At 39.5% G+C, this 57,671-nt stretch carries 52 protein-coding genes, 1 pseudogene and 1 riboswitch (2 of these 54 only partly in view); of the genes and pseudogenes, 35 read left to right on the forward strand and 18 right to left on the reverse strand.

Going from position 1 to position 57,671, the window contains the following annotated elements; translation table 11 throughout:
• From ACB088_RS16880 to ACB088_RS16900, 5 genes and pseudogenes are all read left to right on the forward strand, one after another.
• Positions 1 to 1,175, forward strand: the 3' portion of a protein-coding gene (locus ACB088_RS16880; RefSeq protein WP_375037513.1) for a type VI secretion system Vgr family protein. The gene continues 2,215 nt to the left of window position 1, outside the view; 1,175 of the gene's 3,390 nt are visible here — the last part of the coding sequence; its start codon lies beyond the left edge, outside the window; its stop codon occupies positions 1,173 to 1,175.
• Between the two features lie 9 nt (positions 1,176 to 1,184).
• Positions 1,185 to 3,029 (forward strand): LysM peptidoglycan-binding domain-containing protein, encoded by a 1,845-nt coding sequence (locus tag ACB088_RS16885; RefSeq protein ID WP_375037514.1) that lies wholly within the window; start codon positions 1,185 to 1,187, stop codon positions 3,027 to 3,029.
• 15 nt (positions 3,030 to 3,044) lie between these two features.
• Positions 3,045 to 3,761, forward strand: coding sequence for a toxin-antitoxin system YwqK family antitoxin (locus ACB088_RS16890; protein WP_375037515.1), 717 nt, complete (start codon positions 3,045 to 3,047; stop codon positions 3,759 to 3,761).
• Positions 3,751 to 4,128 carry a hypothetical protein gene (locus ACB088_RS16895; protein WP_375037516.1) on the forward strand — a complete coding sequence of 126 codons (378 nt, stop codon included), beginning with the start codon at positions 3,751 to 3,753 and terminating at the stop codon, positions 4,126 to 4,128. Before ACB088_RS16890 ends, ACB088_RS16895 begins: the two co-directional genes overlap by 11 nt.
• A gap of 145 nt (positions 4,129 to 4,273) precedes the next feature.
• Positions 4,274 to 4,626, forward strand: a pseudogene (locus ACB088_RS16900) (DUF5991 domain-containing protein).
• A 68-nt stretch (positions 4,627 to 4,694) separates the two neighbouring features.
• Here ACB088_RS16900 and ACB088_RS16905 read toward each other — a convergent pair.
• Positions 4,695 to 6,038 (reverse strand): hypothetical protein, encoded by a 1,344-nt coding sequence (locus ACB088_RS16905; protein WP_375037517.1) that lies wholly within the window; start codon positions 6,036 to 6,038, stop codon positions 4,695 to 4,697.
• A gap of 210 nt (positions 6,039 to 6,248) precedes the next feature.
• Between ACB088_RS16905 and ACB088_RS16910 the strand changes: the two genes are divergently transcribed.
• Positions 6,249 to 6,830, forward strand: a complete 582-nt coding sequence (locus ACB088_RS16910) for a YqiA/YcfP family alpha/beta fold hydrolase (RefSeq protein ID WP_375037518.1) — start codon at positions 6,249 to 6,251, stop codon at positions 6,828 to 6,830.
• Between the two features lie 14 nt (positions 6,831 to 6,844).
• Positions 6,845 to 8,728: a DNA topoisomerase IV subunit B gene (gene parE, locus ACB088_RS16915; protein WP_375037519.1), complete on the forward strand. Its 1,884-nt coding sequence runs from the start codon at positions 6,845 to 6,847 to the stop codon at positions 8,726 to 8,728.
• A 120-nt stretch (positions 8,729 to 8,848) separates the two neighbouring features.
• Here the strand turns inward: parE and ACB088_RS16920 are convergent, their stop codons facing one another.
• On the reverse strand, positions 8,849 to 9,352 hold the full coding sequence (locus tag ACB088_RS16920; protein ID WP_375037520.1) for an ureidoglycolate lyase: 504 nt from the start codon (positions 9,350 to 9,352) through the stop codon (positions 8,849 to 8,851).
• Positions 9,349 to 10,359 carry an allantoicase gene (gene alc / locus ACB088_RS16925; protein WP_375037521.1) on the reverse strand — a complete coding sequence of 337 codons (1,011 nt, stop codon included), beginning with the start codon at positions 10,357 to 10,359 and terminating at the stop codon, positions 9,349 to 9,351. The genes ACB088_RS16920 and alc overlap by 4 nt, the downstream gene beginning before the upstream one ends.
• Positions 10,360 to 10,558: 199 nt before the next feature.
• Here alc and hpxO point away from each other — a divergent pair, with 199 nt between their 5' ends.
• A complete protein-coding gene (hpxO, locus tag ACB088_RS16930; RefSeq protein WP_199989243.1) occupies positions 10,559 to 11,716 on the forward strand; it encodes an FAD-dependent urate hydroxylase HpxO in 1,158 nt (385 codons plus the stop codon).
• A gap of 52 nt (positions 11,717 to 11,768) precedes the next feature.
• On the opposite strand, the gene ACB088_RS16935 is transcribed toward hpxO, so the two are convergent.
• From ACB088_RS16935 to puuE, 5 genes are all read right to left on the reverse strand, one after another.
• A complete protein-coding gene (locus ACB088_RS16935; protein ID WP_199989244.1) occupies positions 11,769 to 12,494 on the reverse strand; it encodes an outer membrane protein OmpK in 726 nt (241 codons plus the stop codon).
• Positions 12,495 to 12,615: 121 nt separating this feature from the next.
• Entirely contained in the window at positions 12,616 to 13,983 is a 1,368-nt protein-coding gene (locus ACB088_RS16940; RefSeq protein WP_375037522.1) for a nucleobase:cation symporter-2 family protein, read from the reverse strand.
• A 24-nt stretch (positions 13,984 to 14,007) separates the two neighbouring features.
• The gene (uraH, locus tag ACB088_RS16945) at positions 14,008 to 14,331 is read right to left on the reverse strand and encodes a hydroxyisourate hydrolase (RefSeq protein ID WP_199989246.1); all 324 of its coding nucleotides are present in this window, start codon (positions 14,329 to 14,331) and stop codon (positions 14,008 to 14,010) included.
• The gene (uraD, locus tag ACB088_RS16950) at positions 14,328 to 14,831 is read right to left on the reverse strand and encodes a 2-oxo-4-hydroxy-4-carboxy-5-ureidoimidazoline decarboxylase (protein ID WP_375038818.1); all 504 of its coding nucleotides are present in this window, start codon (positions 14,829 to 14,831) and stop codon (positions 14,328 to 14,330) included. The genes uraH and uraD overlap by 4 nt, the downstream gene beginning before the upstream one ends.
• A 99-nt stretch (positions 14,832 to 14,930) precedes the next feature.
• Positions 14,931 to 15,896 carry an allantoinase PuuE gene (gene puuE, locus ACB088_RS16955; protein ID WP_375037523.1) on the reverse strand — a complete coding sequence of 322 codons (966 nt, stop codon included), beginning with the start codon at positions 15,894 to 15,896 and terminating at the stop codon, positions 14,931 to 14,933.
• 252 nt (positions 15,897 to 16,148) lie between these two features.
• Here puuE and ACB088_RS16960 point away from each other — a divergent pair, with 252 nt between their 5' ends.
• From ACB088_RS16960 to dsbD, 4 genes are all read left to right on the forward strand, one after another.
• Positions 16,149 to 16,499, forward strand: a complete 351-nt coding sequence (locus tag ACB088_RS16960) for an HPF/RaiA family ribosome-associated protein (protein WP_004640014.1) — start codon at positions 16,149 to 16,151, stop codon at positions 16,497 to 16,499.
• A 153-nt stretch (positions 16,500 to 16,652) separates the two neighbouring features.
• Positions 16,653 to 17,198: an ankyrin repeat domain-containing protein gene (locus tag ACB088_RS16965; RefSeq protein WP_375037524.1), complete on the forward strand. Its 546-nt coding sequence runs from the start codon at positions 16,653 to 16,655 to the stop codon at positions 17,196 to 17,198.
• A 12-nt stretch (positions 17,199 to 17,210) separates the two neighbouring features.
• Positions 17,211 to 17,978 (forward strand): transporter, encoded by a 768-nt coding sequence (locus ACB088_RS16970; RefSeq protein ID WP_311084390.1) that lies wholly within the window; start codon positions 17,211 to 17,213, stop codon positions 17,976 to 17,978.
• A gap of 18 nt (positions 17,979 to 17,996) precedes the next feature.
• The gene (dsbD, locus tag ACB088_RS16975; RefSeq protein WP_375037525.1) at positions 17,997 to 19,823 is read left to right on the forward strand and encodes a protein-disulfide reductase DsbD; all 1,827 of its coding nucleotides are present in this window, start codon (positions 17,997 to 17,999) and stop codon (positions 19,821 to 19,823) included.
• Here dsbD and ACB088_RS16980 read toward each other — a convergent pair.
• Positions 19,818 to 21,011: a GGDEF domain-containing protein gene (locus ACB088_RS16980; protein ID WP_375037526.1), complete on the reverse strand. Its 1,194-nt coding sequence runs from the start codon at positions 21,009 to 21,011 to the stop codon at positions 19,818 to 19,820. The genes dsbD and ACB088_RS16980 overlap by 6 nt on opposite strands.
• 174 nt (positions 21,012 to 21,185) lie before the next feature.
• Positions 21,186 to 22,097 carry an alpha/beta hydrolase gene (locus ACB088_RS16985; RefSeq protein ID WP_375037527.1) on the reverse strand — a complete coding sequence of 304 codons (912 nt, stop codon included), beginning with the start codon at positions 22,095 to 22,097 and terminating at the stop codon, positions 21,186 to 21,188.
• Positions 22,098 to 22,248: 151 nt separating this feature from the next.
• Here ACB088_RS16985 and ACB088_RS16990 point away from each other — a divergent pair, with 151 nt between their 5' ends.
• Positions 22,249 to 22,686 (forward strand): DUF2147 domain-containing protein, encoded by a 438-nt coding sequence (locus ACB088_RS16990; protein WP_003654111.1) that lies wholly within the window; start codon positions 22,249 to 22,251, stop codon positions 22,684 to 22,686.
• 38 nt (positions 22,687 to 22,724) lie between these two features.
• Here ACB088_RS16990 and ACB088_RS16995 read toward each other — a convergent pair whose 3' ends face one another.
• Both ACB088_RS16995 and ACB088_RS17000 read right to left on the reverse strand, forming a co-directional pair.
• Entirely contained in the window at positions 22,725 to 23,075 is a 351-nt protein-coding gene (locus ACB088_RS16995) for an arsenate reductase (protein ID WP_375037528.1), read from the reverse strand.
• A gap of 454 nt (positions 23,076 to 23,529) precedes the next feature.
• Positions 23,530 to 24,354 (reverse strand): exodeoxyribonuclease III, encoded by an 825-nt coding sequence (locus ACB088_RS17000; protein ID WP_375037529.1) that lies wholly within the window; start codon positions 24,352 to 24,354, stop codon positions 23,530 to 23,532.
• A 38-nt stretch (positions 24,355 to 24,392) separates the two neighbouring features.
• Between ACB088_RS17000 and pyrE the strand changes: the two genes are divergently transcribed.
• Positions 24,393 to 25,043 (forward strand): orotate phosphoribosyltransferase, encoded by a 651-nt coding sequence (pyrE, locus tag ACB088_RS17005; RefSeq protein WP_004639998.1) that lies wholly within the window; start codon positions 24,393 to 24,395, stop codon positions 25,041 to 25,043.
• A 50-nt stretch (positions 25,044 to 25,093) separates the two neighbouring features.
• Here the strand turns inward: pyrE and ACB088_RS17010 are convergent, their stop codons facing one another.
• Both ACB088_RS17010 and ACB088_RS17015 read right to left on the reverse strand, forming a co-directional pair.
• Positions 25,094 to 27,286 (reverse strand): TonB-dependent receptor, encoded by a 2,193-nt coding sequence (locus ACB088_RS17010; RefSeq protein WP_375037530.1) that lies wholly within the window; start codon positions 27,284 to 27,286, stop codon positions 25,094 to 25,096.
• A 226-nt stretch (positions 27,287 to 27,512) separates the two neighbouring features.
• Positions 27,513 to 27,725: a DUF1737 domain-containing protein gene (locus tag ACB088_RS17015; protein ID WP_004639994.1), complete on the reverse strand. Its 213-nt coding sequence runs from the start codon at positions 27,723 to 27,725 to the stop codon at positions 27,513 to 27,515.
• A gap of 160 nt (positions 27,726 to 27,885) precedes the next feature.
• Between ACB088_RS17015 and gshB the strand changes: the two genes are divergently transcribed.
• The 8 genes from gshB to lpxC all read left to right on the forward strand — a co-directional run bounded on the left by gshB (position 27,886) and on the right by lpxC (position 37,121).
• Positions 27,886 to 28,830 carry a glutathione synthase gene (gshB, locus tag ACB088_RS17020; RefSeq protein ID WP_003654100.1) on the forward strand — a complete coding sequence of 315 codons (945 nt, stop codon included), beginning with the start codon at positions 27,886 to 27,888 and terminating at the stop codon, positions 28,828 to 28,830.
• 237 nt (positions 28,831 to 29,067) lie between these two features.
• Entirely contained in the window at positions 29,068 to 30,165 is a 1,098-nt protein-coding gene (gene murG / locus ACB088_RS17025) for an undecaprenyldiphospho-muramoylpentapeptide beta-N-acetylglucosaminyltransferase (RefSeq protein WP_375037531.1), read from the forward strand.
• 11 nt (positions 30,166 to 30,176) lie between these two features.
• Positions 30,177 to 31,625: a UDP-N-acetylmuramate--L-alanine ligase gene (gene murC / locus ACB088_RS17030; RefSeq protein WP_133747327.1), complete on the forward strand. Its 1,449-nt coding sequence runs from the start codon at positions 30,177 to 30,179 to the stop codon at positions 31,623 to 31,625.
• Between the two features lie 36 nt (positions 31,626 to 31,661).
• Positions 31,662 to 32,588, forward strand: coding sequence for a D-alanine--D-alanine ligase (locus tag ACB088_RS17035; RefSeq protein ID WP_375037532.1), 927 nt, complete (start codon positions 31,662 to 31,664; stop codon positions 32,586 to 32,588).
• A 2-nt stretch (positions 32,589 to 32,590) separates the two neighbouring features.
• Entirely contained in the window at positions 32,591 to 33,445 is an 855-nt protein-coding gene (locus ACB088_RS17040; RefSeq protein WP_375037533.1) for a cell division protein FtsQ/DivIB, read from the forward strand.
• Positions 33,446 to 33,505: 60 nt separating this feature from the next.
• A complete protein-coding gene (gene ftsA, locus ACB088_RS17045; protein WP_045433761.1) occupies positions 33,506 to 34,768 on the forward strand; it encodes a cell division protein FtsA in 1,263 nt (420 codons plus the stop codon).
• A gap of 164 nt (positions 34,769 to 34,932) precedes the next feature.
• Positions 34,933 to 36,108 carry a cell division protein FtsZ gene (gene ftsZ / locus ACB088_RS17050; RefSeq protein WP_003654090.1) on the forward strand — a complete coding sequence of 392 codons (1,176 nt, stop codon included), beginning with the start codon at positions 34,933 to 34,935 and terminating at the stop codon, positions 36,106 to 36,108.
• A 110-nt stretch (positions 36,109 to 36,218) separates the two neighbouring features.
• Positions 36,219 to 37,121: a UDP-3-O-acyl-N-acetylglucosamine deacetylase gene (gene lpxC / locus ACB088_RS17055; RefSeq protein WP_080027985.1), complete on the forward strand. Its 903-nt coding sequence runs from the start codon at positions 36,219 to 36,221 to the stop codon at positions 37,119 to 37,121.
• Between the two features lie 97 nt (positions 37,122 to 37,218).
• On the opposite strand, the gene ACB088_RS17060 is transcribed toward lpxC, so the two are convergent.
• On the reverse strand, positions 37,219 to 37,659 hold the full coding sequence (locus tag ACB088_RS17060; RefSeq protein ID WP_003654086.1) for a DciA family protein: 441 nt from the start codon (positions 37,657 to 37,659) through the stop codon (positions 37,219 to 37,221).
• A gap of 107 nt (positions 37,660 to 37,766) precedes the next feature.
• On the opposite strand from ACB088_RS17060, the gene ACB088_RS17065 reads away from it, so the two are divergent.
• The 5 genes from ACB088_RS17065 (at position 37,767) to ACB088_RS17085 (ending at position 44,637) form a co-directional block, all read left to right on the forward strand.
• Positions 37,767 to 38,459 carry a M23 family metallopeptidase gene (locus ACB088_RS17065; RefSeq protein ID WP_045433755.1) on the forward strand — a complete coding sequence of 231 codons (693 nt, stop codon included), beginning with the start codon at positions 37,767 to 37,769 and terminating at the stop codon, positions 38,457 to 38,459.
• Between the two features lie 250 nt (positions 38,460 to 38,709).
• Positions 38,710 to 41,427 carry a pyruvate dehydrogenase (acetyl-transferring), homodimeric type gene (aceE, locus tag ACB088_RS17070; RefSeq protein WP_375037534.1) on the forward strand — a complete coding sequence of 906 codons (2,718 nt, stop codon included), beginning with the start codon at positions 38,710 to 38,712 and terminating at the stop codon, positions 41,425 to 41,427.
• A gap of 2 nt (positions 41,428 to 41,429) precedes the next feature.
• On the forward strand, positions 41,430 to 43,406 hold the full coding sequence (locus tag ACB088_RS17075; RefSeq protein ID WP_375037535.1) for a 2-oxo acid dehydrogenase subunit E2: 1,977 nt from the start codon (positions 41,430 to 41,432) through the stop codon (positions 43,404 to 43,406).
• Positions 43,407 to 43,553: 147 nt separating this feature from the next.
• Positions 43,554 to 43,832 (forward strand): hypothetical protein, encoded by a 279-nt coding sequence (locus ACB088_RS17080; RefSeq protein WP_375037536.1) that lies wholly within the window; start codon positions 43,554 to 43,556, stop codon positions 43,830 to 43,832.
• 28 nt (positions 43,833 to 43,860) lie between these two features.
• A riboswitch (yybP-ykoY riboswitch) is annotated at positions 43,861 to 44,046 on the forward strand.
• A gap of 15 nt (positions 44,047 to 44,061) precedes the next feature.
• On the forward strand, positions 44,062 to 44,637 hold the full coding sequence (locus ACB088_RS17085) for a TMEM165/GDT1 family protein (RefSeq protein ID WP_375038819.1): 576 nt from the start codon (positions 44,062 to 44,064) through the stop codon (positions 44,635 to 44,637).
• 57 nt (positions 44,638 to 44,694) lie between these two features.
• Here ACB088_RS17085 and ACB088_RS17090 read toward each other — a convergent pair whose 3' ends face one another.
• Positions 44,695 to 46,827 carry a TonB-dependent siderophore receptor gene (locus ACB088_RS17090; protein WP_375037537.1) on the reverse strand — a complete coding sequence of 711 codons (2,133 nt, stop codon included), beginning with the start codon at positions 46,825 to 46,827 and terminating at the stop codon, positions 44,695 to 44,697.
• A 228-nt stretch (positions 46,828 to 47,055) separates the two neighbouring features.
• Between ACB088_RS17090 and ACB088_RS17095 the strand changes: the two genes are divergently transcribed.
• The 5 genes from ACB088_RS17095 to recJ all read left to right on the forward strand — a co-directional run bounded on the left by ACB088_RS17095 (position 47,056) and on the right by recJ (position 53,378).
• Positions 47,056 to 47,853, forward strand: coding sequence for an MBL fold metallo-hydrolase (locus ACB088_RS17095; RefSeq protein ID WP_375037538.1), 798 nt, complete (start codon positions 47,056 to 47,058; stop codon positions 47,851 to 47,853).
• Positions 47,854 to 48,056: 203 nt separating this feature from the next.
• Complete coding sequence (guaB, locus tag ACB088_RS17100; protein WP_003654069.1) at positions 48,057 to 49,523, forward strand: IMP dehydrogenase; 1,467 nt, start codon at positions 48,057 to 48,059, stop codon at positions 49,521 to 49,523.
• A 149-nt stretch (positions 49,524 to 49,672) separates the two neighbouring features.
• Positions 49,673 to 51,010 (forward strand): phosphoglucosamine mutase, encoded by a 1,338-nt coding sequence (gene glmM / locus ACB088_RS17105; RefSeq protein ID WP_375037539.1) that lies wholly within the window; start codon positions 49,673 to 49,675, stop codon positions 51,008 to 51,010.
• A 10-nt stretch (positions 51,011 to 51,020) separates the two neighbouring features.
• On the forward strand, positions 51,021 to 51,677 hold the full coding sequence (pdxH, locus tag ACB088_RS17110; protein WP_375037540.1) for a pyridoxamine 5'-phosphate oxidase: 657 nt from the start codon (positions 51,021 to 51,023) through the stop codon (positions 51,675 to 51,677).
• Positions 51,678 to 53,378, forward strand: coding sequence for a single-stranded-DNA-specific exonuclease RecJ (gene recJ, locus ACB088_RS17115; protein WP_375037541.1), 1,701 nt, complete (start codon positions 51,678 to 51,680; stop codon positions 53,376 to 53,378). It begins immediately after the preceding gene.
• A 48-nt stretch (positions 53,379 to 53,426) separates the two neighbouring features.
• Here recJ and ACB088_RS17120 read toward each other — a convergent pair whose 3' ends face one another.
• Positions 53,427 to 54,194, reverse strand: coding sequence for a putative porin (locus tag ACB088_RS17120; protein WP_003654062.1), 768 nt, complete (start codon positions 54,192 to 54,194; stop codon positions 53,427 to 53,429).
• Positions 54,195 to 54,529: 335 nt separating this feature from the next.
• Positions 54,530 to 55,387: a putative porin gene (locus ACB088_RS17125; RefSeq protein ID WP_375037542.1), complete on the reverse strand. Its 858-nt coding sequence runs from the start codon at positions 55,385 to 55,387 to the stop codon at positions 54,530 to 54,532.
• A 207-nt stretch (positions 55,388 to 55,594) separates the two neighbouring features.
• Here ACB088_RS17125 and prfB point away from each other — a divergent pair.
• The 3 genes from prfB to ACB088_RS17140 all read left to right on the forward strand — a co-directional run.
• Positions 55,595 to 56,690 (forward strand): peptide chain release factor 2 gene (gene prfB, locus ACB088_RS17130; RefSeq protein ID WP_100222431.1). Its coding sequence is split into 2 segments (ribosomal slippage): positions 55,595 to 55,666 and positions 55,668 to 56,690, totalling 1,095 coding nucleotides; the frame shifts between segments, so codons are not numbered across the junction.
• 221 nt (positions 56,691 to 56,911) lie between these two features.
• Positions 56,912 to 57,214, forward strand: a complete 303-nt coding sequence (locus ACB088_RS17135) for a helix-turn-helix transcriptional regulator (RefSeq protein ID WP_002121891.1) — start codon at positions 56,912 to 56,914, stop codon at positions 57,212 to 57,214.
• A 32-nt stretch (positions 57,215 to 57,246) separates the two neighbouring features.
• Positions 57,247 to 57,671, forward strand: partial view of an alkene reductase gene (locus tag ACB088_RS17140; protein WP_375037543.1) — the 5' portion only. The gene runs 634 nt beyond the window's last position; 425 of the gene's 1,059 nt are visible here — the first part of the coding sequence; the start codon lies at positions 57,247 to 57,249; its stop codon lies off the right edge, out of view.

Genomic DNA, 57,671 nt, shown 5'->3' on the forward strand with positions numbered 1-57,671 from the left:
ATGAATTTAATACTTTCTTTAGCGATGCTAAAGATTCGGTAGAGAATTTAAAAGCCTTTATTGAAAATGTTGAAGAACATGGTGCAGACATCGTTAAAGGCAAACTCGCAAGCATTAAAGATCGAATTCATCAAAATCCATTTGAAAGTCTTAAAGAGGTCAGCAAAGTCTTAGCCAATGTCGAGACTAAAGACTTTGATTTGATGAGTGTATGCGGAACTTTTAGTAAAGGTAGCAAATTGGAAGTGACACCTTCTAAAGCATTGGGTTCTTTACAAGGCTTTATGGAGGGTTATACCCAAGGTTTAGAAAGTAGCTCGGATGCGAAACAGCAAGAACAAGGCAAAATCTTTAGACAAGCCCTTATGTTATTAGCATCGCCAAATGGTATTGCTCTAACAACACCTGAAAATATTATTCTGCAAGCTTCGCAAGATATTGCCGAAAGTGCTAGTGGTTCAATTAATTTAAGCGCGCAGAAAAATATTATTGGGCACGCACAAGACAAAATTAGTTTGTTTGCTGCTCAAAAGGGTTTGCGTGCTTATGCAGCAAAAGGAAAGCTCGAACTACAAGCACAAGACGATGCTATAGAAGCGATTGCGAGAAAAGTGATTAAAATCATTTCGACAGAGGATAAAATCGAGCTTAGTAGTGCGAAAGAAATTGATATTAAAGCGGGAGGTAGCCAGCTTATTGTGAATGGAAATGGGGTGTTCATAAAAACAGGTGGTAAGTTCGAAAGTAAAGCTGGACAGCATATTTTTTTAGGCGGCGAAAATATTTCTATACCCAAATATGATTTACCAAAGATAGAAAAAAATAGATTTAGTTTGAGATTTGCTCCTTTTGGTAATGATATTAACTTTGATTTAATGGGATTCATTAATCAACCTTACAAAATTATTAATAAAGAAAGCGGAGAAATACTTTCAAGCGGGATTATCACTGGAAAAAAATTGCCACGAGTTTTTAGTGATAGTGAAGATGAGGTTGAATTGTCGATTAGTGAGGAATCATGGAAACTCGATGTTCAAGCATTGTCTCCTAGTGAAGAAAAAAACTTTGAAGATGAGGTTGAAGATGTAGAAAATTTATATTGCGAATTTGATGATGATAATACTGAACATGGTTTTCTTGACTCAGATTTAATAAATTCAATAATAAATAAGTAGGAATTAAGTATGGCAAAATTTATTAAAGCTTCACATGATAGACCGACATTAACTGTTCAATATATTGGAGATGATGGAAAAATTTTATTAAGAACAGGAGGGACAATTGCGTGGAGATTTAATAATCCAGGAAATGTAAGACCAAAAAATAACGGAATGTATCCAGGTCAAATTGGTACTGGGAATACGAAAAGTGGAAACTTTGCTATTTTTGAAAGCTATGAAGTAGGTAGGCGTGAAAAAAAAGCTTTACTCAGACGTAAATATAATAATTATTCATTAAAAGATGCTTTATATATTTACGCACCACCTGAAGAAAATGATACGGAAGCATATATTGCTTATTTAGTAAAACATACAGGATTTACGCGTTCAACTGTATTATCATCATTAGATGATAAAGGAATTGAAAAATTAATGGATGCTATGGAGCGTAAGGAGGGTTACTATAATACAAATACACAGCCACCCCGTTCTGATAAATGGATTAGTACCACTACCGTAAATGTTAGTAATGGCTCTAGTCCATTAGCTGACCAAAAAATTATAGTTAGTCATAATGATAAAAAGAAAGAATATGTCACCAATAAAAATGGAAATTTGCCACCAATTCCCCATGCTAAACAAGGGGATAAAATATTTTTTAGTACTATAGTAGATGGTTGTGAAAAATTAATTGGAGAGGTTGCGACTTCCGCTGAATCTCAAGTGGTTAGCTTGGTTAATAATGCAGCCCGTTTTACTAGTAAATTAATGCCTCAAAATGGTTCTTTTAGTGCAAAAAAAGATGATATACCACGAATTGAGTATATTGTTGTCAATGGAGATGTGCTATCAAAAATAGCAAAGCGTTTTCGTGTTACCGCACAACAAATACAACAATGGAATAATATAAAAAATGCGAATGAAATTTATGCAGGACAAACACTTGCGATAGGGTATTTTGCAAAAAAAAGTAATGAGCAACAAAAAGGTAAAAATAGAAATAGTTCTGTAGGTATTTATAAAGTTAAGTCTGGTGATACAATTTCTAAGATTTGTAAATTGAAAGGTATCTCAATTGAAAGCTTTATGAAAGTAAATCCAAAAATTAAAGAAAGAGATACGATTTTAGCTGGTCAAATAGTTACAATACCAACATCTATTTCTAGTACTCATACTAAACCAAAAAGTACAATAACAAAGCAAGCCTCTCATACTACTTCTAATTTAAGTAGTAATATTCAAAATGTTACAAGAAGTAAGTCAGGAACAGGAGAGGGACTAGCGATTTTACCTGTAAGTAATCGAGAAGCTCCTTGGATGCCCATTGTAATTCGTGAGTTAAAGCAATGGTATGGTAAAAGAGAGGGGGTGATTACCAAGCAAGATAACTATCATATATTGACAGGTAGTCAAATCAATACGTTAGTTGGTTCAAAACAAGCGTGGTGTGCATCGTTTGCAAATTATTGTTTACGAGAAGCAAAATATGCAAAATCATCTCAGCCAGCGAGTGCATTAAGCTTTCGCCGTGATACAAAAAATTTTGTTAAAATTACAAAGCCTATTTTTGGCGCATTGGCTACTATCCCCACTTCTTCTGGAGCTAATCCAGAAGCTAGCTCTGGTTTAGGCCATGTTGGTTTTGTTTATTGTTTAGATAAAACAGCTGGACGATTTCTCATAATAGGTGGAAATCAGGATGATCAAATCACAATTGCAAGTAAATCCATATCAGCTTATCGATTCTACATACCAAAAGCTTATCAAGATTTTGCAAAATCTCAAGTTTTGGAAAAGAAAATGTCGGTTGATGATCTATATGGAGCTCTTGGGCTAAAAGCAGTGCGTACAGGAAATGCTACGAGGTAGAATTAGGATATATTTATGAAATTTAGCGTTATTTGCGTATTATCTTCTCTATTTTTGTTAAGTGGTTGTTCACAATCAGAAACTCACAGTATGAACTTAAATGAAGAATCTAAGCAAAAAAAAGAAACTCATGATGCAAGTGTCAGTTCACCTATCTTGTATATGAAAAATGCAGAATCCTCCGGCCAAGAAATTACAACAAAAGAGCAGGCAGAGTTTTATCGGATTTTGTTGAAGAAGTTAGATAGAAACAGATTTTTAGTTCAGGATTTTTATATTACAGGGAAAAAACAAACAGATCCCTATATCTTAACTGATGGTAAATTGGATTACGTTTATAATGAGCAAGCCGATACATCATATTATTCAAGAGAAGGTTCAAGAGTTGTATGGTATGAATCTGGAGATAAAGCAGCGGAGACGGAATACCAGGAACATAAAGAAAATGGGTTATGGCGTGTTTGGTATGAAAATGGGAATTTAAAGGAAGAAACAAATTATAAAGCAGGTAAAATAAATGGAATCACTAAAACTTGGAATGAAGATGGGCAATTAACAGGGGAGTGTAGTTACAAAAATGGTTTAGAGGATGGCCGATGCTATGAAAAATATACAATGAACCCTCAAGCTTTTATTTATGATGGCACTTATAAAAAAGGAGTTAAAGTGGGTGAGTGGAAAGAGTGGGATGAGGACGGTAAATTGGTAAAAGTAGAGAACCATGATGATTAATCTAAAACTAAACGCATTTTTTTTTGTTCTAGTAGCAAACGTCATATTTTTATCGCAAGCAATTGCGAGTGAGAATTCTACAACTCTAAGCGGTTATATACTCAATAAAAAAAGTATAGATGAGCAAAATAAAATACATCCTTATGATGTAGTTTTATTACCTGCCGCTCAAGATTTTTATTTAAAAGAAGAAGATGAGGAATATAAAAAGATAAAAGAGATCCAATTGAACTATTTAGATAAAAAATATAAAATTGAATATAAAAAGCCAGCAAAAATAATCTGTAAAAATTTATATTCAGCTGATTCAATGTTTCATTATACTAATTTAATTTGTGTGGTTGATAAAATAAGTTATATAAAGTAGTAGCTTGGTATAGTTTTGATGAAAATAATACCATTTTCTTTTAAATAGTGAAGATAAATGGTATTTAATTAATTTTGTATTTTTATTATATTTAAATTGTAATTTGGTTATAATAGTTTGACTTGATTATTTATAAATTAATTAAATGAAATTTTTTTGTTTATTATTGATGGCTCTTTCTGCTAACACATTTGCAAATACAGATAAGTGGTATGGTACTATCATTATTATAGTTCAGAAGAACTACCAGGTGGTAATGTTGCGACGATAGAATCTGTTTTAACACTAACACCCAAAAAGTGTGAATATTCTATTACTGGTTTTCAGGTTGATAAATCTTATATATGCAAAGTGAAAGAGAAAAATAACGAGCTATATTTCTTTAAAGTTCAAAGTGGTGAAAAGTTAGGAAAAGTAGTCTTTAAGAAAGGAAAATACTATCTTTATTCTGATGAAGTTTTAGATAGTAAAGACAACTTATTTTTTAAAGATAAATAATAGTTATAAAACTCTTTTTTAAAATATTTCAGACTCTATAAAAAGCCCAACTTAAGTTGGGCTTTTTTTTACGTCTCTACAATTCCTTCTAAATCTTCAAGCGTATAGTTCGGCATATCAATAATATGGGTTTGAATACCTTCTTGCACATAATCATTAACGTTAGGATATAACCAGCGCGTAATCTGTTCCGCGACACTCGAGTGATACTGAATTTCAAAGTGATTTAAACCATAAAACACGGCTTTATGTGAGTCTGGAACTTTAAGCTGAAAACGTGGATTAGGATGTTCACCCAGCGCGCTTTTTACACTCACCAAGTAGTCACCAATCACAGTCAGCGCTTTATTGCGTACTTTTTCAAACTCGAGTGTTCCTGCCACTAAAAAAGTATTGATATGGGAAGGAAGTGGGGCCGGAGCACGGTTATCATCCATCATACCAATTCGGGCATCCATATATTCCCAATCATCATCACGAACACTACCGTGGCGTAAGTCTAAAATACCGTTACTGCGAATATTAACCAGTTGACCAAGTAAGCCTACAAAAGGGAACGCGCCAAGTTTATCTTGTATGGTAAAACCAAAGCGCTCCAAGACGGCACCATGATGTGGGGAACCAATACACACCAGATTCTCGACTATATGAATCCATTGGTACATATTTTGTTTGCCATAAAATAATGCACTGCGAGAAACCAGCCCACCCATACTGTGGCCAATCACATCAATGCTGGTAATTCTTGGATTATTTTTTACGAGATCTTCTAATAAGTTTGAGAAGCTGCGACCATTGGCCGAAATACGTCGACCTGTATTGTAATTTAAATATAGCATGGTGTTATGGTCACGCTGAGCTAACAGACGTTCCCCAATACCACCATAATGGGCATTTGACCAAGTCAGATGATTCATACACAAACCATGAACCATAATTACAATACGGCCTGCAAGCTCACCTTGCTGTATAGCTCCGTAGTGATCGTATAGCACTATCGGTAGGGCAAGTGGACTATGTTGTTTAAGTAGGTAATCCCCAAAAACACCATTCAAAATTCCCACCAAAAAATGTAGGCTTGGGGTGAGTGGTTTTTCGTGAAGTGTTGGATATTTTTCAATAATGCGACGCAAACCGGGTGCTAAAAAATAACGACCATATTTTTGTAAAGCGCCATAAGAAAATTGATATGCCTTTTGCACAAATGGTCGTTTTTGAAAGTTTTTAGCGTTTTGTGTGCTAATACCAAAAGCATTTTTTAAGACTTCAATATTAATAACTTGTATTAATTCATGTACACCATTTAAGCTGGTGCTGAACAGTTGAGCTAAACCTTCGAGTACATCTGCCTGACTAGGTGGCGTACGATCCCATTTACAATAAGTTTCATGTAGTGGTGTTAAGCTCGGCATATCTTTTCCCCATATACGTTATAACCGACGTTTTAAGCTGTACTTTTTATCAACGGCAGTAAACGTTTCCATCTTAGTAGTTTAAATAACACATTTTTTTAAAATACTGATGAATGGTTAGTTGAGTGGTTTTTCTTGTCTAACAATTGTGCTTTTCTATACAAACTGAGAACAAAATTGTGAAATTTGTCTCAATTTAGAGGGAAATATATGAATATTATCTACCTCCATGGTTTTAATAGTAGCTCTCTTTCGATTAAAGGATTGAGCTTAAGGCAGTATTGTAGCGAATTAGGGATTAATGTGCATTTGCCAAACCTCAATAAATCTCCAGATCAGGTGGTTGAGCAAGTTTCAGAGCTTATTGAAAGTCTGGATAATGTTGCACTTGTAGGTAGTAGTTTAGGTGGTTTTTTTGCGACATACTTTGTCGCGAAATATAATATTCCGGCTGTACTGATTAATCCGGCTATGCAACCATGGAAGTTGTTTGATGAGTTGTTTCAAGTTGAAAGCATGCCCTATGTGGTGAATGATCAATGGTCGATTGACCATGTTCAGCTACGCCAGTTGCAGCAACTGGAACTGAAACAGCCTGAAAATGCCGACAAAATACTCGTCTTGTTGCAACAAGGCGATGAAATTTTGGATTATCGTCAAGCACAACGCTATTATAGTGCTGCAACGCCATCCTCATTGATTTTGACGGATGCTCATGGCAATCATGCTATGGAAGATTTTGAAGAAAAATTACCGTTAGTGATCGAATTCTTTGCGCACACCATCAAATAAGGAAAACGTACAACGTGACACAATATACGGCTCAATCGCTTGAAGTCCTTTCCGGTTTAGACCCTGTTCGTCGTCGTCCAGGGATGTATACCGATACGACTCGACCTAACCATTTAGCTCAGGAAGTTATTGATAATGCTGTTGATGAAGCATTAGCGGGTCATGCCGACAAAATATGTGTCATGGTTTATAAAGATGGTTCATTGTCTGTTGAAGATAATGGCCGTGGTATGCCGGTCGATATTCACCCTGAATATGGTCAATCTGGTATCGAAATCATTCTGACCAAGCTCCATGCTGGCGGTAAATTCAGTACCGATAACTACCAGTTTTCTGGTGGTTTACATGGTGTGGGAATTTCAGTTGTAAACGCTTTATCAACACGTGTTGAGGTCGAAGTACAACGTCAGGGCAACCTTTACCAAATGGCATTTGAGCAAGGGGAGCCTGTTGCACCTTTAGCTGTGCTAGAGGGTAAGGCACCAAAACGAGCGACAGGTACAACGGTACATTTTTGGCCTGAAACTAAATATTTTGATAGTCCGAAATTTGCTTTAAAAGCCCTTAAACATAATTTAAAAGCCAAAGCTGTTTTAGCCGCAGGCTTAAAAATTATTTATATTGATCAAATTAACGATGAAAAGATTGAATGGCAATTTGAAAATGGCCTCGTCGATTATTTGATGGATGAATTGCAAGATCGTGAAATCTTGCCAAATCCGGCTTTTGTAAGTAGTGGACAAGCTGATCGTGCGGCGTGTGAATTTGCAATTTGTTGGAATGTAGAAGGCGGCGAGCAGGTTCAAGAAAGTTATGTGAACCTGATTCCAACTGCACAAGGCGGAACTCATGTGAACGGTTTACGTTCAGGGGTAACAGAAGCATTACGTGAGTTCTGTGAGCTGCGTAACTTATTGCCACGTAACCTCAAACTATCAGCAGAAGATGTCTGGGATGGCGTGAACTATATTTTGTCACTCAAGTTCCAAGAACCACAATTTTCAGGGCAAACCAAAGAGCGTCTTTCTAGTCGAGAGGCATCTAATATTGTTTTAAATATTGCTAAAGATGCTTTTTCACTTTGGCTCAATCAACATGCTGAAATTGCCATGCAACTGGCAGAAATGGCGATTTCTAAAGCGGGTCGTCGTTTAAAAGCAGCGAAAAAGGTCGAGCGTAAAAAGATTGTTTCAGGGCCTGCATTGCCAGGTAAATTGGCTGACTGTGTTGGGCAAACGCGTGAAGACACTGAGCTATTTATTGTCGAGGGTGACTCGGCAGGTGGTAGTGCTAAGCAAGCGCGAGATAAAAACTTTCAGGCCATCATGCCAATTCGTGGAAAAATTTTAAATACGTGGGAAGTTTCTTCAGATGAAGTTTTGGCTTCTCAAGAAGTTCACGATATTGCGATCGCAATTGGGGTAGACCCAGGTAGCGATGATTTATCCGAGCTACGTTATGGCAAAGTTTGTATTTTGGCCGATGCGGACTCAGATGGTTTACACATTGCCACATTGCTATGTGCGCTATTCGTTAAACACTTTCCGACATTGGTTGAAGAAGGCCATTTGTTTGTCGCAATGCCACCATTGTTCCGTATCGACATTGGCAAAGATGTCTACTATGCCTTAGATGATGATGAGCTTGAAGTCATCTTGAAAAATGTGAAAGGCAATCGTAATCCGCAAATTACCCGATTCAAAGGATTGGGTGAAATGAATGCGATTCAGCTACGTGAAACGACTATGGATCCAAATACTCGTCGTTTAGTGCAGCTCGACCTTGATGATGCTCATTTTACAGCAGGTTTACTCGATAAATTACTTGCCAAAAAGCGTTCAGCGGATCGTAAGCAGTGGCTTGAGCAGAAAGGTAATCTCGCCGATATCACCGTTTAAAATAGAATTAAAAAAATCCCCGCTTAATAGGCGGGGATTTTTATGTAAACCTAGATTATTAGAAATCACCACAACGATTGCTGCCATTAAACTAGAATAGACAGATCTGTATATTTTATTTTAGACCGTAATTTTTATAGCGTGTGGAAATTGAAAAACATCACAATTCGCTCCGCCTCCAATTCGATCTACGACTGCAAAATCACTCGGTGCTTCAAAGGTAAGCAAAGGATGATGCCATGTACCTGCCCGATAATTTATACTTTGCTTTCCATTTGAAACAAATGCACATAACTTTGAAATATCGGGGGTATTCTCGTCCAAAGAAGGTGCCACAATAATTAAAAACTTTTGTTGTTGTAAGGGAATAAATGCCTGAGAGCCTTTCGGATGACGCTCTAGCATCGAAATTTCTAAAGGTAAAACGCTGGTCTTAATATTACGAAAAATACTAATTCCTGCTTTTGCTTCACCTTCAATTTCTGTTTCAACGAGCGCGTGGTAGCGCTCGGTGTGCGCATCATTTATATGAAAAAAGTTATGCCCGTCACAACAAATAACTTCTCCGAAGGGATGAAAGTTCTCAATGGTTAAGGGCTGAATATGGACATTATTCATGATCATGACTTGGCAATTTTCCCCCATAAACGGACACGGCTAATGCCACCATCTGGAATCATGTTGATACGAATATGCGAGATTTTTTCATGTTGTAAAATCTCATTCACATATTCATGAATATGATCCATTTGCATAGGTTGGGCTTCAAGTAAGTAAGACCAAAACATACTCTGTGGAATCAATTGTGCATCGGTTGCATTTTCAAGGTAAACCGCTTGAATAGATACTTGGGCAGGGAAATTACCTTTAAAGTGAGCTGTATCAATTTCAAGCTTATCAATTTTCCCGCCTTTACCCAGAGCAAGAATACACCAATCATAACCCGGTGCTCGGCGGCGTTTGGTTTCCCATCCATCACCCATGTTGACGCCACGACCGGGATTAATCAAATTGCGCGGATGTCCAAAATGGGCATCACTATAGGCAACTACGCGGCCACCATTTTCGAGGGCTAATAAATCGAGTGTTTGCTCGTTATCAGTCACCTGAATATGAACATCCCCATAAACACGTAAACGGGCAATACCACCATCTGGGAAAATATTGAGGCGTATATGGGTGAAAAGTGCATCATTATTGACCATAAAAATATGATGCTGGCTTGGGCCGAGTTCAGTATTTCCTAAAATACTTTCCCATTTTGCCCCTGTTAGGTCCCCATTTGGTGCATAACAAGCTTCTAATGATGCAGAAGCGGGATAATTTCCTGTAAAAAAGCTGGTATCGATATCAAGCGCACTGATTTTTCCACTTACACCTAGTTTTACAATGCACCAGTCATAGCCCGCATGACGCTTACGACGCGTTTCCCAACCGTCCATCCATTTGCCGTTATCATCGAATTTATCTTCAACAAAAATAGGTGCATCAAATTGCAGCATACGCTTTGCTTCTGCAAAGAAATCATCTGAACACTCAATGACTTGTGCACCAATTCGGGAATCTGCCAAATTGGTTTTCATATTCAAAATTTCAGGAAGTTCAAAAGCTGGAGCGTGCAATGTTGCCATAATGGAGTATCCGTATTTCTTGTTAAAAACATGATTTTTCATTTAAAACTGCCCTAACACTGAGCGTGCTAAGACGAGTTTTATACTTAAATATATAAGCATGGTGCATGCCAGTTTTGTGGAAAAGCTAAATAAATTTTGAACGATGGCATGTTTTTAGCATAAGCACCCTATAGGTGAATATCTATAGGAGAGTGTTATGAATGTGGTGATTATTGGTGCGGGAATGGGAGGTTTAACCACAGGCATTGCATTAAAGAAATTTGGTCATCAAGTTCGCATTTTTGAGCAAACTGAAAAAATTCTTCCTGTTGGTGCTGCAATTTCGCTGTGGTCAAATGGTGTGAAATGTCTGAACTATCTGGGATTAACAGAGAAAATCGCCAAACTTGGTGGACAAATGGACGATTTGGCTTATGTAGATGGTTTAACTGGAGATGTGATGACACAATTCAGTTTACTGCCATTAATTGAAGAAGTAGGGCAAAGACCTTATCCGGTTGCCCGTGCAGATTTACAAAATATGCTGATGGATGAGTTTGGTCGAGATCAAATTTATTTAGGCAAAAAAATGGTCAGCCTTGAAGATAAGGCTGATTATGTTGAAGTGCATTTTGCTGATGGTAGCTCTACACAAGCCGATTTAGTAATTGGAGCTGACGGTACCCACTCACTTACACGGGCCTATGTGTTGGGCCAGCAAGTACAGCGCCGTTATGCGGGTTATGTGAATTGGAATGGTTTGGTTGAAATATCTGAAGATTTAGCTCCAGCACAGCAATGGACAACTTATGTGGGCGAAGGTAAGCGTGCTTCTCTGATGCCGGTTGCGGATGGCAAATTCTATTTCTTTTTAGATGTGCCTTTACCAGTAGGTTTAGAAAATAATCGAGATGAATATAAAAAACTTTTAAAACAATATTTTGCTGATTGGTGTTTACCAGTACAGCAGCTCATTGAACGTTTAGACCCGCAAAAGACCAATCGGGTAGAAATACATGATATTGAGCCGTTTACCCAGTTTTATAAAGGTCGCGTGGTGATTTTAGGTGATGCTGCGCACAGCACCACACCTGATATTGGACAAGGTGGCTGCCAAGCCATGGAAGATGCGATTTATTTAGCGCGTTCTTTGCAAATTAATACTTTAGGTGTCGAAGACGCTTTACGTCGCTATCAAAACAAGCGCAACGAACGTGCAAATGAGATGGTACTTCGTGCGCGCAAACGCTGCGATGTGACCCATATGAAAGATGAAAGCGTTACACAAGCGTGGTATGCAGAATTACGCCGTGAACAAGGTGGACATATTATGCAGGGGATTATTAGTAATATTGTGGGTAATCCACTCGATTAAAACAAAAACAGCAAGGAATTCTCCTTGCTGTTTTATCTTCTAAATCATGTTCTTAGAAGTGGTATTTAACCAATGCACTGACGTTGTTTTCGTCTCGGCCTTGCAGACCAAATTTGTTATTCCACACTGAGTGCTCAATACCTAGGTATAGACGTGTGTCTGGAGAAATGTGTTTACCTACATTCCATTTCCATTGGGTGGTCCAGTTCAACTCGCTGGCATGGTCGCCTTCAGCAGTTGACCAGTCAAGGAAACCGTCTACCAAGAAATCTTCAGAGCCTAATTTTAATGGAATACCATAAACGAATGTCATTTGGTAATCGTCGTCAGTGTTCTCATTATTTGCACGGTAGAAGTTTAAATTCGCATATTGGAAATATGGGATATTTAAATCGACAGCAAAACCATAAAGGAAATTATCGAAGTTGTTGCCGTCTTCACTATTGCCTTCCCAAGTGGTACTAATTAACACATCTTTGATTGGGCCATACGCCAGTTTTTTACCTGATATTTCACCTAAGCTTAAACGTGGTGATAACTCGAAGTAAGTACTCTTGTGGTCATTTTCACCACGCATACGGTCCATAAAGAAAAATACATCAGCGTATTTAACTTTCGCTGCATATTCCAAAGTAAGGGTGGTTTCTTTGTCATCTACAACTTCATAGTTTTCACCATAAAGTCCAGTCACGCTAAAATCTTGCCAGATTGGTTTTGCCTGAACCATGGCAGTTGCAGATAACAAGGCACAAGTCGCCGCAAGTTGCTTTAATTGCATTTAAATGATCTCCCCCCAAATAAAGCACGCTAAGGATACAGTGTCTTAAGCAAAAATGAAGCCAAATTTGATCAACGGTTAAAAAAAGGCCCACCGAAGTGGGGCGCTAAAAACTAAATCTTTAATGTGTATTTCTGGTATTTATTGTTTGGCTTAAATGAGGGGTACGCGAGCTGCGAAATGTAGGTAAATGATTAAATAACAAATTCAACAAGATAGCAAAGATACAAGTTGAACTAATGCCAGAATGGAACAAAGTTTGTACCCAAACTGGGAAATGAGCATAAAACTCATGGTTAATAATTGGAATCATACCTGCCGATAAAGCGGTCGCGACAATAATTAAATTTTTCTGATCGTTATAATCTATTTTTGCCAAAGTGCGAATTCCACTGGCTGCAACTGATCCAAATAAGACCAAACCTGCACCACCAAGTACGGGCATTGGAATCGCGGCAATCAAACGACCCATAATAGGGAGTAGCCCCAAAATAATCAGAATGACACCACCTGCTGCTACTACAAAGCGACTTTTTATACCTGTAATCGCAACCAGTCCAACATTTTGGGCAAAAGCGCTTTGCATGAACGAACCAAAGATAGGCGCAAAAGCACTTGAAAACATATCCGCACGGACACCATTGGCGATACGTTTAGCATCTACTTCAGTTCCTACAATGTCTCCGACAGCAATAATATCGGCTGTGGTTTCCGTCATAATGACTAAAGTCACAATCAACATCGACAAGATTGCGCTTAACTCGAAAGTCGGTAAGCCAAATGCAAATAAGTGTGGAAATTGCAGCCATGCGCCTGAGCTTACCTGACTAAAATCACCAAAACCCATGAAGTAGGCGAGGGCAGTACCAGCAACAATAGCCAATAAAATCGATAAGCGACGAATGCTTGCCTGCGGCAGCATATTTAAAACAATCACAATGCCTAAGGTCAGCAAGGCCAAAGAGATATTTTCTACACTTCCCCAGTCGGGTGCTTTATTGTTACCACCCATCATCCAGCGAATCGCGACAGGTAACAAAGATAAACCAATAATTGTGATGACGCATCCCGTTACAACAGGTGGGAAAAAACGGATAATTTTAGAAAAATAAGGCGCAAGACATAGGCCAATCAGAGATGCGGCAATGACCGCACCGTATACAGCAGGTAAGCCACCGCCTGTGGTGATAATTGCGACCATGGTTGCAACACCTGCAAAAGATACGCCCTGAACTAAAGGTAATTTTGCACCTAGATATTTGGTTCCGATTGTTTGTATGAGTGTTGCCAATCCACCAACAAATAGAGCCGCAGCGATTAACATTCCGACTTGTGCTGAGCTTAATCCAGCCGCTGCTCCAATAATAAGGGGCGGTGCAACAATGCCACCGTACATGGTAAGCACGTGCTGTAACCCGTAAGCAAAACTTTTGGATATTCCTAAATATTCATGCTCTGGAGAAATCGCATTCTTTTGCCGATGATTCATATTTTTCTCCTCGTTATATTTGAGTTAGCTACCGCGATAAGTGGAGTAAGCAAACGGGCTAATCAGTAAGGGAATGTGGTAATGCTGATTAATGTCTTCTATAAAAAATTGAATACAAACACGTGGGAAAAAAGTTTTAATTTGCTGCGATGAAAAATAAGGAGCGATTTCGAACTCAAGTTGATACGCCCCTTCAATTAAGGTTTTTATTCCAAAATCACTCACACGCCCATCTTGGTTCGTGGTTGCTGTAGCAATCAGTTCATGGGTTGCTGCATGAAATAACTTCACTTCTACGTGTGCAGCTGGTTTGCCTAAATTCGTATCTAAAATATGAGTGCTGATCATGCTTGTATTTCCTGAGATAGACGTAATAGAGCAATCGCTGCGAGTTGCTCATGTACAATTATTTTTTCTATAGCTAAGTCATGTTGTAAACGTTCATGTAGCTTTTTTAAAATCTCTTCGCTACTGAGTCCTGCCGCTTTAATTAAAAAAATAAAGCCAAACTTTTGTTCATAATCGAGATTGCCTTGTAGCAGAGCTTGCTGCGTTTTTTCATCTAAAGAAATGCCGGCTTGTTCTTGATTTGAAAAATGTTGCTCTTTTGCATTGAGTTGCTTTTTTGCCTGCCGTTCACCAATTTTTGGGTGAGTTGCTAATGCTGCTTCTATCTCTTGCCATGACCACATTTGACTTAAATTTTCTGCATATTCCAAAAGAGATGCTTTTGTTGAATAGGGGCATTCTGAGATGATTTTTTCGGCCCATGTTGGAATTTGGACACAGTTTTTTAACAAAGTCTTGAGTTGTTCGGGTGGGGCTTGATTAAACTCGGCTAAAAACACTGTTATTCCTAAACTCATTGTTGTGGTATAGAGTTTTAGCAATAACAGTGCCAATAGCTGTTAATCAACAGTTTAAGAATTTAAAAATTTAAAAATCAATTATTCAGTTATGTGATTTTTATACCAATGTTCAGCAATATCCTGACGACGGCATACCCAGACACGATCGTGCATTTGAATATAGTCGAGAAATTTCTGTAATGCTTTGAAACGGCCCGGATGCCCTAAAATACGGCAATGCATTCCAATTGACATCATTTTTGGTGCAGTTTCACCTTCCGCATACAGCACATCAAAGCTATCTTTTAAATATTGAAAAAACTGTTCTGAATTATTAAATCCACCTGGTGAACAGAACTTCATGTCGTTACATTCTAAAGTATAAGGAATAATTAAATGGGGTCGGGATGCACCCGCAGCATCGGTAAGTGTGGTCCAAAAAGGCAGGTCATCACCATAATAATCAGAGTCATATTGTATTTGTGGGAACTCTGCAAGTAACTGACGAGTATTGGGGCTGTCACGTCCGGTGTACCAACCTATCACCTTATTTTCAAACAAGTTTTCTAAAACAGATAGGGCCTGTTCAATGTGCTGTTTTTCTACTTCAATATCGGTATCTTGATAGTGAAGCCAGCGGTAGCCATGAGAAACTACATCATAATCAGCTTGCTTAATGGCTTCTACAATATAAGGGTTGCGGGCAAGCGCCATTGCAACTCCAAAAATGGTCATTGGAAGCTTGCGCCGTTCAAACTCACTATGAATGCGCCAAAATCCAGCACGTGAACCATATTCGTACATAGAGTCCATCGACATATGTTTAGCTGGGTAGCTTGCAGCACCAATAATCTCTGATAAAAACTGTTCCGAACCCTCATCGCCGTGCTCAATATGTTTTTCGCCACCTTCTTCATAATTAAGCACAAATTGCACAGCAACCTTGGCATTATTAGGCCATTTAACCTGTGGAGGCTGTCCGTGATAACCGATTAAATCACGTGAATAAGGAGACTTTTGAATTTGCTCAATGAGCTCGGCGCCAGATAGATAAGATTCGGTCACGATTGCTCTCCTTTTGTTCAATTTTTCATAAATATTTAAAAAATCAGCTTGCATATTTTTATAGATGGACTGATATTGAAGATATGAAGATCTTCAAAATAAATTAAAAGCAGTACGTTTAAGTCAGGAGATAACAAACCATTACACCATCAAAATGTACAATTGAAGTCAGTTCATGCATGCTTAAAACATGCCAACATAAAAAAGTTTTGCATAGAAAAGATCCACAGTAAGAAAGAGAGGATGGTATTTATGAATATAGAAATCCGCACAGATAAAAACATCCATAATAGCGAACGTTTAATTACTTATGTACGTGCAGAACTTACTCAAGAATTCCAACGTCATAGCGAACGTATTACGCATTTCTCGGTTCATTTTAGTGATGAAAATGGGGACAAAAGTGGTGACAAAGATATCCACTGTATGATTGAAGCACGTCCTTCAGGTTTGAAACCAGTTGCAGTGCACCATAAAGCAGGAAATATTGATGCTTCAATTCATGGTGCAATTGAAAAATTAAAACGTAGCCTCGAACATACTTTTGAGAAAAAAGAACACCCGAGAGGTGGGCAACCAGAATTCATTGATGATGAAGTTTAATTGAAAACGGTAAAAAGCCCTTCGGGGCTTTTTTTATATCTGATGAAAATAAAACTATTCACAACATTAGGTTTGCATTGCAATGCAATCAACCTCTAAAATCTGGAGAAGAGATTAGGCATAATAGCCCTAATATATTTTTGAGAGATGGTCATGTTAACCACCCAGCAGCAAGCTTTAATTAAAGCCATAGAAGAATTAGAACTCGCGCAAGTGCAAAAATTACTTGCTGAAGGACTTGATCCGAACTTTATTGATCCGGAACAGGGACCACCTGTATCAATTATCTGTGACGGAATTTTTAAATGGTGGGAAAATGTATCGGAAGCTTATGAAGCAGGTACACCATTATCAAAAGAAGAAAAGCAACAAGCGTTACAGGTTTACCTTGAGATTCTCGAAGCTTTGATTCAGGCTAAAGCCAATGTACATCTTTGGGATGCAGAAGAGTTTTACGGTCCGTTATGGGATGCTGCAAGCTCGGCATGTGCACCAGCTGTTCAACGTTTACTCGATGAAAACGTTGATCCAAACTCGCGTGATGAAGAAGGACTCACCATTTTATCTTCAATCAGTCAGTTGTTCTTTGATTGTGAATTTGATGAAATAGATTGGTCAGAATCGCTTGAAGAAGAGCGTGAAACATTAGAATTATTGCGCCGTCATGGGGCTAAAATGACAAAAGAATTAACTACTTGATTGGATATTAAAATGAAAATAGTACAAATTTTAACTTTTGCCCTTACTACTGTTGCTGCAGGAAGTACTTTTGCCGCAGAGTTCTCGTTTGACCGCCCAGGGGCAGGAATGGGGACGGGTATTACTCCTGTAGGCAATTTGGCTTGGGAGCAAGGTTTACCAAGCGTAACCTATACTGAAGCGACTGTTGATGGTGTTAAAGAAAAGACCGTAACCTTAAATCAAGATATGTTGTTCCGTACAGGTTTAGGTCGTGACTTAGAATTACAGTTAGGATGGCAGGGTCCAGCGTGGACTCAGACTAAACGTGCTGGCAAAAAAAATGATACTTCGGGCTTTGGTGACGTAAGCATCGGTTTAAAAAAAGCGATTGATTTAAAAGATGACAGATTGTCTATGGCAGTGTTGGCTGAGGCGATCATTGCAACCGGAAATGATGAATTTACGGCACATGACGACATTTATAGTCTTACCTCTGCAGTAGCTTACCAATATAGTGATTTAGTAGGTACTTCAATTACTATGCGCTATGAAGTGCAAAATAGTGATTGGGCAGTGACAGCAGTACCAACCATTGACTATAAAATCGCAGGTAAGCTCTCAGGTTATTCAGAGTTCATTTACCGTAAAGCTGAAAGCCAAGACTATGAATATGGTCTAGGTACAGGTCTAGTTTATGCGGTAAATAATCGTACCCAGCTTGATGCAAGCATAGGCGTCGATTTAAATGGTCAAGATAAGAGCTACAACGGTGGCTTAGGCGTGTCATTCTTGTTCTAATCGAAGCAATTTAAATTTATGTTAATGAAAAAGCTTATTCATCAGGGAATTCTTTATTTTCTAGCAGTTGCTGTATGTGTGTTTAGCCAGTTGGTTTTTGCACAAGATAAGCTACTGTCACCCGAACAAGCTTTTTCATTTTCGGTTGAATCTTCTGAGCCGCATACTGCGAGTTTATCTTGGCAGATTCAGCCAAATTACTATCTATATCAGCATAAATTTACCGTACAACAAGGTACTCAACCTTTAGCTTTAAAGTTACCTAAAGCTATTGCTCAATTTGATGAAAATTATGGGCAAAGTCAGGTTTACTACCATCAAGTTAATTTCCAAATTAAGACTAAGCCTTCAGAGCACTATAGTGTGACTTGGCAGGGCTGTGCCAAAGACCGTATTTGTTACCCGCCGCAAACCATTGAGTTTCAAACCGATGCAGATGGCTTAGTCGGTGTGCAGAACCAAGCAGGAACAGCGCCAAAACGATTGTTGGATTTAGCAAATACGCAACCAGATACCTTTTCAGATTCAGAATCTTTAGAAAAAGAGCAGAGTACACAGACGGCTGTTGATACAACTACACCACAAATTGCACAAGATCAGATCTGGTCAGCGAAGTTAATTGAACACTCACTTTGGTATGGGATTTTATTATTTTTAGGTTTAGGCATGCTGCTCGCATTTACGCCATGTTCTTTACCGATGCTTCCTATTTTAACTTCGTTGATTATTCGAGAGCATAAAGGCTTAAAAGCTTGGGTCATTGCACTTACCTTTGTGTGTAGCATGGCATTGGTTTATGCAGGTTTAGGTTTAATTGCTTCTTCAGCAGGCTTAAATTTCCAACGCTGGCTACAACAGCCTGCTACTTTAATTGCTTTTAGTTTGCTGTTTATTGTATTTGCGCTGAATCTATTTGGCTTGTTTGAGCTTCGTTTGCCGCAAACATGGTTAAACCGACTTGATCGCATTCAGTCTATGCAACAAGGCGGCACTTTGATTGGTGCTGGCGTCATGGGTGTGGTTTCTGCACTCTTGGTGGGTCCTTGTATGACTGCACCACTCGCTGGAACTTTATTATTTATTTCTCAAACACAAAACCAATGGCAAGGAGCTTTGCTTCTGTTTTGTCTGGGATTTGGGATGGGGATTCCTTTATTGCTTGCGAGCATATTAGGTGCAAAATTTTTACCTAAAGCTGGCGACTGGATGCATCAGATTAAAGTGATTTTTGCTTTCCTGATGTTGGGTTTAAGCCTTTACTTTATTCGTCCTTTATTGCCTGATTGGGGTATGCAAGTACTTAGTCTAGCATTAGGACTCGCTTTTATCGCTTATGCTGTTTATCAGTTTTTCTGGAAAAAAGGGCAGCTACAATGGCTCTATGCGATTTTATTGTTAATCGTTACACCTTTTGTAGCTTATAACCAATATCAACATATTCATAATCGAAATTTGCAAAGTTCTGACCATATGGCTGAGTGGCATGTTGCGACTACAGCTACAGATTTTCAAAAGATTTTAGCGGCTGCTCCTACTGATCAGGCTATTGTGGTTGATGTCTATGCAGACTGGTGTGTTGCCTGCCAACCTATTGAACACCGTATTTTAAAAGCACCCGAGGTGCAGTCTGCTCTTGCACCATATTATTTAATTAAGCTTGATTTGAGCCATTATGACCAGTCACATGAAGCTTTACTCAAACAATGGAATATTTTAGGACCGCCAACCTATTTATTCTTAAGCCCAGAGCAAAAAGAAATTCGTTCTTTACGTTTAACTGGTGCATTTAGTCAGCAAGAACTTTTGCAACAACTCGCGAACTTGGCAAAGTTAAAAAAATCATAGTGTATTAATAGCCTCAGTCTGATGAAATGTACGCACCTGATTTCGTCCTGAAGCTTTTACAGAGTAAAGCGCTTGGTCTGCTTGTCTAATTACAAGATAAGGGTCTTGTGCAAAAGCTGAACTGCTTATTCCAAAACTCGCGCTAATATGAATAGGATTATTTTGAGTGCTAAAAACTGGCATTTCTTCTAAAGCATAGCGGCAGCGCTCAGCAATTTTTTCTGCTTGAATAATATCGGTATGGGGAAGTAATAAAATAAACTCCTCTCCACCAAATCGACCAATAATATCTTCACTACGCACGTTGTTTGATAGGCATTGGGCAATTTCAATTAAAACCTGATCGCCTTGATGATGCCCGTAAATATCATTAATTTTTTTAAAGTGATCAATATCAAGAAGTACAACTGCATAATCAAATTGCTGTTGGTGTAGTGACTCTAAATGCGTGTTTAAACTACGTCTATTTAATACATTGGTTAATGGGTCGAGTTGGCTTAGGCGTTGAATATAAGTTTCGCGCTGACGCCATTGGGTGAGTAATATCTCAAATAAAATAAAACAGGCCAATAAAATGGGCATAATAAAAAATGCCATGCTTCCTAACCAAAAGGGGTTAGTTTGAGCACGTTGCATAGCAATAAGATTAAATAATGGTGCATAAGGCAAAGTGCCTCTCATACTTAAATAAGTACATACCGTTAAAATAATGGTCGCAGGTACAAGAGCGCTATAAACAATTTTTCGTTCGAATAATACGAGTCCTACACCAATGGTACCGACATAACCTACCATGGTGGCGGGGCTAATACTGCCAATTAAATATCCATCGTGGCATAGCATGAGCGTAAAAAATTGAACACTAATCAAGGGGATAATGTTTTGTGCCCACTCATGATTTTTGTAGCGATAGCAGGGAATAATCAGTAAGACTAATAAAAATAAGGTAAATAGATTTAACCAGATTTGAGATTCAACTAAAGGTAAATGTGCCCATTGCCAAACACTTGGCGTAATTAAAATATAGCCTTTCCATAAAATCCAACTGAAATTCATTGCAGAGGCAAGTGTAAGCATCAGGGCGCTTTTTTGTAATGGCGTCCAGTTGATGATGTGATTATTGTGGATGAAATCGATTATTACATGTTTTATTTTATGTATGGGATGAGTGATTAAACGATTTTTCATAATATGTAAGGGCTCCTAAATATAGATGCCTCTTTGTTAGACCATCCTAAAATTGGATTGTTTAAATAATTTATATTTTAAACATAACATGATTTTCATTTTATATATGATGACTTTTTATAAAGAAAATGATGTGAAAAGTTTTATTCACTGTTCACATCATTTATAGATAAATTAAGTTTTATCTAATTCATGAGCAAATTCAGCAATATCTGACAATGCTTGTTTAGCCTCATCAAACCATGCGTTAAACATCTGGAAGTTATGCCACATGCCTGTATAAAGTTTAAATTGAACTTTAACACCTGCATCTTCAGCTTTTTCTCTAAAACGCTTGGCATCATCTAACAAGATTTCTTTAGAACCTACCTGAACTAAGGTTGGGGGTAGGCCATGCAGATCATCAAAAATTGGTGAAACACGTGGGTCATCGGCTGCAATCTGATTGCCAATATAATGCTGGATCCCTGTTTGTAGGGCTTCAAGCGAAAGCAGGGCATCATGTTTTTGGTTAAATCTTAATGATTCGCTTGTCAGCGTTAAATCTAAAAAAGGCGACAATAAAATTAGACCACTCGGCATGAGCTCCGGTTGTTCTTTCAAGCGTAAGCAAAGTGCTAATGCTAAATTGGCTCCGCACGAATCACCCGATAAAATAATATCCTTTGGCTGAACACCTTGTACCACTAAAGATTGATAGATGTCATATAGAGCTTCGGTTGCCTCAGGGTGTGGGTGTTCCGGTGCCAGAGGATAATCCACATGAATAACTTGCATTTGGGTGCGGGCGGCCAAATCTGTCATAAAAGCATGGTGTGTTTTTACACTTCCAAGAAAAAAAGCACCGCCGTGAATGTGAAAAATCAGTTGAGTAGCATGATCTTGCGGTTTGATTTCTTCACCTTTAATGCCTGCCAGCCGAATCGGGCGAACAGAGACATTTTTTTGTCGTGGAAAAGCACGACACATTTGGTCTAAAACGGGACGTAAGGCAGTAGCTGGCAAATTTAGCTGACTTGGCTTGCGAATTGTTGTTTTAAGAAAAGTTTCTGTAAAGTAATATTTCCAAACATTTGATATATTCATATAGCATCCATTTTTATGCTAGTTTCTTGTTTTCTTGTAAATTTTATTTTGCAAGATTACAAGGTTACACGAAACAGTCACATTCAAAAATTGCAATATCTTTGCGACTTCTGAATACTAAAATCTTGAAAGACCCAAGGATATTACAAAAATGAAAAAGATTGCTTTAGCTTTAGGACTCATTGGTATGGCTGCATTTGCCAATGCGGCTGATACACTCAATGGAACGGTATGGAAAACAATTGATGATCAGACCAATAAGCCAAAAGCCGTAGTTAAATTTACGGAACAGAAGGATGGAACCTTAACTGCAACCATTCAAAACATTTTGACACCGGGCGAAGAAAACGCTTGTACAAAATGTGAAGGGCCGTATAAAAACAAACCACTTAAAGGTGTCACCATTGTACATAATTTAAAAAATGTAGGTGGCAACAGTTATGAAAACGGTACGATTTTAGATCCTAAATCTGGCAAAACTTACAAATTGAAAGGTGAGTTAACAGATGGCGGTAAGAAGCTTAAATTGCGTGGCTATATCGGTGTTTCTGCACTTGGTCGTAACCAAACATGGATTCGCGCTAACTAAAAGTTTTAATAAAAAACGAGCCAAATGGCTCGTTTTTTTTATGCTTGGATATTTTGATAGGTTGCTTCATCAAAACCGACGATAAAACCTTGAGAGGTTTGTAAAACTGGTCTTTTAATTAAACTTGGTTGAGCAATAAGTGCTTCAATAAGATGGTCTTCACTGCTTAATGCACGTGTTTGTTCTTCTTCTGATAGCTTACGCCAAGTGGTTCCTTTTTTGTTTAGAACCGTGTCTTGCCCAATTTCTTTTAACCAAATTTTTAGGGTATCTGCATCAATCCCTTGTTTTTTATAATCATGAAAATCATAGTTAAGCCCTTTAGCTTGTAAGGCATCAAATGCTTTTTTCATTGAATTACAGTTTTTGATTCCATAAATTTTTAACATTTTATCGGACCATGTCAAAAAGAGAGAGCACACAGCCTAACCCAAAAAGCATTTGAGCACTACTTTATACAGATACTTTTAAAACAAATGAAAAATTATGATTAATCGAAAGAGAAATGTCATGTTATTGTCATAAGACAAGGCGATAATGAGCTTAATAAGAAGAAGTTAAAACTAAAAGAACTTAGCGCAAAAAATAAGAGATTGAAAAGAGAAAACCCGCATTTAATCATCCTGATCATGCGGGTCTCATTTCAACGTCCAATGTCACATCCTTGCAAATAAACTTATCATAAGTTTATTTTATCTTCCTACGGCGTCCTATCCTTTTGCGTCATCCTGACTGCTTCCCTGTGCCGTGGGGCTATAATGCCGTTAAAGCTGTGTAAGAAAAATACTCAAAAACGACATATGCTGTAAGCGAAAACGACAAGGTAAGTGAACAATTGTTCACTTATTCTTGAATTTTATAGTCGATAATAACTGGTGCATGGTCACTAAACCATTGATCTTTAAAGACCCATGCATTGGTTGTGCGTGTTTTCCAGTCTGGTGAGCAGGCTTGATAGTCAATACGCCACCCTACATTTTTTGCACGAGCTTGGCCGCGATTTGACCACCATGAATAAAGTTCTGCTTCTGTGCGAACTACTCGGAATGTATCAACATAACCAAGTTCATCATAAATATGGTCAAGCCAGGCACGTTCATGCGGTAAACAGCCAGATGATTTTTGATTACCCGACCAGTTTTTAATATCAATGCGTTTATGAACAATGTTGTAGTCACCACAAATGATGACCGACTTATTTTCATCACGCCATTGCTTCAAGATTTTTGCGTATTCACCTAAAAATAAATCTTTACGTGCTTGCGCTTCTTCACCACTTGAGCCTGAAGGTAAGTATAATGACGCAATATGTACCGGATGTGACAAACCTAAATCGAATTCGGCAGAAATAAAGCGACCTTGACTGTCAGCCAACTCAAACCCTAAACCATCTTTAACAGAGACAAAGGGTAAGCGGCTATATATGGCAGTTCCTGCGTAACCTGCACGTTCTGCTGGAAAGAGATGGGTATGCCATCCTTCGGGTCTAAATTTTTCAGTCCATTGTTCATGGGTAATGCGGCTTTCCTGCATGCATACGACATCGGCATCTGATTGTTCTAACCATTCAAGTAAGCCTTTCGTCACCGAAGAACGCAAGCCATTTACGTTAATGGAAACGACTCGAAGAATTTTTACATCACTTGGATACTGATCCTTTGGTATCATGCGAAAATTTAACCTCAATTGTGAATTTGGAGCACCTCATGACAACGCCTGTGTCATTTAACCCGCAAGCATTTATCGAACTCGCATTATCACGCGGTGTGCTTAAATTTGGTGAGTTTACTTTAAAATCTGGACGTGTGAGTCCTTATTTTTTTAATGCAGGCCTACTCAACGATGGTGAAGCTTTATCTCTTTTAGCACAAGGCTATGCCGATAAATTAACACAATGCCAAAATGTTGATGTTATTTTTGGACCAGCTTACAAAGGCATTCCGTTTGTAGCAGCGACTGCTGTTGCCTTGTCGCAAGTACATAACAAAAGTGTGCCATGGGGCTTTAACCGTAAAGAAGCAAAAGATCATGGTGAAGGTGGTGTTTTAGTTGGTGCTGCGGTTGAAGGTAAAAAAGTCTGGATTATTGATGACGTAATTACCGCAGGTACAGCAATTCGTGAAGTCGTAACAATTTTGAAAAATGCGGGCGCGACCATTGCAGGTGTTTTAGTTGCGCTAGATCGTCAAGAACGTGGTCAAGGTGAACTTTCTGCAATTCAAGAAGTTCAAAAAGAATTAGAAATTCCTGTGCACGCGCTGATCACCATGAAAGATTTAATGGATTATTTAGATGCGAAAGGCGAAAAAGAAGCGCTAGCAAACATGCAAGCTTATCGCGAAAAATACGGTATCTAAAAAGAAAAAGGCATACCTCTAAATAGGGGTATGCCAGTTTAATATTTTATTTAGAATTGATAATTCAAACGCAATAACACATTACGTGGCGTGCCTGGCATGCTGTCTGAACGCCAGTACTCTTTATTAGTTAAATTATTCACCGCAAGTGTGACATTCCATGGATCTGCACTATAGCCAATCGCCGCATCGACACGGTTAAAGCCTTCCATTTTTACTTGATTATTAATATTTGGGTAATAAGAGCCCACATAGGTCACGCCCACCTCGGTATACCACTGTTCGGTTGGTAAATAGCGAATAAATAAATTACCAGTGTTCTTAGATGTGTTGGCTAAAGAGTTGCCTTCTTGTTCAGGCTTTTGTTTGTCTTCTTTTACTTTCGCATCTGTGTAGCCATAACCACCGCGGACAAAGACATTATCAAGTACGCGACCAATAAAACTAAATTCAACACCACGAGATTGATGCTGACCAGCAGTTGCCCATACCTCTGGTTCACTATCAGGATTCGGTTTATAGCGAATATTATTTTTACGAATATCAAAAACAGAAAATTGAGTATTTAAACGATTATCTAACCATTCGCTTTTTACCCCAACTTCATATTGCTCATTATATTGAGGCTCTTTGTCCATTTTTTCGACATCGGTGCCGCCTGTAACTTGATTAACACCCATTTGCCCGCCAAACGGTGCAAAGCTCTTAGAGTAAGACGTGTAAAAGCTATGTTCAGGAAGCGGTTGCCATACCAAGCCAACATTTGGGCTAACAGTACTGTTTTTTACATTGCGATGTGCATTAGTGAGTTTATTGGTGGTTGAAAAGTCAAAGTAATCATAACGTAAGCCCAACATGAGTTTAAGTTGGTCATTTAGACCAATTAAATCCTGAATGAATACACCATAAGTTGTGCCTTCATTGTAGTTATGCTGACTAATTAAGAGTGGGCCATTGCCACGACTTGATTCTCGTTCACCTGTGAATGGATTGACGTAACCATAAATGGCTGAACCATTTTGAGTCTTATTGGCTAGGCGTGGTTCTCGTTGTTCATAGGTCCAGTCAGTACCTAGCATAATTTGGTGTTCAAGTTGGCCTGTTTTGAACTTACCTTTAATATCAAATGTATTCGTCGTTGTTTTATTGCTGGTTTGTTGCCAGTAGTAAATCTGGTTGATGTAGCCTTTTTTAGTGGTGCATGTTTCACCTTTCAAATTTTTTCCATCTAGCCCACAATAAGTTCCAAAATAAAAGTGGTCAAAGTTCTGTTCTGCTTGTCGGTAACTCGCTGCCCAGTGAAAGTTCCAATCAGGCGCATATTGATAATTCACATCGGTGCGGAGCACCTGCAAAATATCATCAACATAATCTCCGTCTTGGGCAAATCCTGTTTTGATCGAAGTTCCCTCAGGTAAGTTGTCTTGTGTTGGCCCGCGATCAGGTACACGACCTAATTTGTCATACGTATATTGTGTGGTCCAAGTAAGCGTTCCATCATCATTTTTATACGTAAAACTTGGTGAAAACATCTCAATTTTATTTTCAATACCAGAGCGGAAGCTACCTGACTCGCCATATTCTCCCGTAAGGCGTACTGCTAAATTGTCATTAATGACTTGGTTGATGTCAGCAGTGGTTCCATAGTTATCGTATGAGCCTGCATAAGCGCCAACTGAACTTTTAGAGTCGAAATTGGCGAATTTACTCACCATATTCACAACCCCACCACCAGCACTACGACCATATAGAACAGAGGCGGGGCCTTTTAAAATTTCAATACGTTCAATATTGGCAGTACTACGGCGTACTTGACCACTTTCACGTATACCATCACGGTAAATATCGCCTGTATCAGCACCAAAACCACGAATGGTAATGCCATCACCACGCATATCGTAATTGGTAGATACCCCAGGTGTGCCTTGCAGCATAACGCTTAAATCATTTGATCCATAAATTTTATATTTCTGAACATCAATGGTATCAACGGTTTGAGGGATATCTTTTTTGTCTAAGCCATTACGTGTGACATTGGCTTTGTCATAATCGATATAGCTTTTGATTGGGTCGAGTTCACTCATCGCCTCAATTTTTATGGTGGGCATGGTCGCTGCAACTTTCGAGGATGAGTTACTAGAGTCTTCAGCGTATACACCTTGGATATTCAAGATCATTAAACTGAGTAAGCTGAGCGGGAACAAACGCTTAATTTGGGGAGATGATGTAGAAATTCTTAACATAAAATAAAATCAATTAACAAAAATAAAAGTATAAATGATAATTATAATCATTTATTTGTTTAGAATAAAAGAACTATTGTCTTTAAAATTTATGAGATTGCTTTTTTAAGTCTTTATTTTGAAAGGCTGTAGTGACTACTCAAGCTAACAAGGAGGGGTATTGATTAGCTTGAGTTATTAATTTGGATTAAGAAGATGTTTTTAGAGATGAAAGTAAATATTTAATTTAAGCATTATTTTTGAGAACATCTAAAATATCCATTTCTGGATCATAATTTTCGTCAATTGTTTTGCAAATTGCTTGTCCAACAATTACATGCGTGCCATTAAAGGTCATGCTGGGTGCTTCATATAATTCCCAGCCGTGATTTAGTGCTTTAGTGACTCGTGCACAAAAAGCAGAGTCATCAGGGCCGGTTAAATAGCGATAAAGTTTCATCTTTAGCCTTTAAAAATAATATTTTATGGTCATAGTTTAACTGAATTTACTTGAGTTCTAGTTAATGGAATAACAGATAACGATTTACTGAAATTAAGAAAAACGAGTGAAAAATCTCAGCTATACTCATGCTAATTTAAATTTTATGAAGAGCTTGAGCATGCGTGTACTTGTCGTCATGGATCCGATTGAAACCGTAAATCTTAAAAAGGATTCAACCATGGCAATGTTGTGGGCGGCGAGCCGTCGTGGACATGAATTGGGTTATGCATTACAACAAGATTTATATATCGATCAAGGTAAGGCTTACGGTCTAATCTCGCCATTAAAAGTATTTGAAGATTACAATCATTATTACGAGTTGGGTGAAAAGAAAAAAGAATCTATCGCGGCTTATGATGTGGTGTTGATGCGTAAAGACCCACCGTTTGATATGAATTTTGTCTATACGACTTACGTGCTTGAGCAAGCTGAACGCGAAGGTTCATGGATTATCAATAAGCCTCAGTCACTGCGTGATTGCAATGAAAAGCTATTTGCAACGCAATTCCCAGAACTGCAAGTACCTACACTTGTAACATCACAGCAAAGTTTAATTCGTGAATTTCTTAAAGAACATGGCGATGTCATTGTGAAACCACTTGACGGTATGGGCGGTACGGGAATTTTCCGCTTATATCAAGATGGTGTAAACATTGGTTCAACGTTGGAAATGCTTACAGAGTTAGGTACTCGTCCAATTATGGCTCAACGTTATATTCCTGAAATCGTAGAAGGGGATAAGCGTATTTTGATGGTAAATGGTGAACCTATTCCTTACTGTCTCGCTCGTATTCCACAAAATGGTGAAGTGCGTGGTAACTTAGCGGCAGGTGGCTTAGGTCAAGCGCGTCCGCTGACTGAAAACGATAAACTGATCGCAGCTAAAATTGGCCCTTTCTTGCGCGAAAAAGGTTTGATTTTTGTTGGTTTAGATGTGATTGGCAATTATGTCACTGAAATTAATGTCACTAGCCCAACATGTATTCGTGAAATTGATGCTCAATTTGGTACATCAATTGCCGATGATCTATTTGATGTATTAGAAGCTGGTCGTACGGCTTAATTATTTATTTCAGGTGATTTTCAGCGGTATTTATGGGAAATCACCTGAAAATATATGAATTAATAAAATCACAATATGAAATACGCTAGTGCTTTGTAGGCATATTTTCAAAAAAGCACATCTTTCTGTTATAAACGAGTGAAATTAGCTTTTCGTTAATGAAGCTTTAGGATTAAAATAAACGGCTACAAAAATAGATGACAATTTCCATTGTTTTTTGAGTTGAAGAATTAGACCGTGACCGATTCACAGCAAAGCAAACCCAAACATGTCATGATGATGGCTGCCGGTACAGGTGGACATGTTTTTCCAGCCCTCGCCGTAGCCAAACAACTTCAACAACAACGTTGTCAGGTTTCATGGTTAGCCACGCCAACAGGTATGGAAAATCGTTTATTAAAAGATCAAAATATTCCAATTTATCAAATTGATATTCAAGGTGTTCGTGGGAACGGTGTGATCCGTAAACTTGCCGCGCCTTTTAAAATTTTAAAAGCGACTTTAAGCGCAATGCGCTATATGAAACAGCTTAAAGTTGATGCAGTTGCAGGCTTTGGTGGTTATGTTGCGGGGCCTGGTGGTTTAGCAGCACGATTGTTAGGTATTCCAGTACTTATTCACGAGCAAAATGCGGTTGCTGGTTTTACCAATGCACAGTTAGCGCGCGTTGCTAAAGTCGTGTGTGAGGCATTTCCAAATACTTTTCCTGTTAGCGACAAAGTTGTCACAACCGGAAATCCGGTACGTCGTGAAATCACCGATATTTTAAGCTCTAAGTGGCGTTACGATGCACGTGAGCAAGCGGGACAACCTTTAAATATTTTAATTGTTGGCGGTTCTTTAGGTGCAAAAGCGCTTAATGAACATTTACCGCCAGCGCTCAAAAAAATACAAGTTCCACTCAATATTTTTCATCAAAGTGGTCAACAACAAGTTGAAGCAACTCAAGCACTTTATGCAGATGCGCCAGCCAACTTAAAGGTGCAGGTTTTGCCGTTTATTGAAGATATGGCAAAGGCTTATAGTGAAGCTGATTTAATTATTTGCCGAGCTGGAGCATTAACGGTGACGGAAGTTGCAACAGCAGGCGTTGCTGCGGTTTTTGTACCACTTCCGATAGCAGTTGATGATCACCAAACTGCAAATGCCAAATTTCTGGCTGATATCGGCGCTGCAAAAATTTGCCAGCAATCGACTATGACACCAGATGTTTTAAATGAATTGTTCACTTCGCTGATGAACCGCCAATTACTTACAGAAATGGCAGTGAAAGCGCGTCAACATGCCCAACCCAATGCGACTCAGCATGTGGTTGATCTTATCCAAAAAATGTAATCGGATTTACTATGTCTCCATCAACAGCTGCGAACCAAGCAAAAAAACTGATTAAAGTGCCTGAAATGCGCCGTATCAAACACATTCATTTTGTGGGGATCGGTGGTGCTGGGATGTGTGGCATTGCAGAGGTATTGGGTAACCAAGGTTATAAAATTTCTGGTTCAGACATTAAAGCATCTAAAACTACAGAACAATTAGAGCAAAATGGCATCAAGGTTTATATCGGCCATCAAGCGGAAAATATTAAAAATGCCAATGTGCTTGTAGTTTCTACAGCGATTGATCCAGAAAATCCAGAAATCAAAGCAGCGATTGAACAACGTACTCCAATTGTACGCCGTGCAGAGATGCTAGGTGAGCTTATGCGTTACCGTCATGGTATTGCTGTAGCTGGTACGCATGGTAAAACCACTACTACAAGTCTTTTAACCACTATGTTGGCTGAAGAAAACCTAGATCCAACCTATGTCATTGGTGGTTTACTTAATAGCACCGGTGTAAATGCTGCACTTGGTGAAAGTCGTTTTATCGTGGCTGAAGCTGATGAGTCAGATGCGTCTTTCCTTTATTTACAACCTATGGCAGCGATTGTAACGAATATCGATGCTGACCATATGGATACCTATGAAGGTAGCTTTGATAAATTAAAAGATACGTTCGTACAGTTCCTTCATAACTTACCATTTTATGGTTTGGCTGTAGTTTGTGGTGATGACGCCAACATTCGTGAAATTATGCCGCGTGTAGGCCGCCCAGTTATTACTTATGGTTTTAACGAAGACAACGACATTCGCGCAATTGATGTTGAACAAGATGGTATGCGTTCACACTTCACCGTGTTACGTAAAAGTCGTGAGCCGCTACGTTTAACGATTAATCAACCAGGCATGCATAATATTTTGAATGCTTTGGCTGCTATTGGTGTTGCGACTGATGAAGGTGTTTCTGATGACGCAATTAGCCGTGCTTTAGCAGGCTTTAGCGGTGTTGGTCGTCGCTTCCAAGTACAAGGCGAATTCGAACTTGCCGATGGTAACGTTAAGTTGGTTGATGACTACGGCCACCATCCGAAAGAAGTAGAAGCGACTATTAAAGCTGCTCGTCAGAGCCATCCAGATCGTCGTTTGGTTATGCTATTCCAGCCGCACCGTTATTCTCGTACCCGTGATTGTTTTGATGATTTTATCGAAGTGCTTTCTCAAGTCGATCAATTATTATTACTGGAAGTTTATCCTGCCGGTGAGAAGCCTATTGTAGGTGCAGACAGCCGTACTTTGGCGCGTAGTATTCGTTTACGTGGACAGGTGGAGCCGATTTTGGTCGATCCGGTTGAAGGTAATTTGCAAAACATCATGCAAAATGTGTTACAACCAAATGACTTGTTATTAACGCAGGGTGCGGGTAACGTTGGAGCAATTTCAGTAGAACTTGCACAACACCATTTGTATGTGAAATAAACAAAAATATTGAATTATCGGGTTAAGGATTTAAACGTGTCAAATGCTACAAAATTCGGCAAAGTTGCCGTGCTATTTGGTGGGAAATCGGCTGAGCGTGCTGTGTCTTTAGATAGTGGTCAGGCAGTTCTGGATGCTTTATTGCGTTCAGGTGTTCAGGCTGAAGCATTTGATCCACAAGACCGCAGTGTGACTGAACTTGTAAATTATGATCGTGCATTTATTGTATTGCATGGTCGTGGCGGTGAAGATGGCCAGATTCAAGGCGTACTTGAATGGTTAAATCTGCCTTATACAGGAACTGGTGTGCAAGGTTCTGCTATTGGTATGGATAAAGTCAAAACCAAGCAAATCTGGCAAGGTAGCGATTTACCTACAGCGCCATATCGCATTATTACTAAAGAGACAGATTTAGATGCGGTTATTGCTGAGTTGGGCTTGCCTGTCATTATCAAACCTGTACATGAAGGCTCAAGCGTGGGCATGAGTAAGGTTGAGAAAGCAGAAGACTTTGCTGCTGCAATTGAAAAGGCGACTCAGCACGATGCTGTTGTGATGGCAGAAAAGTGGATTACTGGTCGTGAATTCACAATCTCATTCTTAAATGGACAGCCTTTACCGGTTATTCGTTTACAACCACCAGCAGATGTTGCTTTCTACGACTATGAAGCAAAATATGAACGTAATGATGTTGAGTACGGCATTCCTTGTGGTCTAAGCGAAGCGGAAGAGAAAAGCCTACAAGCGTTATGTTTACGTGCTTTTCAAGCAGTTGGTGCAGAAGGCTGGGGTCGTATTGATGCGATGCAGGATGAGCAGGGTAATTTCTGGCTTTTAGAAGTAAACACTGTGCCAGGTATGACCAGCCACTCTTTAGTTCCAAAAGCTGCTCAAGCTGTTGGCTATAGTTTTGATGAATTGTGTGTTGCCATTCTTGAGCAAACATTGGAAGGTACGGCTTAAATATGGCACAACTTCCGGCTTCCATGCGCCGTAAACGTGCGGCCATCACCTCTATTCATGATAAACCGCCTACACGTAAGCAGAAGCTTGCAAATGCTGGTGGATGGGTGCTGTTGGTTATTGCTTTTGTAGTGCTGGCAGTCGGAATTTATGGGCTATATAAAGTTATTACAGATGCAAAAGTTGCAAAGCTAGAGGTTGTAGGGTCGACGTCTTCAGTTGAAACACAACAAGTGATGCAGCATGTTGCTCCAATTATAAAAGCGAATTATTTCACATCTGATTTAGAGCAGATTCGTGATAAAACATTAGAAATTTCGTGGGTAGACCGAGTTGTTGTATCTCGTGCCTGGCCCAATGGTATTCGTGTTCGTGTCATGCCTCGCCATGCCATCGCCCGTTGGGGAACAGGTCGCTTGTTAAGCGATGGAGGCGATGTATTTAGTGAGGCAGAGCAGATAATTCATCCTGAGCTTCCGTTACTACATGGTCCGGTAAGCCAGTCGAAAATGATGATGCGACGCTATAATGAAATCAATCAATTATTCCATCCCGCCAATTTGCGCCTAAAAGAGTTATATCTGACGGAGCGAATGACTTGGTTTATGCAGTTTGACACAGGTTTACGAATTATCGTTGACCAAGATCAAACAATGAATAAGTTGCAACGTTTAAGTCATCTGGCACAATCTGACTTAAAACCGGTGTGGTCGAAAATCTCAGCCATTGATTTGCGATATCGTAATGGATTATCTATTCAATGGAAGAACGCAACACCACCTAAAATTGTGAATGGTCAGTTTGTTGTAACGATTGATGACACAAGCATTGCAGGTGGAACAAAAGCAAAGCCATAATACGTGGCTTTAAAATAGGCAATTTGCCTGGTATTAAACAACAAAGAAATGGTATGAGTGATGAATGAAGCTGTTCCCTCAGTTGTTGCGATTGACATTGGGACGCATAAAGTTTCAGTTTTGATTGGAAAAATTCATGCGCCGGATAACATTCAAGTTATCGGTATGGCAACTGCTCGCAATCGAGGCATGAATAAAGGAAAAATCGTCAGCCTCGATAAAGTCATCGCTGCGATTAAAAATGCTGTTGCTGAAGCGGAAAATATGGCCGAATGTCGCATTCATAGCGCATGGGTATCGATTCCGAGTACCGAGTTGCAAAGTTTTTATGCCTCTGGTCGCACACCAGTCGCTAATCCAGCACATGTTATTACAACAAATGAAGTCGTGCGCGCGTTAGAATTGGCAAAAGCAAGTCATGTGACTTCTGATTACTATTTAGCAAGTGCAGTGCCGTTAGGCTTTGAATTGGGTGATTCTGCTGAATGGGTGCAGAATCCAATTAACATGACTGCCCATAGTATGACCGGACATTATCAGTTAATGATGATGCCTATAGCGACTATGCAAAACCTTGATCGCGCCATGAAAGGTGCAAATATCGGGGTTGAAAAAATGGTGGTATCTTGCTTGGCAACCGCCGAGGCAAGTTTGCTTAAAGATGAAAAAGAATATGGTGTTTGTCTGGTCGATGTTGGCGCAGGCATTACCAATCTTGCGGTTTATCTAGATGGACGTTTGGCTCTGGCACGTACATTGCAGCGCGGTGGTGAACACGTTACGCGTGATATTGCTGCTGTATTGCAAACCACGACAGAAGAAGCTGAACGCATTAAAATTCTGTATGGTTGTGTCGATTTAAGTGCTGTTAAGCCAGATCACATGATTCAGGTAGAAGGAATTGATGGCCCTCAAACCATTAGTCGAATTGAGTTGTCAGAAATTATTATTGCCCGTTATGAAGAGATCTTTAGCCAGATTCGCGATGAACTCGAACACAGCGGTGCAATTCATGGTTTATACCATGGTGTAGTACTGACAGGTGATGCTTGTCAAATCGAAGGTATGGTGAGTTTAGCTCGCCGTATGTTGGGGGTATCTGCACATTTGGGCAATCCACCGTTACAGGTTTATGCTGATGATCAGCATCAAGCCGCGTTACGTCGTTCGATGTATGCAACAGCAGCTGGTTTGCTCATGTTTAGCCAAAGTGAGTTGCAAGAAGCTGTTGAAGAGCCTGAAGAGGCAAATGACCGTTCGGTATGGGAACGAATGGTAAATGGCTGGAATGCGTTTAATAGCAAGCTAAAAGCCATTTTTTAGGATGTATGGATTTATTGGTAGAATTGTTAGGAAGTTGTAAGAGAAAACCACTGTACTTGACAAGGTTTGTATTGCACAGCATTCTTAAAATTAGTTATTTTTGAAAATCAAGGCAGTATACGGGCTGAAGTGACTGCCATAATGTATTAGGAACCCTAAAGGTCATGGCCTCATTTGAATTTATAGAAGATGAACTAAACGATGGCAACGGTCAAGCCCGTTTCACTGTATTTGGTGTAGGTGGTGGTGGCGGTAATGCCGTTCAACATATGGTGCAGTCTGATATTCAAGGTGTTAAATTCGTTTGTGCCAATACAGACAAACAAGCACTGGACTGTATGAATGCACCTTTCAAAATTCAGTTAGGCGAGCAAAGTACACGTGGTTTAGGTGCTGGCGCTAACCCTGAAGTAGGGCAAGTTGCAGCAGAAGAAAGCCGTGAAATCATTCGTCACCATCTTGAAGGTACGGATATGGTATTCGTTACCGCTGGTATGGGTGGTGGTACGGGTACAGGTGCGGCACCTGTCGTGGCTGAAGTTGCCAAAGAAATGGGTATTTTGACTGTTGGTGTTGTGACAACCCCATTTAACTTTGAAGGCCGTCGCCGTTTAAAGTCTGCTGAACGTGGTATTGAAGCGCTTGAAGCACATGTTGACTCATTGATTATTATCCCTAACCAGCGCTTACTCAGTGTATATGGCGATATTTCAATGAAAGATGCTTATAAAAAAGCTGATGATGTATTGTTAAACGCTGTACGTAGTATCTTTGACCTTGTTGTAAACCGTGGTCATATTAACCTTGACTTCGCCGATTTGAAAACTGCAATGAGTACACGTGGCTATGCCATGATGGGTGCTGGTTTAGGTCGTGGCGAAGATCGTGCACGTCAAGCAGCTGAACAGGCTATTCGTAGTCCATTGCTTGATAACGTAAATATTATTAATGCTAAAGGTGTGTTGATTAACATTACTGGTGGTGATGATATTACTTTACGCGAAACTGAAATCATTACTGATGTTGTGAACCAGATTGTTGACCTTGATGAAGGTGAAATTTTCTACGGTACAGTATTTGATCCAGATGCGCGTGATGAATTACGTGTAACAGTAATTGCAACTGGTTTAACACGTAATGCAGCAGATGCGGAACCGAGAAAACGCAATACGGTAAGTCATGCATCGACTCAATCAGCTCAATCTGTTGATGAAGATGATGTTCCTGCTATTAATAAGCGTCAAAATGCAGACAATGAAGTGAGTAGTACTGCAAGTTCTTCTCCGCGTTCTTCTCCGATGAGCATTCAAGATTACTTGAAAAATCAGCAACGTAAGTAAAATATTATTAAATTTAAAAAAAGGCAGTGTTTAATCACTGCCTTTTTTTATTTTTGATCAATGACTAAATATGCTAACGTATAGCGGTTTTAAAAAAGAAGTTACAAAGCATGGTGAAACAACGTACTCTCAATCGTGTGGTAAAAGCGAGTGGAATAGGTCTTCATAGCGGTCAAAAAGTGATGATCAATTTCATTCCACATACCGTGGATGGAGGTATTGTATTTCGTCGTATCGATTTAGATCCACCTGTGGAAATCCATGCGAATGCTTTGCTGATTCAAGAAGCTTTCATGTGCTCCAATTTAGTAATTGGAGATATAAAAGTTGGAACGATTGAGCACGTGATGAGCGCAATTGCAGGTTTGGGAATTGATAACCTTATTGTTGAGGTATCTGCGTCCGAAGTTCCGATTATGGATGGAAGTGCTGGCCCATTTATTTACCTGTTAATGCAAGGTGGATTGCGTGAGCTGGATGCGCCGAAAAAATTTATAAGAATATTAAAACCAGTTGAAGCATTAATAGATGATAAAAAAGCAATTTTTAGCCCGCATAATGGTTTTCAGTTAAATTTTACGATTGATTTTGACCATCCGGCATTTGCTAAAGAATATCAATCTGCGACTATCGACTTTTCTACTGAAACTTTTGTGTATGAAGTGAGTGAAGCTCGTACTTTTGGTTTTATGAAAGATCTGGATTATCTCAAAGCAAATAACTTAGCTTTAGGTGCAAGTTTAGATAATGCGATTGGTGTAGATGATACGGGCGTTGTTAACGAAGAAGGCTTACGTTTCGCTGATGAATTTGTGAGACATAAGATTTTAGATGCAGTAGGTGATTTGTATTTGCTTGGTCATCAAATTATTGCCAAGTTTGATGGCTATAAATCGGGACATGCTTTAAATAATCAGTTGTTACGCAATGTTCAAAGTGATCCGAGTAATTATGAAATTGTAACATTTAATGACGAGAATGAATGTCCGATTCCATATGTGAGTGTGACATAAGTCATTGTCTTTATTTGGTCATGTTATAATGTAACATTTTAAAGTGTGAATTTTGTCACATAAATATGGCTGAACTTTTCATTAAATATAGAGCCCGTCATTTTTTATTGCTTGCCAAACGTAGTAAAGCTTGGCTAAGCTTAGGGTCGCTCACAAAGTCGGCTGCACTACGTAACATTTCTTGTGTTTCCGGGGGAATGGGTTTAGATGGCTCAGATGAGGGTGGATTTGGAATGTTTTTATTTCTCAAGCGAACCTGAATTCTTTGTAGGTCTTTTAACCCTTCAAGTTGAGATAATTTAGATACATATTGGTTCTGTAAATAACTGAGTTGACTAATCATCGCCTGATTTTCACCAGTAATGATCAAAGAACCATTTTGATAACACACGACCTGCCATTGTTCCGGTTGGGGCAATAAGGGTTGGATAATTTTCGTAAGTCTTTGCCATTGCGCGACTTGCGTTGTTAGAAACGTAAGGTTTCCTGTTTTTATGTGTTTTCCGGATTGTTGAAAAACGTTATCGGGTTTAGACATGGGTCATTCTCGGATAGATTTTTGTCTTCATCTTAAGCGTTCATTTCAATCGATATCAAGGAAGAGATCATAAGGAACTTAAGTAAGAACAGTTTCAAGAGGTTTTTATGCACACGCGTCGTATTTTATTAGCGTTTTCACTTGCCGCTTCGGCAGCATCAGTTGCTTTTGCAGATTATCAAACAATTAACCAATCTACTGATTCAGATCGATTGGAACAACTATCAAAAACATTATCTCAAGGTTCATATACTCATCCAGATGATTTAGATCTTCCAGCGAGTGCGAAAGTTTCAGTGACCTTACGCCAAAAAACGGTTGAGCTCAACAATGAGTCACTCGCTAAAAAATATGGCAATACGACAGCTAAGAACTCTTTCAATACCTCTTCTTCAAATGCTTATTCGTGGTTAGTTTCTCATCCTCTTCCTGATACAGTACGTGTTTCTTCCAACTTTGGTGGCCGTACGATGAGCGGTCGTGCCGAACATCATGGCGGATTGGATATGGCTGCTCCAAGTGGTACGCCAATTTATGCTACAGGCCCAGGTATTGTAACTAAATCTGGTTGGGGCACTGGCTATGGTCAATATGTTGAAATTAACCATGGTAATGGCTATTTAACACGCTATGCGCATGCTTCGCGTTTAATGGTACGTGTAGGTGAACAAGTTTCGGCAGGTGAACATATTGCCAATGTAGGTTGTACTGGTCGCTGTACTGGTCCACATTTGCACTATGAAGTAGTAAAAGATGGTCAACGTAAGAACCCAACAACTTACTTAGCGATGCTTCCTTAAAAGCATAGTGAAAAAGGTTAAGGTTATTGAATTTATGAATCTGAAATTAACTTAAACCTTTTTTAACGTAAAGATTGTATAAAAAAACGCCATTATTGGCGTTTTTTTGTTATTTTGTTTAATGCTCGGTCAATGACTATTCATTCAGAAAATAATAGGCCCCCCTCACATTCACCCGTGGCAATAACTAGAGAGGGGTAAAACGTGGTAAAAATACAAAGTAGATTAAAGAACAAGGAACAGGTGAATTATGGCGTTTTACGGTGACTCCGATGCACAAGAAACCCAAGAGTGGCAAGATGCATTCGATTCAGTTTTACAACATATGGGAACTGAGCGCGCGGCATTCTTATTGGAAAAACTTTACCAACAAGCAATTGCCAAGCATGTTCCCATTCAACGTCTCAATACACCTTACTTAAATACAATTTCTGTTGAAGAACAACCTGCAATGCCAGGCGACCAAGATATGGAACGCCGTATTCGTGCATTGATTCGTTGGAATGCCTTAGCAATGGTACTTCGTGCGAATAAAACAGGTGATGATTTAGGTGGACACTTGGCGAGCTTCGCATCAAGTGCAACATTATATGACGTAGGTTTTAACCATTTCTTCCGCGCAAACAGCGATAACTTTGGCGGAGATATGATTTATTACCAAGGACATTGTGCTCCTGGTATTTATGCTCGTTCATTCCTTGAAGGGCGTTTGACTGAAGAACAGTTAAGTAATTTCCGCCGTGAAGTTGGCGGTAATGGTTTACCAAGCTATCCACATCCATATTTAATGCCGGACTATTGGCAATTCCCAACTGTATCAATGGGTCTTGGTCCAATCATGTCGATTTATCAAGCGCACATTCAAAAATATTTGATGAATCGCGGCTTGATCAAAGAAGAAAATCGTAAAGTCTGGGCTTATCTTGGTGATGGTGAAATGGATGAGCCAGAAAGTACTGGTGCAATTTCACTTGCTGGTCGTGAAAAGCTTGATAACCTCATTTGGGTGGTTAACTGTAACTTACAGCGTCTAGATGGCCCTGTACGTGGTAACGGTAAAATCATTCAAGAATTAGAATCTTTATTCCGTGGCGCAGGCTGGCGTGTCATTAAAGTGGTATGGGGGCGTCATTGGGATCCTCTACTTGCAAAAGACAGCACCGGCGCTTTAAAAGCGGTAATGGGCGAAACAGTTGATGGTGAGTACCAGCGCTATCAAGTGAAAGGTGGTGCATATACACGTGAGAAATTCTTTGGCAAGTACCCAGAAGCTGCGGAACTTGTAAAAGATTTAAGCGATGAAGACATCGATAATCTTAACCGTGGTGGTCATGACCCGTACAAAGTTTTTGCTGCCTATGCAGAAGCAATGACAGCCAAAGGTCAGCCAACAGTTATTCTTGCGAAAACTGTTAAAGGTTATGGTTTGTCTGAAGAAATTGAAGCGGTGAACAAAACTCACCAAATCAAAAAAATGCAGATTGATTCTTTGAAATATGTACGTGACCGTTTCAACCTGCCATTTACAGATGATAAGTTAGAAGAGCTTCCATTCTACCGCCCAAGTGAAAACTCTCCAGAAATGAAGTATATGAAGGCGCGTCGTGAGGCTTTAGGTGGCTATTTACCTGCACGTCGTAAAGAGAGTGAAATTTTAGCGATTCCTGAATTATCTGTATTTGATGCAGTATTAAAAGGTTCTGCAGGCAAAGAACAATCAACTACCATGGTGATGGTGCGTTTAATTGCTTCTTTACTTAAAGAAAAAGCAATTAAAGACCGCGTAGTGCCAATCGTTCCAGATGAAGCGCGTACTTTTGGTCTAGAAGGTATGTTCCGTCAGCTTGGTATTTATGCCGCTCACGGTCAAAAATATACTCCAGAAGACCAAGAACAGTTAATGCATTACCGTGAAGCAAGTGACGGTCACATGCTTCAAGAAGGGATTAACGAAGCTGGTGCGATGAGCGCATGGGCTGCGTTGGCAACAAGTTATTCAACGAATAACTTGCCAATGATTCCAATGTACATGTACTACTCAATGTTTGGTTTCCAACGTATTGGTGACATCGCATGGGCTGCGGGTGATGCGCAGGCACAAGGTTTCTTGTTAGGTGCTACTGCTGGTCGTACCACATTGAACGGTGAAGGTTTACAGCACCAAGATGGTCATTCACATATCTTGGCGAACACGATTCCTAACTGTGTATCTTACGATCCATGTTTTGGTTATGAGTTAGCTGTAATCGTACATGATGGTTTACAACGTATGTATGTGAACCAAGAGCGTGTGTTCTATTACCTAACTGTAATGAACGAAAACTACGAGCATCCTGCAATGCCTGAAGGCGCTGAGGAAGGCATTAAACGTGGTATGTACTTGTTCGAAAAAGATGAAAAAGCAACTGTTCAATTACTTGGTTCAGGTGTAATTCTTCGTGAAGTGATCAAAGCTGCGAAAATCTTACGTGATGAATACCAAATCCATTCAAACGTTTGGAGTGTAACAAGCTTCAATGAGTTGTCTCGTGATGGTATGGCATGTGAAGAATACAACCGTCTACACCCACTTACTGAAGAAGTGAAAGAGTCTTGGGTATCTAAACAATTACGCGGTACAGAAGGTATTGTTGTTTCAGCAACAGATCATATGCGTGCGTATAGCGAACAAATCCGTGCCTATCTTCCAGATGGCCGCCCATTTGTTGCGTTGGGTACAGATGGTTATGGTCGCTCAGATACACGTGCTAACTTGCGTAGTTTCTTTGGTGTTGATGCTGCACATATCGTTGTTGCTACTTTGAAAAAATTAGCTGACGAAGGTGAAGTAGATGCACGTTTAGTTAAAGATGCAATTTCTAACTTTGAGTTAGATACTGATCGTCCAGTGGCATGGGCTCCACAAGCACATCCAGAAGTTCAAGCAGTTGCTGAATACCATGAAGCGCAAACAGGTGAGGGGAACTAAGCATGCAAATTAAGACCCCTGATATTGGCGTAGATAAAGCAGTTGTTGCTGAAATTTTGGTAAAAGTTGGCGATAGCATTGCTGAAAATGACAGCCTTGTTTTGCTTGAGTCAGATAAAGCCTCTGTTGAAGTGCCTAGCACTTCAGCAGGTGTAGTGAAAAGCATCTTAATCAAAGAAGGCGATAGCGTAACTGAAGGTACGGTATTGTTTGAACTTGAAGCTGAGGGTGCTGCACCTGTAGCTCAAGCAGAAGAAGTTGCAAAACCTGCACCAGCAGCTGAAAAAGAAGCACCTGCTACAGCTCCACAAGTTGCTGCACAACCAGCAGCTGCAACCACTAGCCAAGTGGTTGAAGTTCAAGTTCCAGATATTGGTGTTGAAAAAGCACTAGTTGGTGAAATTTTAGTAAAAGTTGGCGAGCAAATCGATGTTGAGCAAAGCATCGTTGTTGTTGAATCTGACAAAGCAACTGTAGAAGTACCAAGCAGTGTTGCTGGTACTGTAGAAAGCATTCAAGTTAAAGAAGGCGATACAGTTAAAGAAGGTGTTGTGCTCATTAAAGTGAAAACAACATCTGCATCAAGTGCGCCAGTTGAAGCTCCTGCTTCTACAGCAGCCCCAGCGGCAGCGCCTGCGCCAGTTCAACAAGAAACTGTAGCTGCGGCGGCTACTCAATCTGGTCCAGTTGATATTAACGTTCCTGATTTGGGCGTAGATAAAGCAGTTGTTGCTGAAATCTTAGTACAAGTTGGCGATAAAGTTGATGTAGACCAAAGCCTTGTTGTTGTTGAGTCTGATAAAGCAACTGTAGAAGTTCCAAGTACTGTTGCTGGCGTTGTGAAAGCGATTCACTTGCAAGCAGGTCAACAAGTTTCACAAGGTATTTTGCTTGCAACAATTGAAGCGGAAGGCCAAGCACCTGCGGCAGCTCCAGCGCCAAAAGCAGAAGTAGCGGCTCCGGCAACACAAGCTTCAGCACCTAAAGCGGCAGCTCCAGCTGCTACTCAGTCAGCACCTGTGGCTGCTTCTGGTACTGATAAGTTAACGAAAGAGCAAGAAGCTGAAAACGCTAAAGTTTATGCTGGCCCTGCTGTTCGTAAGCTTGCTCGTGAACTTGGTGTGGTTTTATCACAAGTTAAAACTTCTGGTGAACATGGTCGTGTGATTAAAGAAGATATCTTTGCTTATGTGAAGACTCGTTTAACTGCACCACAAGCGGCTCCAGTAGCTGCGGCTGCACCAGCAGTTTCTGGTTTGCCAAAGCTTCCTGACTTCACTGCATTTGGTGGCGTGGAAGAAAAAGTACTGACGCGTTTGCAGCAAGTATCAATTCCGCAATTGTCATTGAACAATTTTATTCCGCAAGTCACCCAGTTTGATTTGGCTGATATTACTGAGTTAGAAGATTGGCGTAATGAACTGAAAGGCAACTTCAAAAAAGAAGGTGTCAGCCTGACGATTATGGCATTCATTATTAAAGCGGTTGCGTATTTGTTGAAAGAAGAGCGTGAGTTTGCAGGTCATCTATCTGATGACGGTAAATCAGTGCTCTTGCGCAATGAAATCCATATGGGAATTGCGGTAGCAACACCTGATGGTTTAACTGTGCCAGTACTTCGTAACCCAGACCAAAAATCAATTAAGCAAATTGCAGTTGAATTGGGTGTGTTAGGTCAAAAAGCACGTGATAAGAAATTAACACCGAAAGACTTGCAAGGTGCGAATTTCACCATTTCAAGTTTAGGCGCAATAGGTGGTACAGCATTTACACCACTTGTGAACTGGCCGCAAGTTGCGATTTTGGGTATTTCACCTGCAACGATGCAACCGGTTTGGAATGGTAAAGACTTTGACCCACGCTTAATGTTGCCGTTGTCATTGTCTTATGACCACCGTGTAATTAATGGTGCAGATGCTGCTCGATTTACCAATAAACTTACGAAACTTCTTAAAGATATTCGTACTTTATTAATCTAATATTTTGAAATGAATCATTAAAACCTCGCTTCGGCGGGGTTTTTATTTTGATATTTAATTTAATTGGTTTTAGATTAATCTAAAGACGAAGAAGGAAGTGTCGAGAGAGGAGAAATTTCTCGTTATTAGGTAAAGGAGAAATAATAAATGGTGGGTTTTTTAAAAATCATGTCGCCGATTCTGTTGGTTGTATTTTTACTGATGGGGCTGTGGGTTAGTGTTTTGCACTTTCCTTGGGAGTGGATGACTTACGTTGCAATGGGCTTAGAGGTATTTGTGGCAACGCTTATTTTGCCATTTGAATTTCAATCACAGCATGTAGCAGGCATTAACAATTTTGGGTTTATTAACTTAAGTATTTTTTTAGCCTTACTATTGGGCTTAGGTCGGTTGTTGGTGTGGGCATGGATAAAATTTTTTGTTTGAAAAATAGAACTGCTCGAATATAATAAGCACATACTTCATTGGGGAGTAGCCGCTATTCATTTCTGAATGAATAGGTGATGATCAACATAATTGTTCAACAGAACATGGTCATCATAGCTTAAACGTCTCATCGTTTCCGAGTTGGCAAGACCTTTGATTTACCACTCTGCAGATATTTGGCTAGCAGGAGCGGTAGGTCATGGGCATTTATGCTAGCCAGAGAAACGACATGCAAGAATTTCTGATTTCTACCTCAATTGTTGCCCTAGCTGAAATGGGCGATAAAACTCAATTACTCGCCCTTTTACTGTCTGCACGTTTCCGTAAGCCAATCCCTATTCTCATTGCGATTCTTTTAGCAACTTTAATTAACCATGGTATCTCTGCTGTGCTTGGACAGTGGATTACGACGGTCTTGAGCCCCGAAATATTAGTTTGGGTTCTTGCGGGTGGTTTTATTGGTATGGCGTTCTGGATGCTTATTCCAGATAAGTTAGATGATGAAACAGATAGCATTAATAGATGGCAAAAATTTGGTGTTTTTGGCGCAACCTTTATCTTGTTTTTCTTGGCTGAAATTGGCGATAAAACGCAGATTGCAACAGTGGCCTTAGCTGCTCGTTACGACAGTATTTTCTGGGTTATGCTGGGTACAACGTTAGGTATGATGATTGCCAATGCACCAGCTGTATTTATTGGTAATAAATTAGCTGAACGTTTATCTATCTCGCTCATTCATAAAATTGGTGCAGCTATTTTCTTAACTGTAGGTGTCTCTACTTTAGTGCAGCATTACTTCTTCTAAAGCATTTAAAGCTGCTAAAAAACGCACTCATTATGAGTGCGTTTTTTTTAGGTCGTTTTAGTAGTCAAATTTCACTGTAAAGTTAATTTGGCGTGGGTTGCCCAGAGTTACCATATTTTCATTCAGTGCTCCGGCATAGTAATCTTTATTAAATAGATTACGGATAGCAAGTTGAGCGCCCCAATGCCCAGCGTCATAGCCAGCTTCAGTGTCAAAGACTGTATACCCTGGAATATGAACATCTAACTTATCCATGGTTTTATAAGTTTCTCCACGGAACCCGCCGCCTACATACCAACCAAGTTTTGATGCCGGGTCAAATTTATAGCGTGCTGATAAGCTGTAAGCATGTTCTGGAATATTATCAAGAGGCTTTCCAACATTGTTAATATTTGCATCTTTACTAATTTCGGCATCAGCCGTGTAGGTATAAGTTGCGGTCAGCTTTAAACCATCAAGAATATCTGCATTTAGTTCAGTCTCAATCCCACGGGTTAATTGTTCACCGCGCTGGATTTTGAAAGTAGTATCAGTAGGGTCGTTGACCAAAACATTTTGACGTTTTAAATCATACCAAGCGATACTACCTTGTACGCGCTGATCAGGGCTTTGTAATTTCATTCCCACTTCAATCTGTTTACCCTTTTCAGGATCAAAAGTATTTCCAGCAGAGTCTGAGCCACTTGTTGGGAAGAAAGAGGTTGCATAGCTGATATAAGGTGCAACTACATCGTTGATTGCATATAACAATGAGGCATTGCCTGTAAAAGCCTCTTCCGATTTTTTAGTATTGGTATTTTTAACTAAATCTACAGTTTGGGTTTGAGCCCAATCTTGACGGCCTGCAAGATTTAGAACGAGTTGGTCATTAATCTGAATACGGTCGCGTAAATATAAGCCCATATATTTTAGGCGGTTTATATCATGATTCGTGACTTTTTCAGGGCAAGTAACTGTTGTGCCGTATTCTGGTGAATAGAGATTCAAATTTGTGGCAGTACAGCGATTATTTAGATAATCATTTTTATCTTGCAGACCATCTAGTCCGATTGTTATCTGGTGAGCCATATCTGCAATCTGAAATGTCTTTTGGACACTATTGTCGATTGAGAAACTTAGATTGCTGACATCCTGATAGCGTGCTTGACGCTTAAGGGTTGTATAGTTCTTATCGGTCCAACTGCTATAAAACACAGCAGGGCCAATCATTTCGGTTTTTTGAATTGCAAAGTTTTGCTTAAACTCCCAGCCATTATTAAAAGCATGCCTAAAGTTATAACTTGTACGGAATACGTCGGCATCATAAGCTCCGTAGCTCGGTTCACCAATAAATAAGTCTTTAGGTAAGCTTCCATTAGGATTATCTTTTAAGGTACCAATGACGGGTAAACCTTGCTGACGAATATATTCGCGGTGCTGGTAACTTGCGATGACAGAAAGGTCCGTGTTATCTCCTAAATCGAAGTTATAAGAAGGCGAGATGTAGTAATTTTTAAAATACACATAATCTGTCGGGTCATCTTGGTCAGAAATACGGCCATTTAAACGGAAAGCACCTTTTTCACTATTATTGGGGCTATAGTTTAAATCGAATGTGCCTTCTTTAAGGTTGTAACTACCATAAGTCATGCTAGCACGAGCAAAACTTTCTGCTTGAGGGCGTTTAGTGACTAAATTAACAATACCACCTGGCTGGACCAATCCAAAATTAACAGAAGCTGGACCTTTTAATATTTGTACTTGGTCAAGTCCTGACATTTCGGCACCTACAAAAGTATTTTGTTGGGCTTGTCGTAAACCATCTATGAAAATTTGATCAGAAGATGTTTGTCCACGAATAATAAAATCATCCCAACCCCGACGACCAAGTTGCCCAGCAGAAATACCAGCTACACCATTTACTGCTTCTGCTAGAGTTCTTGCTTGTTTTTGGTCAAGCTGCTCACGAGTCACTACCGAAACCGACTGCGCAGTTTTAAATAAGGGTGCATCTGATTTTAAAACCGATGCAGCTTTCGTTGCGACATAGGGAGAGGTAGTTTCTTTTTGTGCCTGAATAGAAATTGTGGGTAGCACACTGGTCGAATTTTGTTGTTCTGCTGTTTCATCAGCATGACTTGCTGTCATCGAACTAAAAATAGCAACTGCTAACAATGTTTTGGAGCTTGAAAAATAAGGTGCTTGGTTCATGGGAGGCCTAGACAGCGCAAAAGACAAAAACTGATAATGAGAATTATTTTAATTTATTGTGAGTTAATTTTAAATAACATTATGATTCATTTATAAAATAAGAAAAGCAAAAGCTATTTTAAAATATTATGAGAAAAATAAAGCAATTCATTGCAAGAGTTATCGAATCCCTTTATTTTAGTATGGATATAAAAATATCTAATATTTAAAGTTTTTTTGGGGAATTATATGGGGTTTGAAAAAACAACATCGCAGATATTATTTGATAATGGCGTACATAAATGTATTAGTTTTACCAGTTTGGTCAAAGGGGAAGGCATACAAGCCAATCAATTTTTAATTATTGATCATGAACGAGCTGCGGTGATCGACCCAGGTGGCGATTTGACCTATGTCCCGTTGACCATGGAGCTTAATAAATATACGCGATTGAAAAATCTGGATTATGTGATGGCTTCTCATCAGGATCCAGATATTATTACTTCAATGCCGCGCTGGTTGGTCTATACCGATGCCAAAGTGGTCGCTTCTAAATTATGGGCACGATTTTTACCGCACCTAAATTCTGCATTCATGAGTGAACGCATGAAAGGGAATTGGGAAGATCGCCTTATTGAACTACCAGATCGTGGTCAAGTGATTCAATTAGGGGAGTCAAAGCTTGTGGTGGTTCCAGCCCATTTTCTACATTCGGTGGGTAATTTTCAGTTCTATGATCCAGTCGCTAAAATTTTATTTTCTGGTGATATGGGGGCCTCGATTGTTGAGGATGCTAGTCAACCTTTGAAAGATTTCGATACGCATGTTCTGAAAATGAAAGCTTTTCACCAACGCTATATGTGTTCAAATAAGGTCATCCGTTTATGGGTCAACATGGTCCGTCAGATGGATATTGAAATGATTGTTCCACAGCATGGCAGCCCATTTATTGGTAAAGAAATGATTAATCAGTTTTTAGACTGGATTGAAATTTTACCTTGTGGTGTTGATTTAATGTCAGAACAAATTTTTAGTTGCCCTGCATAAATTTAAATATTATTTCTAATAATTAACCCAGATGAAGTTCTGGGTTATAAAAAGATAAGAGCTAAAAAATAGAGCTAAAAGTATAATTAAGTGGGAATTATTTAGAGCAGGCCAATATCTATTGCTGAAAAAGGCAAAGATAATATGAAAATTGCATTGAAATTTGTTTATAATAGCTCACGGAATTTACCAGTGAGATTGTTATGCTGACCATCGTTCAAGAAGCGCTAACCTTCGATGATGTCTTATTACTTCCTGCCTACTCTACTGTTCTCCCAAAAGATGTCTCTCTAAAGACACGTTTAACTCGCGGCATTCATTTAAATATCCCATTAGTTTCTGCTGCAATGGATACAGTGACTGAGTCACGTATGGCGATTGCAATGTCACAAAATGGCGGTATCGGGATTTTGCACAAAAACATGGATATTGCTGCTCAAGCTGCAGAAGTACGCCGTGTAAAGAAATTCGAAGCGGGTATGGTGAAAGACCCTATCACTGTAACGCCTGAAACTACAGTACGTGAACTGATTGCAATTACCACTGCTAATAACATTAGCGGCGTACCTGTTGTTAAAGACGGCAAGGTTGTTGGTATTGTGACAGGCCGTGATACGCGTTTTGAAACCAATTTAGAACAACCAGTTAGCAACATCATGACAGGCCAAGATCGTTTGGTGACTGTACGTGAAGGTGAGTCTAAAGAAAATATTCAAGCATTATTGCAAAAACACCGTATTGAAAAAGTCTTGGTCGTTGGCGAGAGCAACGAACTTAAAGGCTTAATTACAGTGACTGACTTCCGTAAAGCTGAGAGTTATCCAAACAGTTGTAAAGATGATCTTGGTCGTTTACGTGTTGGTGCTGCGGTAGGTACAGGTGCTGATACACCAAGTCGTGTAGAAGCATTGGTTGAAGCTGGTGTTGACGTAATTGTTGTTGATACAGCACATGGTCATTCAGCTGGTGTAATTGAACGCGTACGTTGGGTGAAACAAAACTTCCCTCAAGTACAAGTAATTGGCGGAAACATCGCAACTGGTGATGCTGCATTAGCATTATTAGATGCAGGTGCAGATGCAGTCAAAGTCGGTATTGGTCCTGGTTCTATCTGTACGACACGTATTGTGGCAGGTATTGGTATGCCACAAATTTCTGCGATTGACAGCGTTGCTAATGCACTGAAAGATCAAATTCCTTTAATTGCAGATGGCGGTATCCGCTTCTCTGGCGATATGGCAAAAGCGATCGGTGCGGGCGCAAGTACAATCATGGTTGGTTCACTTTTAGCTGGTACTGAAGAAGCGCCTGGCGAAGTTGAGTTTTTCCAAGGTCGTTACTACAAAGCATATCGCGGTATGGGTTCATTAGGTGCAATGGCGGGAGCAACCGGTTCGGCTGACCGTTATTTCCAAGACTCAAAAGCGGGTGCTGAGAAGTTAGTACCAGAAGGCATTGAAGGCCGTGTTCCATATAAAGGCCCAATGGGTAACATCGTTCATCAAATGATGGGTGGTTTACGTTCATCGATGGGTTATACAGGTTCATCGGTGATTGAAGATCTTCGCCAAAATGCGAAATTTGTGAAAATTACTTCAGCAGGTATGTCTGAGTCACATGTTCATGATGTAACGATTACTAAAGAAGCTCCAAACTATCGTGTTGGTTAGATTTTGGTAACCAAAACAATGAAGAAAGCCGTCATTACACTGACGGCTTTTTGTTTTTGGTGTAAAGTAAATCTAACGAAAAGAAATATGGCGGAATTGCCATATATGAAGTGAGCCACCGCTGAAGTGGCGTAAGAATGAGATAAGCTATGAGTTATTTTGGAACGGATGGTATTCGTGGAAAATTTGGGCAAATGCCTATTACTCCAGAGTTTGCTTTAAAACTCGGTTTTGCTGCAGGGAAGGTATTAAAACGAACGAGTCCAAAAAATAAACCGCTCGTTGTATTAGGAAAAGACACACGTTTATCTGGTTATATTTTAGAATCTGCTTTACAGGCAGGCTTAAACGCTGCTGGCGTATATGTTCATCTACTTGGTCCATTACCAACACCAGCAATTGCACACCTTACTCGTGCTTTGCATGCACATGCAGGTATTGTTATTTCTGCATCACATAATCCATATTATGATAATGGGATTAAATTCTTCTCAAGTGAAGGCAAAAAATTACCTGATTCATTACAAGAAGAAATTAACCTTGAATTAGAAAAAGACTTATTCATTGAGGACACTGCAAACTTAGGTAAAAGTGTTCGTGTAAATGATGCAAACGGTCGTTATATCGAATTTTGTAAATCTACTTTCCCTTACCACTTTGATTTAAATAATTTAAAGATTGTGTTGGACTGTGCTCATGGTGCTGCATATAGCGTTGGCCCTTCAGTTTTTCGTGAGCTAGGGGCAAAAGTTGTTGCTTTATATAATGAACCAGATGGCTTAAATATTAATGAAAGCTGTGGTTCAACACATCCTGAACACTTACAAAAAGCAGTGGTTGAGCACCAAGCAGATTTAGGGATTGCCTTTGATGGCGATGCTGACCGTGTTGTGATGGTTGATAAGTTTGGTAACTTAATTGATGGTGACCATATCTTATATATCTTGGCGACTCAGGCGCAAAATAAGCCAGCTGGTATTGTTGGTACTGTCATGAGTAATATGGCACTTGAAGTTGCACTTGAAAAAGCAAATGTTAATTTTGTTCGTGCAAAAGTCGGTGACCGCTATGTATTACAGGCTTTAGAAGAAAATGGTTGGGTGACAGGTGGCGAACCTTCTGGTCATATTCTCACTTTAGATAAGAGTACGACTGGTGATGCCATTATCGCTGCACTTCAAGTTTTAACTGTGATGGTTGAGCAAAATAAGGCTCTTCATGAATTGGTTCAAGACTTTAAACTATTCCCACAAGTTCTTTTAAATGTACGTTTAGAACAAATGCTTGATCCATATTCTATTCCAGCATTGGTTACTGAATTTGATAAAGCAGAAGCACAACTCAAAGGCCGTGGACGTATCTTGATTCGTAAGTCAGGAACAGAGCCTGTGATTCGGGTCATGGTTGAAGGTGACGATGAGCAAGAAGTGAATGCTTTAGCTCAGCATTTAGCAGATTCAGTTCGTTCACAAGCACAAGTCGCATAAGGTGCATGACATGAGTGATGTCATCAAAGATTTAAGCGAATTACGCTTGAGCTATGAGCAAGGCGAGTTGTATGAGGGGCAGGTTGAATCAAACCCTCATCAGCAGTTTCTTGGTTGGTTTAACCATGCTCTAGCTGCTAATTTGCATGAACCCTATGCTATGTCGTTAGCAACAGCCGGTGCTAATGGCAGACCACATGTTCGAACAGTTTTGTTGCGTGGTGCTACAGACGCTGGCTATGATTTTTATACTAACTATGACAGTCAGAAAGGTATAGATTTGGCAGAAAATCCATATGCCGAATTATTATTTTACTGGCCGAGTCTAGAGCGTCAGGTGAGAGTCGGTGGTCATGTAGTAAAAATTTCTGAACAGGAATCTACAGATTACTATCGTAAACGACCACGTGATAGCCAGATTGCAGCGCATATCAGTACTCCACAAAGTGGCAAAATTGAAAGCCGAGAGCAGTTACAGCAGCGCTTTCAAGACTTACAACAGCAAGTCGAAAGTCGTGAAGTGCTTGATAAGCCAGAGTTCTGGGGAGGCTATCGTCTGCAACCGGATTATTATGAATTCTGGCAAGGGCGACCAAATCGTTTACATGACCGCTTGAGTTATGAAAAAATCGACGGTCAATGGATGCTGCACCGGCTGATGCCTTAAATGACAAAAATACAAATCAAACAAAGACCTTTATTGACACGCCCTGAACAGTTTCAGGGCGTGCCGCCGTTTATTGCCGAGATTTTGGCAAGACGTGGAGTTCAATCTGAACAGGAATTAGAACTCAAACTTAAGAATTTACTTGCTCCAGAGCTCAAAGGTCTAGAAACCGCTGTAGCATTAATGAACCAAGCCATTGATGAGCAGAAAAAGATTGTTATTGTCGGGGACTATGATGCCGATGGAGCAACCAGCACCGCGTTAATGGTATTGGTGCTTCGCGATATGGGGGCACAAGTCGATTATTTGGTTCCCGATCGGTTTAAGTACGGTTATGGGCTTACGCCTGCAATTGCAGAGCTTGCTCATCAAACTTATCATCCAGATCTATTAATTACTGTCGATAATGGAATTTCCAGCCATGCAGGTGTAGAAACTGCTCAGGCCTTGGATATGCAGGTCATTATTACCGACCACCATTTAACAACTAAAGAAACACCTCCAGCACAAGCAGTTGTTAACCCAAATCAGTTAGGTTGTGATTTTCCAAGTAAAGCACTTGCAGGAGTTGGCGTTGCATTTTATGTGCTGGCGAATTTGGCAAGTTTACGTAACAAGCAAGGCAAAAGTACAAGTAAAGTCACTCAATATCTAGATTTAGTGGCTTTGGGAACTTATGCCGATGTTGCTGTATTAGATTATAACAACCGTATATTGGTAGATGCAGGCGTAAAGCGAATCCACCAACACCAATGCCGAGTTGGGATTTTAGCGCTATTGGATATTGCTGGTAGAGAGGCGAGTTCATTACGTGCACAAGATCTAGGGTTTGTTATAGGACCCCGTATTAATGCTGCTGGACGTATGGAAAGCATGCGTATTGGGATTGAATGTTTACTTGCAGAGAATATGGAAACTGCCTATCCAATTGCTCAGCAATTAAATCAATTAAATATAGAGCGGCGCCAGATAGAAGGGGAGATGAAGCAACAAGCTTTGTCTGCTTTAGATAGTTTGCAACTTTCAAAAGAAGATATTCCACAAGCCCTTGTACTCTTTGAAGAGAGTTGGCATCAAGGTGTGATTGGTATTGTAGCAGGGCGTTTAAAAGAACAGTTCCATCGACCAACCATTGTTTTTGCACCAGATGAAGATGGTATCCATATTAAAGGCTCTGCGCGTTCAATTGATGGCGTGCATATTCGAGATACAATTGAACAAGTTGCTGAACAACATCCAGAATTGGTGAGTCATTTTGGTGGACATGCGGCAGCGGCTGGCTTAACGATTCGAAAAGAAAACTTTGATGCTTTTAAAACTGTTTTTACTGGCTGTGTTGCAGCCATGGAGGAATCTCTATTCCAAGCAACACTATGGACGGATGGAGAGTTACCAGCTTCTGCTTTGCAACTAGATACATTGGACTGGATAGAGCAGCTTGGACCATGGGGGCAAAAATTCCCTTTTCCTCAGTTTGAAGGGAACTTTAAGGTAGTCGATTATCGCTGGCTTAAAGAAACACATCTAAAACTTAGATTAGCCCTAGATCAATATACGTTTGATGCGATTGCATTTAATGCAGCTGGTCGTTTTGAATTTAATCCTATGCGAGATGAAGTTCATTTAGTATATGAAATGGATCGTAATGCATTTAATGGCAATGTAAATTTGCAATTGCGTATTGTGCATTTAAACCAATAAAAAAATCCGCTCATTAGAGCGGATTTTTTTATGTGCTTTTAAGCGATATTAGAAGCGGTATCCTGCACGAACACCATAAGTGTTATCGTTGTCACCGAAACCAATACGACCTTCAAGACTTACTTGTTGATTTAAGAATTTTTTAGCATTAATACCAAATTCATCTTTATCAGTTAAGTCGTTATTGTAGTAATCCACACCAAGACTTAAAGTTTTATCGATGTAGTAGTCACCACGAACTTTATATTCGTCAAGGTCACCAAACGCACCAAACGCTTCAAGGTTTACGTCATGTTGACCTACTTGAGTTACGTATTTAGCACGAACTGTTGGATCAGCGCCGTCTTTACCGTCTTTTTCGTCGTAACCTTTAACACCTAGAGCAAGTAATAAACCAGGAGCTGGTAAATAACCTACTTCAGCAGCATAAGTCGTAACTTTACTATCAATATTGGTGTTGTCGATTTCACGTTCACTTCGACCTACATCACCGCTAAGGTAGAAATCTGAGTTAGGAACGTAGTATTCAACACCTACGCCATACTGAGTGTCTTTTGTGCCACTGTTATCGCCATAGTTGATAAGAGCGTTAACATTACTTGCACGGCTTAAGAAAGCTGCTTCAGCAAGTGGAGCGTTACGAGTTTGAACAGGATTAAAGTAATAAGTCCCGTCAACACCGAATTTGCTTACACTGCTGCCGTCATCTGGATCAAGATAATTGTAAGAACCACCAACTTCAGCTTGGTAAGCGTTTGCTGCGCCACTTACTGCCAGTGCAGATAAAAGAGCTGATGCAATTGCTAGTTTTTTCATGGAATCTCTCCCCTCTAAAAAGCGATTTTATAAATGTTTTGTTACAACTTTTAGTCTAGACCAAAATGCTTATGCGTCAATCTTGCTCAAGTAACCATACTGTAACTATGTGTTTTTTCTGTAAACCTGATCTATTTAAATTATTGATTATTAAATAAAAGTTAATAATGTTTTATTTTATTAAAATTGAGGAGATTTTGTGTAGATCATAAAAATTGCTGTAAAAGTACCCAATTTTGTATGAGGATGTTACTGGTTAAACTTAAAATGAACTGAAGAACGCTCAGATAAATCTATCCAAGCGTTTATATCTTTAATTAATAAATTCTTATGAATTAGAAACGGAATGTTCCATTAATACCAAAAGAATCAGCATCCTCAACAGTCGTATAAGTTAAACCTACTGCTACTTGAGGTGTGAAGAATTTCTGTGCACGGACGCTAAAAATTGCATCAGAATCTTCTGCTGTTGAATCTGCAAAAGATGCTCCAATACTTAAAGTAGGATCAAGATAAAGATCTGCACCTAAGCGATATGTTGTTTCGTCACCAATATAAGTTTGTCCTTCAAAATTAGTATAAAAACCTGAAATTTGAGTAACGTATTTGGCACGTAAAGTTACGGCTGTATCCTCATCTTCACCAGTTACAGCTGTAGCATTGGTGACTGAAGTAATAAAGCCATATTTAGCTGCTTGTATTGGATCAAAACTTTCAGACAAATCTTTTACACCAGCAGCCAATAATAAGCCATCGGTTGGTAAGAAACCGACCTCTACAGCATAGCCGTTACCACTATCATCAACCGAACCAAAATCATTTGCAGTGACTTCGGTTTTTGTACGGTTAAATGCTCCTGATAAATAGAGTGGGGTATTTGGAATAAAGTATTCACCTGTAATGCCTACAGAACTAAATTCGAGTTTTCCAGAATCTTCATCATCTTCTAGTTTGCTATATGCATATCCTAGTCCAATATTTGAAGATTTATTTAAAAAAGCAGCTTCAGCTAAAGGGAAAGTTTTTGCTTCTACTGGATTAAAATAATATTTGCCGTTAATACCGAAGCTATTATTTTCTCCCCCATCCATATCTGTAAATTCGTACATTGTACCAACTTCAGTTTGATAGGCATTTGCATTGAAAGCACATGTAGCAGTAAGGATTGCGAATAAAATATTTGATTTTTTCATGAGAAAAACTCTAGTAATGAATTTTATAAAGTTATTAAGATTTTAAGTTGTTAATTTTAATATGTTTTTATAATATTAATCAATATTATTATATTTATTTATCACGATTAAAATAATAAAAAACAATAAGTTTTAGTCCTTTTGTTTGAGAATGACAAGCTATGCTAAAATAATCGACTGTTTATCTGCTTTTATGGGAACACTCGCGTGGAAATTAATCCTTATCTAAACCAATTGAAAGACTTAACTGATCGTAGCCAAACACTACGGGGGTATCTTTGACTACGATCTGAAAAAAGAACGTTTAGAAGAAGTTTTACGTGAGTTAGAAGACCCTGCAATTTGGAATGATCAAAGCCGTGCCCAGGCAATGGCGAAAGAAAAGGGCGAACTAGAAAACGTTATTAATGTATTAGATGGTTTATCAACACAACTTGAAGATGCAAAAGCAATGCTAGATTTGGCCGTAGAAGCCGATGATGAAAGCCTGCTTGAAGATGTTCAGTCTGAGCTTGGCGCTGCCGAAGATGAACTGGCTAAACTTGAATTCCGTCGTATGTTTAGCAACCCGATGGACCCGAACCCTTGCTATGTCGAGATTCAATCAGGTTCAGGCGGTACAGAAGCGCAAGACTGGGCGTCTATGCTATTACGTATGTATATGCGCTGGATTGAACGTCATGGCTTTAAAGCAGAACTTATGGAAGTGTCTGATGGCGATGTAGCAGGTATTAAATCTGCAACGATTCGTGTTGAAGGTGAATATGCCTACGGTTGGTTGCGCACTGAATCAGGTGTACACCGTTTAGTTCGTAAATCACCATTTGACAGTGGTAACCGCCGTCATACCTCATTCTCTGCGGTGTTTATTTCACCAGAAGTTGATGACAATATTGAAATTGATATTAATCCTTCTGATGTTCGTACAGATACTTACCGTGCATCGGGTGCTGGTGGTCAGCATATTAACAAAACCGATTCGGCAGTTCGTTTGACTCACACTCCAACAGGTATTGTGGTGGCGTGTCAGAACCAACGTTCACAACATGCTAACCGTGACCATGCATGGAAACAGTTACGTGCGAAACTGTATGAGTTGGAAATGCAAAAACGTAATGAAGCGGCTCAAGCCTTAGAAGACTCAAAGTCTGATATTGGTTGGGGAAGCCAGATTCGTTCGTATGTATTAGATGATTCGCGTATTAAAGACTTACGTACGGGTGTTGAAAACTCTAATACGGGTGCTGTTCTTGATGGTGACCTTGATCGCTTTATTGAGGCGAGCTTAAAACAAGGTTTATAAGAGTCTGCTGAACTTTTAGTTTAAATACAGTTCATCTATGAATATGTAGAACTCTTGGATTTTTAGCGATTAAAACGGCAAAGCAGTTCAGCCTTCAAATGTTAATCGAAAAAATGCGATATGAATATCGGAAAAAATAGATATGAATATCGCAAAAATGCGATATGATGTTTTCGAAATGCTGAATAAAGCTTTGTTCGTTTAAAAGACGTGTTGAGCCTATGGATATTGATGCAATTAGCAAAGCCCTTTCCAATCCGCTACGTCGGCAAATTTTGCAATGGTTGAAAGAACCTGCGCATTATTTACCGGTGGAAGAGTGCGGTGGTAGTTTTGAGAAGGGTGTTTGTGCAGGTCATATTGAACGATTGGGCAAAGTAGCGCAGTCTACAATGTCGAATCATTTGTCTGTTTTACAACAGGCGGGCCTAATTCAGGTCCAAAAATATGGTCAATGGTCTTATTTTTCACGTAACGAAGCTTTGATTCAGCAATATATCGAACATTTAAAACAAACACTTTAACTCTTTAAATTAAAGTGTAAGTCGAGGCGACTATGGCTGAACTCAATACTCCTTTAACGGTTGGTGATTTTGAAATTAAAAATCGATTGGTAATGGCTCCATTAACACGTGCGCGTAGTGGTGAAAGCCGAGTACCGAATGATTTAATGGTTGAATATTATCAACAGCGTGCAAATGCTGGTCTTATTTTGACTGAAGCAACAGTGATTGGTTCAAAAACTGTGGGTTATGCAGAAACTCCAGGATTATGGTCACAAGAGCAGGCACAGGCTTGGAATAAAATTATTGAGGCAGTTCATGCTCAAGGTTCAAAAATTGTAGCTCAACTATGGCATGTGGGGCGTATTTCGCATCCTGAGCTTTTAGATGGCGATATTCCTGTTGCACCAAGTGCGATTCAACCTGCGGGTGAAGTGAGTTTATTACGCCCTAAACGTCCATATGTAACGCCACGCGC

Origin of the sequence: Acinetobacter sp. RW6 (assembly GCF_041956835.1) — a bacterium.
Taxonomy (GTDB): domain Bacteria; phylum Pseudomonadota; class Gammaproteobacteria; order Pseudomonadales; family Moraxellaceae; genus Acinetobacter; species Acinetobacter calcoaceticus.

What these genes read in the sequence shown, in the direction of transcription:
- uraH (WP_199989246.1), bottom strand. Translation starts at nt 14,331, where the DNA reads ATGATCAGCACTCATATTTTAGATACGAATTTAGGCAAACCAGCTGCA.
- ACB088_RS16910 (WP_375037518.1), top strand. Translation starts at nt 6,249, where the DNA reads ATGAATATTATCTACCTCCATGGTTTTAATAGTAGCTCTCTTTCGATT.
- ACB088_RS17075 (WP_375037535.1), top strand. Translation starts at nt 41,430, where the DNA reads ATGCAAATTAAGACCCCTGATATTGGCGTAGATAAAGCAGTTGTTGCT.
- lpxC (WP_080027985.1), top strand. Translation starts at nt 36,219, where the DNA reads ATGGTGAAACAACGTACTCTCAATCGTGTGGTAAAAGCGAGTGGAATA.
- glmM (WP_375037539.1), top strand. Translation starts at nt 49,673, where the DNA reads ATGAGTTATTTTGGAACGGATGGTATTCGTGGAAAATTTGGGCAAATG.
- ACB088_RS16970 (WP_311084390.1), top strand. Translation starts at nt 17,211, where the DNA reads ATGAAAATAGTACAAATTTTAACTTTTGCCCTTACTACTGTTGCTGCA.
- ACB088_RS16920 (WP_375037520.1), bottom strand. Translation starts at nt 9,352, where the DNA reads ATGATCATGAATAATGTCCATATTCAGCCCTTAACCATTGAGAACTTT.
- ACB088_RS17125 (WP_375037542.1), bottom strand. Translation starts at nt 55,387, where the DNA reads ATGAAAAAATCAAATATTTTATTCGCAATCCTTACTGCTACATGTGCT.
- ACB088_RS17040 (WP_375037533.1), top strand. Translation starts at nt 32,591, where the DNA reads ATGGCACAACTTCCGGCTTCCATGCGCCGTAAACGTGCGGCCATCACC.
- murC (WP_133747327.1), top strand. Translation starts at nt 30,177, where the DNA reads ATGTCTCCATCAACAGCTGCGAACCAAGCAAAAAAACTGATTAAAGTG.
- guaB (WP_003654069.1), top strand. Translation starts at nt 48,057, where the DNA reads ATGCTGACCATCGTTCAAGAAGCGCTAACCTTCGATGATGTCTTATTA.
- alc (WP_375037521.1), bottom strand. Translation starts at nt 10,359, where the DNA reads ATGGCAACATTGCACGCTCCAGCTTTTGAACTTCCTGAAATTTTGAAT.
- hpxO (WP_199989243.1), top strand. Translation starts at nt 10,559, where the DNA reads ATGAATGTGGTGATTATTGGTGCGGGAATGGGAGGTTTAACCACAGGC.
- ACB088_RS17095 (WP_375037538.1), top strand. Translation starts at nt 47,056, where the DNA reads ATGGGGTTTGAAAAAACAACATCGCAGATATTATTTGATAATGGCGTA.
- gshB (WP_003654100.1), top strand. Translation starts at nt 27,886, where the DNA reads ATGCGTGTACTTGTCGTCATGGATCCGATTGAAACCGTAAATCTTAAA.
- ftsA (WP_045433761.1), top strand. Translation starts at nt 33,506, where the DNA reads ATGAATGAAGCTGTTCCCTCAGTTGTTGCGATTGACATTGGGACGCAT.
- ACB088_RS16960 (WP_004640014.1), top strand. Translation starts at nt 16,149, where the DNA reads ATGAATATAGAAATCCGCACAGATAAAAACATCCATAATAGCGAACGT.
- ACB088_RS16885 (WP_375037514.1), top strand. Translation starts at nt 1,185, where the DNA reads ATGGCAAAATTTATTAAAGCTTCACATGATAGACCGACATTAACTGTT.
- ACB088_RS16980 (WP_375037526.1), bottom strand. Translation starts at nt 21,011, where the DNA reads ATGAAAAATCGTTTAATCACTCATCCCATACATAAAATAAAACATGTA.
- ACB088_RS16995 (WP_375037528.1), bottom strand. Translation starts at nt 23,075, where the DNA reads ATGTTAAAAATTTATGGAATCAAAAACTGTAATTCAATGAAAAAAGCA.
- ACB088_RS16890 (WP_375037515.1), top strand. Translation starts at nt 3,045, where the DNA reads ATGAAATTTAGCGTTATTTGCGTATTATCTTCTCTATTTTTGTTAAGT.
- pdxH (WP_375037540.1), top strand. Translation starts at nt 51,021, where the DNA reads ATGAGTGATGTCATCAAAGATTTAAGCGAATTACGCTTGAGCTATGAG.
- ACB088_RS16965 (WP_375037524.1), top strand. Translation starts at nt 16,653, where the DNA reads ATGTTAACCACCCAGCAGCAAGCTTTAATTAAAGCCATAGAAGAATTA.
- ACB088_RS17065 (WP_045433755.1), top strand. Translation starts at nt 37,767, where the DNA reads ATGCACACGCGTCGTATTTTATTAGCGTTTTCACTTGCCGCTTCGGCA.
- ACB088_RS16895 (WP_375037516.1), top strand. Translation starts at nt 3,751, where the DNA reads ATGATGATTAATCTAAAACTAAACGCATTTTTTTTTGTTCTAGTAGCA.
- ACB088_RS17090 (WP_375037537.1), bottom strand. Translation starts at nt 46,827, where the DNA reads ATGAACCAAGCACCTTATTTTTCAAGCTCCAAAACATTGTTAGCAGTT.
- ACB088_RS17060 (WP_003654086.1), bottom strand. Translation starts at nt 37,659, where the DNA reads ATGTCTAAACCCGATAACGTTTTTCAACAATCCGGAAAACACATAAAA.
- ACB088_RS17135 (WP_002121891.1), top strand. Translation starts at nt 56,912, where the DNA reads ATGGATATTGATGCAATTAGCAAAGCCCTTTCCAATCCGCTACGTCGG.
- ACB088_RS17120 (WP_003654062.1), bottom strand. Translation starts at nt 54,194, where the DNA reads ATGAAAAAACTAGCAATTGCATCAGCTCTTTTATCTGCACTGGCAGTA.
- ACB088_RS17010 (WP_375037530.1), bottom strand. Translation starts at nt 27,286, where the DNA reads ATGTTAAGAATTTCTACATCATCTCCCCAAATTAAGCGTTTGTTCCCG.
- ACB088_RS17080 (WP_375037536.1), top strand. Translation starts at nt 43,554, where the DNA reads ATGGTGGGTTTTTTAAAAATCATGTCGCCGATTCTGTTGGTTGTATTT.
- ACB088_RS16905 (WP_375037517.1), bottom strand. Translation starts at nt 6,038, where the DNA reads ATGCCGAGCTTAACACCACTACATGAAACTTATTGTAAATGGGATCGT.
- ACB088_RS16985 (WP_375037527.1), bottom strand. Translation starts at nt 22,097, where the DNA reads ATGAATATATCAAATGTTTGGAAATATTACTTTACAGAAACTTTTCTT.
- pyrE (WP_004639998.1), top strand. Translation starts at nt 24,393, where the DNA reads ATGACAACGCCTGTGTCATTTAACCCGCAAGCATTTATCGAACTCGCA.
- dsbD (WP_375037525.1), top strand. Translation starts at nt 17,997, where the DNA reads ATGTTAATGAAAAAGCTTATTCATCAGGGAATTCTTTATTTTCTAGCA.
- ACB088_RS17000 (WP_375037529.1), bottom strand. Translation starts at nt 24,354, where the DNA reads ATGATACCAAAGGATCAGTATCCAAGTGATGTAAAAATTCTTCGAGTC.
- ACB088_RS16940 (WP_375037522.1), bottom strand. Translation starts at nt 13,983, where the DNA reads ATGAATCATCGGCAAAAGAATGCGATTTCTCCAGAGCATGAATATTTA.
- recJ (WP_375037541.1), top strand. Translation starts at nt 51,678, where the DNA reads ATGACAAAAATACAAATCAAACAAAGACCTTTATTGACACGCCCTGAA.
- aceE (WP_375037534.1), top strand. Translation starts at nt 38,710, where the DNA reads ATGGCGTTTTACGGTGACTCCGATGCACAAGAAACCCAAGAGTGGCAA.
- ACB088_RS16935 (WP_199989244.1), bottom strand. Translation starts at nt 12,494, where the DNA reads ATGCAATTAAAGCAACTTGCGGCGACTTGTGCCTTGTTATCTGCAACT.
- ACB088_RS17015 (WP_004639994.1), bottom strand. Translation starts at nt 27,725, where the DNA reads ATGAAACTTTATCGCTATTTAACCGGCCCTGATGACTCTGCTTTTTGT.
- ACB088_RS16990 (WP_003654111.1), top strand. Translation starts at nt 22,249, where the DNA reads ATGAAAAAGATTGCTTTAGCTTTAGGACTCATTGGTATGGCTGCATTT.
- ACB088_RS17085 (WP_375038819.1), top strand. Translation starts at nt 44,062, where the DNA reads ATGCAAGAATTTCTGATTTCTACCTCAATTGTTGCCCTAGCTGAAATG.
- ftsZ (WP_003654090.1), top strand. Translation starts at nt 34,933, where the DNA reads ATGGCCTCATTTGAATTTATAGAAGATGAACTAAACGATGGCAACGGT.